The sequence below is a fragment of the Streptomyces sp. GbtcB7 genome (genome assembly GCF_019091445.1).
Lineage (GTDB): Bacteria > Actinomycetota > Actinomycetes > Streptomycetales > Streptomycetaceae > Streptomyces > Streptomyces mirabilis.
Map to the genome: position 1 here is coordinate 568,932 of NZ_JAGXJM010000001.1, position 57,671 is coordinate 626,602.

Genomic DNA, 57,671 nt, shown 5'->3' on the forward strand with positions numbered 1-57,671 from the left:
CTTCGTCGGGCGGGCGGCGGACATCGACACGATCCGGGAGGATCTGGCGGCGGCCCGGCTCGTGACGTTGCTCGGGCCCGGTGGGGCCGGCAAGACGCGGCTGTCGCAGGAGGCGGCGGAGACCGTGGCGGACACCGCGCCGGACGGGGTCTGGCTGGCCGAACTCGCGCCGGTCGACGACCCGAAGGCCGTGCCCGAGGCCGTGCTCACCGCCGTCGGAGCCCGCGAGACCGTGCTGCGCGGCGCCGGTGCCGAGGAGATGAGGGCCGCCGCCGACCGTCACGACGACCCCCTCCAGCGGCTCGCCGAGCACTGCGCCAAGCGCCGCATGCTGATCGTCCTCGACAACTGCGAGCACGTCGTGGACGCCGCCGCGCGTCTCGTCGAGGAGCTGCTGGAGCGGTGCCCGGGCCTGACGGTGCTGGCCACCAGCCGCGAACCCCTCGGCGTACCGGGGGAGTTGCTGCGCCCCGTGGAGCCGCTGCCGGAGCCGTTCGCGCTGCGGCTGCTGGCCGACCGGGGGGCCGCCGCCCGCCCGGGATTCCGGGTGGAGGACGACCCCGCGGCCACCGCCGAGATCTGCCGCCGCCTCGACGGACTGCCGCTCGCCATCGAACTCGCCGCCGCCCGGCTGCGGATGCTCACCCCGCGTCAGATCGCCGACCGGCTCGACGACCGGTTCCGCCTGCTGACCTCCGGCAGCCGTACCGTCCTGCCGCGCCAGCAGACCCTGCGCGCCGTCGTCGACTGGTCCTGGGACCTCCTCGACGAGGACGAACGGGACGTGCTGCGGCGGCTGTCCGTCTTCGCGGGCGGCTGCGACCTCGCCGCCGCCGAGGCCGTCTGCGGACCGGCCGCCCTGGAAGCGCTCGGCTCGCTCGTCGACAAGTCCCTCGTCGTGGCCGCCCCTTGGGGGGACGGCGAGATGCGCTACCGGCTCCTGGAGACCGTCGGCGAGTACGCGGGCGAGCGGCTCGACGAGTCGGGGCAGCGCCCCGCCGCCGAGCGCGCCCACCTCACGCACTACCGCGAAGTGGCCCGCACCACCGACCGCCGGCTGCGCGGCCCGGGCCAGCGCGCCGCCATCGCACGGCTGGAGACCGAGTCGGAGAACATCCGCGCCGCTCTCCAGCACGCCGTCGCCGCCCGCGACGAGCAGGAGGCGCTCTGCCTGGTCCTCTCCCTGACCTGGTACTGGCAGATGCGCGATCTGCGGCTGATGGCCCGCCACTGGTCCCGCGAGGTCATGGCCCTCGGCCCGGACCCCTTCGCCGAGCCCGTGCGGCCGGCCGCCCCGCTGATGGAGAGCTGCACCGACACCCCGCCGCCGATGCGCCCCGAGGTCCTCGAAGAGGCCCGCCGCGGTGTCCACCTCGTCCATCTCTCCTGCATGGACATGGACATGGCGGCCTGGGACACCCCGCAGGCCAAGCGGAAACTGCGCGTCATCAGCGAGACCTACCGCCCGGGCCAGCCGCAGACCTGCCGCAGCCCCGGCAACCTCTGGTTCTACGCCGTGATCCTGACCGGCGACATCGAGCGGATGCGCTCCGTCATCGACGCGACCGTCCAGACCTGCCGCGAACTCGGCTACGAGTGGGAACTCGCCGTCGCCCTCCAGATGCGTGCCAACATCCTCGCCAACCGGGCCACCTGGGCGGGCGACGCGACCCGGGACGCCGACGAGGCACTGGAACTCTTCACCCGGCTCGGGGACGCCTGGGGCGCCGCCGAGGCGCTCTCCGCACGCGGTGAGGCCCACGAGCGCCGGGGCGAGTTCACGCTCGCCGCCGCGGACTACACGGAGGCCATGACCCGCGCCGAAGGGCTCGGCGCGCACGCCCAGACGGCCGTCCTCAACACCCGGCTCGGTGGTGTGCTCATCGAGTCCGGCGACACCGAGCGCGGCGAGCGGTTGCTGCGGCAGGTCCTGGAGCGCGGCGACGGCGCCTACAACGAGGCCATGCCCGCCTCCCGGCTGTTCCTGGCGATGTGGCTGGCCCGCAGCGGCCGGGTCGCCGAGGCGCGCGAAGAGATGCGGTTGCTGCGCGCGAACTTCGAAGCGGTCACCTTCGTGGTCTTCGACGGGTTCGTGGTGGGCGTCGAGGCCTGGCTGGACGCGCTCGATGGGCAGCACGAGTCCGCCCTGGAGAAGGTGCGGCAGGCGCTGGCGCGGGCGGGCGACCCGTTGTCGCAGATCATCGCCCCGCACATGCCCTCCGCGCATCTGACCACCGCCGCCATCGCCCTCACCGGCCTGGACGGCGGCCGCCGCGTCCGTGACGCGGCCGTGCTGCTCGGGGCCGCCGACCATCTGCTGCCGCCCGGGCACTTCGTGGGCCCGATGGAGGACGAGGTGCGCGCACGGGCGGAGGCCGACGTACGGGCCGTGCTGGACGACGCGACGTACGAGGCCGCGTACGCCGAGGGCGGCGGGCTCTCCCTGGAGGAGGCCGCCGCCCTCGTGTGACGCGGACCGGGGGGTGACGCGGACCGGGGTTTCCGTGGTCCTGTGCGCGAACGTCAGCTCTTGGTGCGGAACTTGTGGATCGCGATCGGCGCCATGACCAAGGTGAGCCCTGCCGTCCAGGCGAGGGTCACCCACAGGCTGTGCGCGACCGGGCCGCCCACCATCAGGCCGCGCGTGGTGTCCGCGAGCGCGGACAGCGGGTTGTAGTCGGTGAAGTTCTGCAGCCAGCCGGGCATGGTCCGGGTCGGCGAGAAGATGGACGAGCCGAACTGCAGGGGCATCAGCACCAGGAAGCCCATCGCCTGCACGGACTGCGCGTTCTTCATCGTCACCCCGAGGACCAGGAAGATCCACATCAGGGACGAGCCGAAGAGGACGGAGAGCCCCACGGAGGCGAACAGACCCGGCCAGTTCGTGATGTCGAAGCCGACCAGCACGCCGACGATCATGAGGATCGTCGTCGCGACGAGCATCCGCATCAGCTCCACCACGATCTTGGCGAAGAGCACGGAGCCCTGGCCGATCGGCAGGGTGCGGAAGCGGTCCATCACCCCCTTCTGGAAGTCCTCGTTGAAGCCGGTGCCGACGGCCGTGGCGATGTTCATCGCCGTCATGGCCATCAGACCGGGCACCACGTACTGCACGTACCTGTCCTGCCCGCCGCCGAGCGACTGCCCGATGGAGCCGCCGAAGACGTACACGAACAGCAGGGTGAAGACGACCGGCATCAGGACGGCGTCGAACATCGACTCCGGGTCCTGACGGATCCACAGCAGGTTGCGGCGGACGAGCGCGCCGATGTGGCGCGCGTGCGCGCGGGGCGAGATGCGGGGGTCGCCCTTCGCGGCGAGGGGGGCTTCGACAACGGCGGTGCTCATGCGGAGACCTCCTCGTAGGCGCGGGCGGGGGCGGCGTCCTGCGGGGCACTGGCCTTGTGGCCGGTGAGGGACAGGAACACCTCGTCCAGGCTGGGCAGTTCGGTGGAGATGGAGCCGATCGTGATGCCGCGCGCGGTGACCGCGCCGACCACGGCGGTGAGCTGTTCGTCGCTGAGGATCGGGACCAGCACGGTGCCGGTCTCGGTGTCCACGACCGAGGCGGCGAGACCGGTGAGCCCCAGCTCGTCGAAGAGGGAGGCCAGCGGGCGCAGCTCCAGCGGGTCCACCGGGCGGATGCGCAGGGTGCGGCCGCCGACCCGGGCCTTCAGCTCGTCGATCCGGCCGCTGGCGATGACCTTGCCGCGGTCGATGACCGTCAGCTCGGAGGCCAGCTGTTCGGCCTCCTCCATGTACTGGGTGGTGAGCAGCACGGTGGCGCCGTCCGCGACCATCCGCTTGACCTCCTTCCACACCTCGTTGCGGGTGCGCGGGTCGAGCCCGGTGGTCGGCTCGTCCAGATAGAGGACGGACGGGTGGCCGATCATGGAGGCGGCGAGGTCGAGACGGCGGCGCATACCGCCGGAGTACGTCGATGCCGGGCGCTTGGCCGCCTCGGTGAGCGAGAAGCGCTCCAGGAGCTCGTCGGCGCGCCGGCGGGCGTCCTTGCGGGGCAGGTCGAGCAGCCGCCCGATCATGTACAGGTTCTCCCAGCCGGGGAGCTTCTCGTCGACCGAGGCGTACTGACCGGTCAGCCCTATCACGCGGCGCAACTGACGGGGCTGCGTGAGCACGTTGTAACCGGCGACGGTGGCCTGGCCGGCGTCGGGGGTGATGAGGGTGGACAGGATACGGACGAGGGTGGTCTTGCCGGCACCGTTGGGACCGAGCACCCCGAGGACGGTTCCCTCGCGGACGTCCAGGTCCACGCCGTCCAGAGCCTTGGTCTCGCCGTAGTGCTTGACCAGCCCCCGCACGGAGACGGCGCTGCGGGCGCCGCTGTCGGGGTTCTTGTCGATTCGCGTCATGCCCATCAAGGTGCCAGCGCCCACCGACAAACCACCTACAGCTCGCCTACAGCGCCGTACGCTCGCCGATATATCGCCGACAGACGTTCGTGCGTATCACCGTGGTGTGCGCGCTGCGCGTACGGCGACAGCCCGCCGACGGGGGAAATCGGCGGGCTGTCTTGGTGCCGCAATGGCTCAGTGGGCCTCAGGCGCTCAGTGGACCGAGTGCTCCTCAAGAGGGAACGTTCCGCCGACGACGTCGTCCGCGAACGCGCGCACCGCGTTGCCCATGACCTCGCGCAGATCGGCGTACTTCTTCACGAACTTCGGCATCCTGCCGCCGGTGAGGCCGAGCATGTCGGTCCACACCAGGACCTGCGCGTCGGTCTCCGGACCCGCGCCGATGCCGACGGTCGGGATGTGCAGGGTGCGCGTGACCTCGGCGGCGAGCTCCGCCGGGACCAGCTCCAGGACGACCGCGAACGCGCCCGCGTCCTGGACCGCCTTGGCGTCGCGCAGCAGCTGCTGGGCGGCTTCCTCGCCGCGGCCCTGGACGCGGTAGCCCATGGAGTTCACGGACTGCGGGGTCAGGCCGATGTGCGCCATCACGGGGATGCCGGACTCCACGAGCAGCTCGATCTGGCGGTGCGAGCGCTCGCCGCCCTCCAGCTTCACCGCGCCGACCCCGGCCTCCTTGACCAGGCGGGTGGCGGAGCGCAGGGCCTGGACGGGGCCCTCCTGGTACGACCCGAAGGGCAGGTCGCCGACGATCAGGGCGCGGCTGGTGCCGCGCACGACTGCGGCGGACAGCATCGTCATCTCGTCGAGGGTGACGGGGACGGTCGTCTCGTACCCCAGGTGGCAGTTGCCCGCCGAGTCGCCGACGAGCATGACCGGGATGCCGGCCTCGTCGAAGACGGACGCGGTCATCGCGTCGTAGGCGGTGAGCATCGGCCACTTCTCGCCGCGCTCCTTGGCTGCGGTGATGTCGCGGACCGTGATGCGGCGGGTGCTCTTGCCTCCGTACAGCGCCTTGCTGCTGTCGGTGGTCGCCCGCGCACCCTCCGCGGGCTGCTTCGGGGCAGCCGAAAGCTGCGTCATCGCAACGGCTCCTTCTGTCATCTCGAGGCGCCCTGACGGCGTCCCCGGATCCCCTACATGGTGGCACCTCGTGCCACCGGGTGCCAGACCGGGTCGAGCGATGTACGTCTCGGGTCCACCCGCGACGGACGTCTCGGGCGGACCGTAGACCCATCTCTTCGTAAGGTCTCTGTAAAGGATTTACGATACGAGACGGTCCCGTATCGAAAATCGCTAGGCTCGGCCCCATGACAACTCCCGCAGCCCACGTCGAACGGCGCGTGCCCGAAGCGGTCCATCGGCGCCGCTGGGCCATTCTCGGCGTGCTCATGCTCAGCCTGTTGATAGTGGTGCTGGACAACTCCATCCTCAACGTCGCGATCAAGACGATCTCGACGCCGGCGCCCACCGGACTCGGCGCCACCCAGAGCGAGCTGGAGTGGGCCATCAACGCCTACACGCTCGTCTTCGCGGGGCTGCTGTTCACCGCGGGCCTCTTCGGCGACCGGTTCGGCCGCAAGAAGGTCCTGCTCGCCGGACTCGCCGTCTTCGGCACCGGCTCCGCGCTGGCCGCGGAGGCCGGCTCGCCCGTCCAGCTCATCGTCTTCCGCGCGCTGATGGGCTTCGGCGCCGCCTTCGTGATGCCCGCCACCCTCGCCGTCCTCATGAACGTCTTCGAGCGCGAGGAGCAGCCCAAGGCCATCGGTATCTGGGCCGGCGGCGTCGGCATCGCCATCGCCATCGGCCCGATCACCGGCGGCGTGCTCCTCGCCCACTTCTGGTGGGGCTCGGTCTTCCTGATCAACGTGCCGATCGTGCTGCTGGCGCTCGGACTGATGTTCTGGCTGGTCCCGGACTCCCGCGACCCGAACCCCGGCCGCATCGACCTCATCGGCGTCGTCCTGTCGGTCATAGGGCTCGTCCTGCTCGTCTACGGCATCATCAAGGGCGGCCAGCTCGCCTCCTTCACCGACGCGGCGGTCCTCGCGACCATTGGCGCCGGAATCGCCGTCCTCGCCTGCTTCGTCATCTACGAGAAGCGCAGCGACCATCCGTCCATCGACATCACCTACTTCAAGAACAAGGTCTTCTCGGCCGCCATCGCAGCCATCGCGCTCGTCTTCTTCGCGATGATGGGCGTGACCTTCTTCTCCGTCTTCTACACCCAGAGCGTGCGGGGCTACTCGCCGCTGAAGACCGGTGTGCTGCTGCTGCCGCTCGCCGCGGCCCAGCTCTTCTTCGCACCGCGCGCCCGCCTCGTCGTCGACCGCTTCGGTAACCGCGCCACGTGCACCGCGGGCCTGGTGCTGCTCGCCGCGATGCTCGGCGCCTTCGCGACCCTGGACGCGGACACGCCCATCTGGCTCCTCGAGGTCATCTTCTTCCTCATGGGCACCGGCATGGCGCACATCATGACCCCGACCAGTGTCGTCATCATGCAGGCCCTGCCGCGCGAGAAGGCCGGCTCCGCCTCCGCCCTGAGCAACGTCTTCCGTCAGGTCGGCGGCGCCCTCGGCATCGCGGTCCTCGGCTCGGTCCTCTCCTCGGCCTACCGCAGCGGGATCGAGGACAAGCTCACCCTCCTGCCGGCCGGCCTGCGGCACACCGCGGGCGAGTCCATCGAGGCCACCCTCGGCGTCGCCGCCAAGCTCGGCCCCCGGGGCGACGCCCTCATCACCCCGGCCAACGACGCCTTCCTGCACGCCATGCACGTCACCGCCCTGTGCGGTGCGAGCATCGCGCTGGTCGGCGCCGTGATCGTGGCCCTGTTCCTGCCGGGCCGCAGTTCGACCCCGCAACAGGGCAAGGAGGAGACGGAGTTGGTGGCCGCCGAGCACTGACAGGGCGCGGCAGGGAGAATTGCGCCAGTACCACCAAGGAAAGGAGCGACACGTGAGCCTCGCGGACAGCCCAGCCAGGCAAGAGGGGTCCCCCCGGGGGCGTCCCCGCAGCGAGGCCGTGGAGCGCTCCATCATCGAGGGCGCGATAAAACTCCTGGAGGACGGCGTCCCCCTCGCGGAGATCTCCATCGAACGCCTGGCCAGGACCGCGGGCGTCGGCAAGGCGACCATCTACCGCCGCTGGAGCGGCAAGGAGGAACTCTTCGTCGACGTCATGCGCGCCACCGAGCCCCCGGACACCGAACTCCCCGGCACCTCGATGCGCGACGACCTGATAGCCCTTCTGGAGCCGCTGCGCCAGCGGGGCCTGGCCAGCCGCTCCTCGGCGCTCCTGCACAACGTCTACGCCCAGATCAAGTCCAGCCCCAAGATCTGGGCCGCGTACCAGGCGATCGTCATCGAACCGCGGCGTCTGACCACCTTCGAGGTCCTGCGCCGTGGACAGCGGGACGGCGAGCTCCGCGACGACGTGGACATCGAGGTCATCAACGACCTCTTCGTCGGACCCATGCTGGTACGCGCCGTCATGCGCCCGGACGCCGAACTTCCCGAGGACCTGGCCGAACAGATCGTCGACACGGTACTCGCGGGACTGCGTCCCGACCGGCCCTAGTTCGTCCTCTCATTCATCGCATTCATCCTCGCATTCATCCTCTCGGCCGATGCGCCGAATGTGCGCGTTTCGTCACAGAGGCCGCGCTCCGCCCCGTATTCGGAACTCCGGACGTCGAGTTGTTCGTCCTCGTGCCCGTACGGCCGTCCCCGGACGGCGAGATCGACGCCGATCATCCCCTAGGGTCGTAGCCGAGGGGCTGACGGTGTGCACGGCAGGTTGTGAGGCGACGGTATGGCGCAGGCGTACGTGACGGAGACGGGCAGCGACGGCTCGGGGCCCGAGCGTCGGGGTCCCCGGCTTCGGCGCCTGCTGGACAAGCTCAGGCGCTCGCTGGGTTCATGGCGCGGCGACCGCGGCATCTGGCGCCGCGGACTGATCCTGGCCGCGCTCGCCCTGATCCTCGCCCTGGTGATGCTGCTGCACGCGCAGATCCCCAACAGGATCGGCAACCTCGGCAGTCTCACCGAGACGTTCCTGCCGTGGCTCGGCATCCTCATCCCCGTCCTGCTGGTTCTCGGCCTCGTACGGAAGTCCGCGACCGCCCTGATCGCCGTCGTGCTGCCCGCGATCGTCTGGCTGAACCTGTTCGGCGGACTGCTCACCGACCGGACCGGTGCCGGCGGCGACCTGACCGTCGCCACGCACAACGTCAACGCGGAGAACCCGGACCCTTCCGGTACCGCCCGTGACGTGGCCGCGTCCGGCGCCGACGTGGTGGCCCTGGAGGAGCTGAAGGCCACGGCGGTCCCCACGTACGAGAAGGCGCTCGCCCCGACGTACAGGTACCACTCCGTGGAGGGCACCGTCGGGCTGTGGAGCAAGTACCCGATGACCGGCACCAAGCCCGTCGACATCAAGCTCGGCTGGACGCGTGCGATGCGCGCCACGGTGACGACCCCGAACGGCCAGGTCGCGGTGTACGTCGCCCATCTGCCCTCGGTCCGGGTGAAGCTGCAGGCCGGGTTCACCGCCCGCCAGCGCGACCGGAGCGCCGACGCGCTCGGCGAGGCGATCGCCGCCGAGTCACTGCAGAAGGTCGTCCTGCTCGGCGACCTCAACGGCACGATGAACGACCGCGCGCTGAACGCCGTCACCTCGCAGATGCGCTCCACCCAGGGCGCGGCGGGCAGCGGCTTCGGGTTCAGCTGGCCCGCGTCGTTCCCGATGGCCCGAATCGACCAGATCATGGTCAAGGGCATCGAGCCGGTGACCTCCTGGACCCTGCCCAGGACCGGTAGCGACCACCTCCCGATCGCCGCCCGGGTCAAGCTCACGGCAACCGGGTCTTAACCTCCTGGAATACTGGGCCTGCGAGACTTTGTTCCACAGGTGAACTTACAGAGCCCGTGCACACCGGTGTGCACGGGCGCGTCCGTGCGCGCGTGCGCCCCAGGCCAACTGGGGCGCACGCCCACGAACCCGGGCTCGTCCCCGCCCGTCCTGTTCTCCTCTTTGCACTCCGCTCCTCTGAAAGGCCCCTCATGCCTCTGGCCCTGCTCGCCCTAGCCGTGGGCGCCTTCGGCATCGGTACCACCGAGTTCGTGATGATGGGCCTGCTGCCCGACGTCGCGGACGACCTCCACATATCCATCCCCAGCGCCGGACACCTCGTCTCGGCCTACGCCCTCGGCGTCGTGATCGGCGCCCCGCTGCTCGCCGCGGCCACCGCCCGGATGTCCCGCCGCAAGGTCCTCATCGCCCTGATGGGGCTCTTCGTGGCCGGCAACGCGCTCTCCGCCTTCGCCCCCGACTACCACTGGCTGCTCGCCGCCCGCTTCGTCAGCGGTCTGCCGCACGGCGCCTTCTTCGGCGTCGGCGCCGTCGTCGCCACCAACCTCGTCGCCCCCGAGCGCAAGGCGCGCTCCGTCTCGCTGATGTTCCTCGGCCTGACCGTCGCGAACATCGCGGGCGTCCCCGTCGCCACCTTCATCGGCCAGCACTTCGGCTGGCGGGCCACCTTCCTCGGCGTGAGCGCGATCGGTCTGGCGGCCATAGCCTCGCTCGCGTTCCTCATCCCGCGCGACCACACGCACGGCCCCACGGGCGGCCTGCGCGGCGAGCTGGCCGCCCTGCGCTCGCTCCCCGTCTGGCTGGCCCTGGGTACGACGGTCGCGGGCTTCGGCGCCCTCTTCTCCGCGTACAGCTACATCACGCCGATGCTCACGGACTCCGCCGGGTACGCCGACTCCAGCGTCACGCTGCTGCTCGCGCTGTTCGGCGTCGGAGCGACGGTCGGCAACCTCGTGGGCGGCCGCCTCGCGGACCACTCCCTGCGCGGCACCCTCTTCGGCGGACTCGTCTCGCTGGTCACGGTCCTCGCCCTCTTCCCCGTCCTCATGAGCGCCCAGTGGAGCGCGGCCGTCGCGGTCACCCTCCTCGGTGCCGCCGCCTTCATCACCGGCTCGCCCCTTCAGCTGATGGTCATGGAGAAGGCCTCCGCGGCGCCGTCCCTGGCGTCCTCCGCCAACCAGGCCGCGTTCAACCTCGCGAACGCCGGCGGTGCGTGGATCGGCGGCATCGCGCTGGCCGCGGGCTTCGGTACGGCGTCGCCCGCGCTGGCGGGGGCTCTGCTCGCCGTCCTCGGCCTCGCGGTCGCCGCGACGGCGTACGCCGTGGACCGCCGTCGCGCCGAGGTCCCCGCCCCCACGCCGGGCCGCCTGGTCGCGACCCACGTCCCCCCGCACCCGGAACACGCGAATCACTGATCTGCCTCGCCCGTAAGCGCCGGACGAGCGCAGGCTTTGAGGGGCGCGGGGAACTGCGCGCCCAGCCCCCACCGGCCCGCAGGCAAGGAACTCGCCCGGGAGTCTGGGGGCGGAGCCCCCAGGTACGGGATGGGACGGGGCGGCGGGGGCGAAAGACCCCCCCCGCCCCCTACGGCGTCACGCGTGCTCGCGCCACCGATTGGTGATCGGAAGCCGCCGGTCCTTCCCGAACCCCTTGGCGGAGATCTTCGTGCCCGGCGGATACTGCCGGCGCTTGTACTCCGCCGTGTCCACCATCCGCAGCGTCTTCACCACCAGCTCCCGGTCGAACCCCGCCGCGACGATCCCGTCCGCGCCCTCGTCCCGGTCCACATACCGCTCGAGGATCGCGTCCAGCACGGGATAGTCGGGGAGGGAGTCCGTGTCGACCTGGTCGGGCCGGAGCTCCGCGCTCGGCGGCTTGGTGATCGAGTTCTCGGGGATCGGCGGGGTCTGCCCCCGCTCGGCCGCCGCCCGGTTGCGCCACTCCGCCAGCCGGAAGATCGACGTCTTGTACACGTCCTTGATGGGCCCGTACGCGCCCACGGAGTCGCCGTACAGCGTCGAATACCCCACCGCCAGCTCGGACTTGTTCCCCGGCGCCAGCACGATGTGCCCCTCCTGGTTGGAGATGGCCATCAGCATCGTGCCCCGCAGACGCGACTGGAGGTTCTCCTCGGCCAGCCCGGTCAGCCCCAGCGACGACATATACGCGTCGAACATCGGCTCGATCGCCACCGTCCGGAAGTTCAGCCCCGTCCGCCGCGCCAGCTCCGCCGCGTCCCCCTTGGAGTGGTCGGAGGAGTACTTCGACGGCATCGACACCCCGTACACGTTCTGCGCGCCCAGCGCGTCGCACGCGATCGCCGCGACCAGCGCCGAGTCGATGCCGCCGGACAGCCCGATCAGCACGGACCGGAACCCGTTCTTCGCGACGTACGCCCGCAGTCCGACGACCAGCGCCGAGTAGACCTCCTCGTCGGCGTCGAGCCGCTCCGCGTACCCGCCGGCGAGCTCCGCCTCGTACGCGGGCAGCGGTTCCTCCGACAGCACCAGCCGCTCGATGCGCAGCCCGTCGTCCACCACACCCGTCACCGGCTCGGCGGCGCCCGCCGGCAGGTCCAGGTCCAGTACGACGCACCCCTCCGCGAACTGCGGCGCCCGTGCGACGACCTCCCCGTCCCGGTCGACCACGATGGAGTCGCCGTCGAAGACCAGCTCGTCCTGTCCGCCGATCATGGCGAGGTAAGCGGTGGTGCAGCCGGCCTCCTGGGCCCGCTTGCGCACCAGTTCGAGGCGGGTGTCGTCCTTGTCGCGCTCGTAGGGAGAGGCGTTGATGGACAGCAGCAGCCCGGCCCCGGCGGACCGGGCCGCCGGCACGCGCCCGCCGTCCTGCCAGAGGTCCTCGCAGATGGCGAGGGCCACGTCGATCCCGTGCACCCGCACGACCGGCATGGTGTCGCCGGGCACGAAGTAGCGGAACTCGTCGAACACGCCGTAGTTCGGGAGGTGGTGCTTGGCGAAGGTCAGCGCCACCCGGCCCGCGTGCAGCACGGCGGCGGCGTTCTGCGGGGCGCCGGCCGGCTGCCCGTACTTCGGCTGGGCGGTCTCGGACCGGTCGAGGTAGCCGACGATCACCGGCAGCTCTCCGAAGCCCTCGTCGGCCAGCCGCGCGGCCAGCGCGCGCAGCGCCGCGCGGGAGGCCTCGACGAAGGACGACCGCAGGGCCAGGTCCTCGACGGGATACCCGGTCAGCACCATCTCGGGGAACGCCACCAGATGCGCTCCCTGCTCGGCGGAGTGCCGGGTCCAACGGACGATCGCCTCGGCGTTGGCGGCGAGATCGCCGACGGTCGAGTCGATCTGATTCAGGGCGAGGCGTAGTTGAGGCACGGGCCCAGTGTAATCGTCAGAGCGACGCAATGGGGTGTGGGGCGCCCCACGTGGAGACGCCCCGGCCTCCGCGCGGCAGTGCGGTGAACGGCGTCGGCTGCCCCCACCGCGCCAGGCTCCTCGTCATCATGCCCGCAACTTACCCCCACGGGGTATCCGGCACCGCCGGGCCGCCGCCCGGAAACGCCGACGCCCGCCCCTCGACGAGGGGCGGGCGCGGTGGAGATGCGACGGAGGACCGTCAGTGACCGTGGTTGGAGCGGTACGACTCGACGTAGCCCGAGGTGGGCGTGCCCACACCGGTGACGTCGTCGTAGCCGCGCACGGCCTTCAGGGAGCTGTCCTTGCCGAGGCTGCGGACGGAGGTGAGCAGACCGCCCGACGCGTCGAAGGAGTTGGCGAAGTCCACGCGCGCCACGGCGAGTTCGGAGCCCGTGGGGGTGTCCGTCACGTCGTGGTAGGCCTTGGAGCCGTACTTCGCGTAGATCGACGGGTTGGCGAAACCGATCGCCTTGCCGCCGCGCGCCTCCTGGGCCAGGGCCTGGACGGCCGCGATCACCGGCGCGGCGAGCGAGGTGCCGCCGATCCGGTACTCGCTGTACTGCTGGGACCCGTCCGGGAAGGTCTGCGTCTGGCCGACCTTGAAACCGGTGTTGGGGTCGGCGACCGCCGCGATGTCCGGCACGGTACGCATGGCCGTCGTGCCGTTGGCCTTGGCGAGCGCGCCGGGCACGACACCCTTCTGGTAGAAGGGCTGCGCCACGGTCTTGCTGGTGCCGCCGCCCGCGCCCGAGGTGAACGCGCCCGGGAAGCCGGTCCAGCTCTTGCCGTCGGCCGCGAGGGCGGCCTTCTCGGTGCCCCAGCCGGTCTCGAACTGGTACTTGTCGCCCTTGCCGACCGCCAGCGACGTACCGCCGACCGCCGTCACCCACGCCGAGTTGGCCGGGGTGTCGACCTGCTTCGTGCCGGTGTTGGCGACCTCGTCACCGTTGTCACCGGAGGAGAAGTAGAAGCCGATGCCCTCGACCGCGCCGAACTGGAAGGTCTGGTCGTAGGCGGCCGCGAGGTCCGGCGTCTGGTTGGCCTCGATGTCGCCCCACGAGTTGGAGACGATGTCGGCCAGGTGGTTGTCGACGATCTTGTTCAGCGAGTCGAGCAGATCGTTGTCGAAGCAGGACGCGGCACCCACGTAGGTGATGCTCGCGTCCGGCGCGACGGCGTGCACGGCCTCGACGTCGAGGGTCTCCTCGCCGTACCAGCCGGCCGCCCCGCACGCCTCGGTCTGCGTGTAGGTGCCGGGCAGCACCTGACGCAGCTGGCTGCTGCTGTACGCCGAGTCACCGTGCTTCTTGGCGTACGTGGCCGCGTCGAACGCGATGGTCGGCGAGGCGTACGCGTCGGTGATGGCGACCCGAACGCCCTTGCCGGTGCGCTTGCCCGCGCCGTAGGCGGCGCGCAGCTGCTTGCCCGTGTAGCCCTGGATCGCGTACGGGATCTTCGTGCCGTACGCGTCCGGCAGGGTGCTCGCGATGTTCGAGCCGAAGTACGAGGAGAACGGCCCGGAGTTCTTGAACACGGCGTCCGGGGGCGGCAGCGTGTCGTCGTGCGTCGCCTTGTGCGGGGCGTTGTCCAGGCCGGTGACGGTCAGGACGGCGCCGTTGAGGGCGGCCGGCGCGGAGGCCGTCTTCGACGGCGCGCGGTAGGTCTTCTTGCCCTTGGCGTAGTTGTGCAGCTGGGTGCCGAACGCCTTCTCGGCGGCGGCCACGTCACCGGTGACGGAGACGTAGTGCTGCGTGGTGCCGGTGACCTTCAGGCCCGCCGACTTCAGCCACGAGGTCACCGCGGCGACCTGCGCCTTGGTGGCACCGAAGCGGGTCTGCGTCTGCTTGGCGCTGAGGTACTTGCCGTACGAGGCCGAGTTCGGGTCGGACACGGCCTTGGCGTACGCGGCCAGACCGGCAGCGTTCCGGCCGGCCAGGTAGACCCGTGCGGAGACCTGGGAGTTGTCGGACGCGGCCCCCTTGTCCGCCTTCGCCGTGGCCCACGCGGGCTTGGTGCCCGTGAGGGTGTCCCGGCTGGGACCGTCCGCGGCGTTGGCCGTGGGTATACCGAGCGCCAGCGCACCGGCGAGCAGTGGCAGTGTCGCTGCCATGCTCACTCCGGCGCGCATGGTGGCGCGATTGGATCTCATAAAACCCCCTGCGATGCGGTTCGTCGCATGTGTGGTCGTTCGTGATGTGCGAAACCGTGTGCCGGAATTGAGGACGCACGGAATGGATCACGCTGGGGTCACTCTGGCGATGAACCGTTCATGCCAGGGGAATGAGAAGGCCAAGGAAACACCAAGTGGCCGCGAATGAAGGGTGTTTGGGACGGTATGACGTCACCCTCGCCCCAGATGATAGGGATATCCCTCGTTTTCTTGTAAAGGGGTTCCCAACTTCTGTGAGCGTATTGCGACATCGGCGGGTTCGTGATTCGCCCCCGGGGCCGATCGCGTCATGAAGGCCGAGTCGACGCCTCACGGGGGTGGCCATGCCCGCCCACACCCGGCTGACCGGCGTGGTCGCCCACCCGGCGGAGAGGGACGGACGGGTCCGGGGTTCGACACCCCGGACCCGTTCACGCACGGCCGTTCACACGCAGCCGTTCACGCCCAGCCGTCCTCGGCCTAGTCGCGGGCCTTCGCGCCCCGCTCCTTGAGCATGTCCGCCATCAGCTGGATCTCCGACTGCTGCGCGTCGACCATGCCCTGCGCGAGCTTCTTCTCCACGCCGACCGTGCACTTCGCGACGCAGCCCTCGGCCATGTGGATGCCGCCCTTGTGGTGGTCGGTCATCAACTGCAGGTAGAAGACCTCCGCCTGCTTGCCGTTCAGCGTGTTCAGCTTCTTCATCTCGGTGTTGGTCGCCATGCCGGGCATCAGCGCGCCGTCCTTGCCGGACGCCATGTCGCCCATGCCCATCCACGTCATGGGCGCGTCCGCCGACACCTTCGGCAGCTCCCACAGATCGAGCCAGCCCAGCAGCATGCCGCGCTGATTGGCCTGCGTCTGCGCGATGTCGTACGCGAGCCGCCGTACTTCCACGTTGTCCGTACGGTCGCGCACGATGTACGACATCTCGACGGCCTGCTGGTGATGGACCGCCATGTCCCGCGCGAAACCCGCGTCCGCCGAGTCGGCCGACGGCACCTTCGTCCCCGAGGACCCCGAGCCGTCGCTCTCGGCGACCGCGTACGTGATCGCCCCGGCGGCCACCAGCACCGCCGCCGTGGTCCCCGCGATCCAGCCCACCTGGCGCATCTGGCTCACTGCGACAGACCGTTGGTGCAGGCGGCGCCCGGCTCGGGCGTCTGCTTGCCCTGCACGAACTCCGAGAAGAACTTGTCGACGTTCGGGTCGCTCGCGCTCGTCACCGTGCGCTGCTTGCCCCACGCGCTCAGCATGATCGGGTCCTTCTGGTCCTCGACGGGGCTCATCAGGGTGTACGGCGTCTTCTTGACCTTCGCTTCGAGCGCCTTCACGTCGGCGTCGGAGGCCTTGCTGTTGTACGTCACCCACACCGCGCCGTGCTCCAGCGAGTGCACGGCGTTCATGTTGTTGATCGCCTTGCCGTAGACGTCGCCGTTGCAGTTCATCCACACCGGGTTGTGGTTGCCGCCGACCGGGGGCTCCATCGGGTACTTCACGGTCTTGGTGACGTGATTGCGGGAGAGCGTCCCCGACCAGGTCTCCACGCCGTCCTTGCCCGTGACGAAGTGCCCCGAGCCACCCTTCGAGTCGCTCGCCGAGGTGCTGCTGTCGTCGGACTGCGACTTGACCAGGACGACACCGCCGACGACAAGACCGGCGACTATGACCGTGCTGGCCGTGATCGTGAGGATCCGGTTACGACGCTCCCGGGCACGCTCGGCCTTGCGCATCTCTTCTATGCGCGCCTTGCGCTGCGCGGAGGTGGTGTTCTTGGCGGAACCCATGGCGAGTCCTTATGGGGATGGGACGGTCGGGTCCGCTGATCGTAATGGGACGAGGGTGCTCAGTACGAAGGGAGGTCACAGAATGTCCAAAGGAGACACCCTGTGGCGCAGCCCCGCAAAGGTGGGAGGCGGCGCTGTTCGGATGATCCATGGATAATTTGAGCGGCAGATGCGTATTAACTACGCTGGCGGCATGAGGCTGCTGCGCTCCACCGACCTGGCCCTGCGTGTCCTGATGCGGCTCGCCGTCGCCGACGGGTCGACCCCCACCACCCGCGAGGTCGCCGCGGACATGGACGTCCCCTATACCCATGCCGCGAAGGTCGTCGCCGAGCTCCAGCACCTGGGACTGCTCGCGGCCCGCCGCGGCCGCGGCGGCGGCCTCGGCCTCACCGAAGCGGGGCGTACGGCTTCGGTCGGCGCGATCGTCCGCACCTTCGAGGGCGACGGTGACGTGGTCGACTGCGAGGGGGCCGCGCCCTGCCCGCTCCACACCGGCTGCCGACTGCGGGGTGCGCTGCGGCGGGCTCAGGAGGCGTTCTTCGCCTCGCTGGACCCACTGACGGTGGCGGACGTGGTCGCTGCGCCTACGGGGCCGCTGCTGCTGGGGATCTCCGGCAGACCGACCTCGGTTCTGACATCCGATAACGACTGACACTTGACGAAATCTGTCATCGGTCATCTGTCATCTGTCATCTGTCAGCTGACGTCTGATATCTGACATCTGAAGTCCGCCGGCTGCTATCTGCCGCCTGCCGTCAGTCATCCGTCATCCGTCATCCGCCTCAGCCCTGTGCAAGCCAGAGATCCGGCCCGAACACCTCGTAGTGAATGTCGGCCGGAGCCACCCCCTTGTCGATGAGCTGCCCCCGCACCGCCCGCATGAAGGGCAGCGGCCCGCACAGGTACGCGCGCGTGCCCGACGCGACGGCCACGGAGGAGAGGTCCGCGCGCCCGGGGCGGCCGGCGCCCTCGGCGTCCTGCTCGTACCAGAAGTGGACGGCGGCGTCCGCGAGCTTCGCCGCGTACGCCTCGTGGTCGGCGCGCAGCGCGTGGTCGGCGGGGGAGCGGTCGGCGTGGACGACCGTGACGGGGGCGTGGTGTCCGGTGAGCGCGAGCTGTTCCAGCATGGCGATCATCGGGGTGACGCCGATGCCGGCGGAGGCGAGCAGCACCGGCGCGTCCGTGTCGTCGAGCACCAGATCGCCGTACGGCGCGGAGAGCTCGATCGTGCTGCCGACGTGCACACGCGTGTGGAGGTGGTTGGACACCTCGCCGTCGGGGCCCGAGGCCTCGCCGTGCACCCGCTTGACGCCGATCTGCCGTACGGGGGAGCCGGGGGCGCTGGAGAGGCTGTACTGGCGTATCTGGTGGGCGCCGTCCGGCAGCTCGACGCGTACGGACACGTACTGGCCCGCCCGGAAGTCCGGCAGCGGCCCCCCGTCGGCCGGGCGCAGCCGGAAGGTGGCGACGTCGGCGGTCTCCTCGACGCGTTCCACGACCTCCCAGACCCGCCACCCACCCCTCCCGTCGCCGTGCTGGGCGTACAGCCGCCGCTCGATGGCGATGAGGGCGTTCGCCATCAGCCAGTAGACCTCGTCCCAGGCGGCCTCGACCTCGGGCGTGACCGCGTCGCCGAGGGCCTCGGCGATCGCCGCGAAGAGGTGCTCGCGCACGGTCGCGTACTGCTCGGGGGCGATCCCCAGGGAGGCGTGTTTGTGCGCGATGCGGTTCAGCAGCACGTCGGGGCGCTCGTCCGGCCGCTCGACGAGGTGGGTGGCGAAGGCGGCGATGGATCCCGCGAGGGCCCGGCGCTGGGTGCCGGAGGCCTGGTTGCCGCGGTTGAAGAGGTCGCGGAGCAGTTCCGGGTGGGCGGCGAAAAGCCTTTCGTAGAAGCGGTCGGCGATCTCGCCGATGGCGGCGCCGACGGCGGGGAGGGTGGCGCGCACCGTGGCGGCGGACGGCTCGGACAGCATGGGGACTCCTCAAGTGCCTGGGGCGGAACGTCAAGTGCCTGGGACGGAACGGGGGTTGCGGTCTCCGTTTCTGTCCCGCACAGTAATAAAACTTGCATCTAAGATGCAAATTAAAGCTCATGGGGAGAGAGTCTGGGGGTCGGCCATTACAGACAGGCGGATGAGCAGGCAGTATGGGCACCAGAGCAGGACACCTGCCGTACGCGAGGCGTTCAGACCGCGGTCGCCCGGGCGATCATGGTCCGCAACGCGCATGAAATGGTGTTGTGGTGGGATGCTCAGGTGCCCCGACCGTCCCCGAGGCGTGGGAGCAGGCGGCCTGACCAGCAAGGATGGGTGGAAGCGGAAGATGGACAAGCAGCAGGAGTTCGTGCTCCGGACACTGGAGGAGCGGGACATCCGGTTCGTTCGGCTGTGGTTCACGGACGTGCTGGGCTTCCTCAAGTCGGTGGCCGTGGCTCCGGCCGAGCTGGAGCAGGCCTTCGACGAGGGCATCGGCTTCGACGGCTCGGCCATCGAAGGCTTCGCCCGTGTGTACGAGTCCGACATGATCGCCAAGCCGGACCCGTCGACGTTCCAGGTGCTGCCGTGGCGCGCGGAGGCCCCCGGTACGGCCCGCATGTTCTGCGACATCCTGATGCCGGACGGCTCCCCGTCCTTCGCGGACCCGCGCTACGTCCTCAAGCGCGCCCTCGCGAAGACCTCCGACCTGGGCTTCACCTTCTACACCCACCCGGAGATCGAGTTCTTCCTGCTGAAGGACCGCCCGCTGGACGGCTCACGCCCGACCCCGGCCGACAACTCCGGCTACTTCGACCACACCCCGCAGAACGTCGGCATGGACTTCCGCCGCCAGGCGATCACCATGCTGGAGTCGATGGGCATCTCGGTCGAGTTCTCCCACCACGAGGGCGCCCCCGGCCAGCAGGAGATCGACCTGCGCTACGCCGACGCGCTCTCCACGGCCGACAACATCATGACGTTCCGCCTGGTCATGAAGCAGGTCGCGCTGGAGCAGGGCGTCCAGGCGACGTTCATGCCCAAGCCCTTCTCCGAGCACCCCGGCTCCGGCATGCACACGCACCTCTCCCTCTTCGAGGGCGACCGCAACGCGTTCTACGAGTCGGGCTCGGAGTACCAGCTTTCGAAGGTCGGCCGCTCCTTCATCGCGGGCCTGCTGAAGCACGCGGCGGAGATCTCCGCCGTCACCAACCAGTGGGTCAACTCCTACAAGCGCATCTGGGGCGGCTCGGAGCGCACCGCGGGCGCCGGCGGCGAGGCCCCCTCGTACATCTGCTGGGGCCACAACAACCGCTCCGCGCTCGTCCGCGTCCCGATGTACAAGCCCGGCAAGACCGGCTCCGCACGCGTCGAGGTCCGCTCCATCGACTCGGGCGCGAACCCGTACCTGGCCTACGCCCTGCTCCTGGCCGCCGGCCTGAAGGGCATCGAGGAGGGCTACGAGCTCCCGCCCGGCGCCGACGACGACGTCTGGGCCCTCTCCGACGCCGAGCGCCGCGCGATGGGCATCGAGCCCTTGCCCCAGAACCTCGGCGAGGCCCTCACCCTCATGCAGCGCAGCGAACTGGTCGCCGAGACCCTCGGCGAACACGTCTTCGACTTCTTCCTCCGCAACAAGAAGTCGGAGTGGGAGGAGTACCGCTCCGAGGTCACCGCCTTCGAGCTCCGCAAGAACCTGCCGGTGCTGTAAGCGCAGGTCAGAGCAGCTTTCCCGCCAGAACGGCACGTAGGGCCGACGGTCGCCGACCGTCGGCCCTACGGCGTTCACGGCGCCGCATCAGATCATGCGCCCCGCGTCTCGGAGTGGGCTCAGTTGGTGAAGGTGAAGTACTTCCAGGCGCCGTGCGTCGTGGAGTTGACGGAGTCGCCGGAGGAGCCGTTGATGTACGACGAGCGCATGCGGGCGCGCGCGCCGGACTCGCCCGCCGCCGCCAGGCGCACGGCCGACTTGCCGTTCGTGCCCAGGGCGAAGTACTCGGAGCCCGAGTCGTACCAGGAGCCCTGGTAGTACACCTGGTCTTGCAGCGTATGGCATGCAACTGGCAATTGAGGACTGGAATACCGCGGCTCGAGGGGCCGCTGCATATGGGATACATGGTGGCCACCCGCTACGCGGTTATGTAGCTTGCTCCCATGACCGACCACGCAAGGGGCAATGCCGCGTAGGCACCCATCAGCCCTGCGGGGCGAGGTCCCTGCCCGCCACGTGAGGCGGCGGCGGTACCCATCCATAGATCGCCTGTCAGGATCCTGCACGGCCGCTCTCGGCCGGCTCGAACGCGCCCGCTTCTGGCCCGAGGCCACGGCGGAAGCGTTCTGGCACTGGAAGGCCCTTGCCCACGGCCCGCTCAGACGCATCGCTGACCCGTTCACGGCGCAACGATGCGGCATCCCCGGCTGCTGCGACCCGGCCTACTTCCGCGATCACCTCGAAGCCGTTCTGCACGCCTTGCCCAAGAAGAGCTCCCGCGAGCTGCGCGCCCTCGTGTCGGCTCTCGACGACAAGATTTTGACGAGGGCCAAGGCCATCCAGGTCGACAACCTGGACGTGCCATGGTGGCGAGACCAGCTCTAGGCCGACAAGGGCGTGGTTTTGGCGGTGACCCGGGCGCGTAGGGTCTCGCGGACGGTGGGCCATTCGTCGGCGAGCAGGCTGTAGTACAGGGAGTCGCGGCGGGTGCCGTCCGGGCGGCGCATATGGCTGCGCAGGGTTCCTTCGTGGACCAGGCCGAGGCGGGCCAGGGCCTGCTGGGACCGCACGTTGAGGTTGTCGGTGCGCAGGGCCAGCCGAGCCAGGCGCAGGTCTTCGAAGGCGTGGGTGAACAGCAGCAGTTTGGACTCGACGTTGTAGGGGCCGCCCCAGCAGGAACGGTCGAACCAGGTCGCGCCGATCTCGGTGCGGCTCTCGGCCAGGTCGAGGTCGTACATGCTGGTCGAACCGATCACGGTGCCGTCGTCACGGCGCTGCACCGCGAAGCAGCGCCGCGTCGGGTCGGCGGTCATCTCGCCGAGCCACTCGCGCAGTTGGTCCACGGTCTCGGGTCGTGCCCGGGGCATCCACCGCCAGACCTCGGGGTCGGACGCCGACGGAAACAGAGCCTCGGCGTGGTCGGGAGACAGGCGGACGAGGCGGACGACACTGCCCTTAAGCGGCTGGTTGGTCACCGGAGCAGAATAGATCCGGTGACCAGTGACGATCTCCTTCTCACGAGCCTTCTCGCGGGTCTTCTCACGGGCCTCCTCGCTGGAACGCGACAGGGGTTGTACGGCGTCACGCCGTCACCTTCGTGAGGAACGCCGCCAGGTTCGTCACCGTTCGTCGGATCTTTTCCTCCAGCGTGAGTGACTCGTGGAGGCGGGCGCCGGCGCCCGCGTCCTTCTTGCCTCGTACGTACAGGGAGCAGGAGAGGTCGCTGCATATGTAGGCGCCGACCGAGTTGCCCTGCTGACCGGCCTTGCCCGCCTTCGGGGCGACCATCAGGGAGACGCCGCCGGTGTGGGTGGTCAGGCACATCGAGCACATGCTGCGCCGGGTCTGCCAGGAGCTGGGGCTGGGGCTGCGCAGGACCAGGGCCTTCGGGTGGCCGTTCAGTTCGAGGACGAGGTAGGCGCGTTCGGGGGACTGGGGATCTCGCCAGCCGAGGTAGTCGAGGTCGTCCCAGGGGTGGTCGGCCAGGTCGCGCGGGACGGACAGGCGCTTCGCCTCGCCCTTGGTGCAGTTCACGAACGCGGCGCGGATCTCTTGTTCGGTCAGCGGCTTCATGAGAGGCATGGTAAATTGCCTAAAGGTGTTAGGCAAATACATGAGTCATTGTGGTGAATGGGAGGAAGGTTATGGCGCGCGTCGGGCTGACCACGGAACGTCTGGTCCTCGCGGGGGCGGAGCTGGCCGACGAGGTGGGCTTCGATCAGGTGACCGTCTCGGAGCTCGCCAGACGCTTCGACGTGAAGGTCGCGAGCCTGTACTCGCACGTGAAGAACTCCCAGGACCTCAAGACCCGGATCGCCCTGCTCGCCCTGGAGGAACTCGCCGACCGGGGCGCCGCCGCGCTGGCCGGACGAGCCGGCAAGGACGCCCTGGCCGCTCTCGCGAACGTCTACCGCGACTACGCCCGGGAGCATCCCGGCCGCTATGCCGCCGCCCAGTTCAGGCTCGATCCGGCAACGGCCGCCGCCAGCGCCGGTGGGCGGCACGCGCAGATGACGCGGGCGATCCTGCGTGGCTACGCGCTGACGGAGCCGGACCAGACACACGCCGTCCGGCTGCTGGGCAGCTTCTTCCACGGCTACGTCAGCCTGGAGATGGGGGGAGGGTTCAGCCACAGCGCCCCCGACACGCAGGAGACCTGGGTGCGGATGCTGGACGCCCTCGACGCGCTGCTGCGGAACTGGCCCGCGAGCGCAGCGGCGACAGCAGCCACGGCAACAACAGCAACCGCGCCCGCGTCCGCCCCCTGATCGTCCCGCCGGAATCGTCCCTCCTGTCGATTCCGGCGCCCGAGAGTTTTGATGGAGACACCGAGGCCATGACCGCCGACCACGACTGGATCACCACACCCGTCACCGCCGACCTCCTGCGCGGCGCCCTGGACCTGGAACCCACCGAACGCGGTGTCCTCCCGCACCGGCTGCCCGCCCGGGCCCGCAGGCAGATCCCCGACGAACAGCTCGCCCTGGCCGAGGCCCAGCCCTCCGGCGTACGGCTGGTCTTCCGTACCCGGGCCACCGCCGTCGAGCTGGACACGTTGCCCACCAAGCTCGTCTACGTGGGTGCGCCGCCCCGCCCGGACGGGGTGTACGAGTTGGTCGTCGACGGCCGGCCGGCGGGGCAGGCGAGCGTGATCGGCGGCAACGCGATGACCGTCGACATGGCCACCGGAGCTGCCTCGACCCGGCCGGGAGCGGTCGGTACCCTCCGTTTCGACGGTCTGTCCGACGGCGTCAAGGACGTCGAGATCTGGCTGCCGTACAACGAGACCACCGAACTCGTCGCCCTGCGCACCGACGCCCCCGTCGAGCCCGCGCCGGACCGGGGACGCAAGGTGTGGCTGCATCACGGCAGCTCGATCAGCCATGGTTCCAGCGCCGCCGGGCCCACCTCCACCTGGCCCGCGCTCGCCGCCTCCCTCGCCGGTGTGGAACTGATCAACCTGGGGCTGAGCGGGAGCGCTGTGCTCGATCCGTTCACCGCGCGGGCCATGAGGGACACCGCCGCCGACCTGATCAGCGTCAAGATCGGGATCAACCTGGTCAACACCGATGCGATGCGGTTGCGTGCCTTCGGCCCGGCGGTGCACGGCTTTCTCGACACCGTCCGTGACGGGCATCCCACCACGCCGCTGCTGGTCGTCTCGCCTCTTCTCTGTCCCATCCATGAGGACACGCCCGGGCCCACCGCCCCGGACCTCTCCGATATCGGTGCGGGGCGGCTGCGGTTCCTGGCCGTGGGGGATCCGGCGGAGCGCGCGAGCGGGAAACTGACGTTGCGTGTCATCCGCGACGAGCTGGCCCGGATCGTGGAGCAGCGGGCGGCCGAGGATCCGAACCTGCACCACCTGGACGGCCTGGACCTCTACGGCGAGGCCGACTTCGCCGAGTTGCCGCTGCCCGACCAGCTCCACCCGGACGCCGCCACCCATCGCCGTATCGGCGAACGCTTCGCCAAGCTGGCCTTCACCGCCCAGGGCGCGTTCGCCTAGTTCACGTACGCCTTCGCCTGGTTCACGTACGCCGTCGGCTAGTTCACGTACGCGGGAGACACCGCCGCGGTGCTGATGCGGCGCGGCTTTCCCGTGCCGTCGGACGGGACGGTGTAGAGGTCGGCTCCATAGTCGCCGGGGAGGGCGTAGACGATCGTGCGGTCGTCGCGCCAGACCACCTGGTCGTCGACGCTGCGGGGCTCGGCCAGCGGGGTTTCGCGCATCGTGCGCAGGTCGAGGACGTACAGGTGCCAGGGGGCGTCCTTCGACAGGCCCGGCACGCGCTTCTTGTAGGCGACGCGCGTGCCGTCGGGGGAGAGGGACGGGCATTCGACGTTGGTGTGGAGGGTCGTGAGGGTGCGGGCCCGTAGGTCTCCACGGACCAGGTACGTCCTGCCCTTCGTCGCCAGCGTCGCGTAGAACGTGCGGTCGTCGGCCGCGAACGTGACGCCCCAGAAGTTGACGTCCGCCGCGTGGTACGTCCTGCCGTCCTTCACGACGCGGAACGCCTCCAAGGAGGGGGTCAGTTTCCCCGTTCTCGTGTCCACGATCGCCGCGCGCGTGGAGAAGTTCGTACCCGCGTACGAGTCGCCGCCGACGAAGGCCGTCCACGCGGCGTACCGGCCGCTGGGGGAGACGCGGGCGCGGGACGGGATGCCGGGGACGTCGTAGCGGGCCGTCTCGCGCAGGCGCGTGTCGAGGATGACGGCCCGGTAGGTGTCCTGGACCGGGCCGTGCACCGACTGGAGGCAGACGCCGGTGCCCGCGGCCGCGTAGAAGCGGAGGCATTTGACCTTCGACGCCGTGCGGGGCCCCGAGGGGTTCGATGCCGGGACCGTCGTCAGTTCGTCGCGGTGCGGGCCCCAGGCCATGTTCCGGAAGATCATGCGGCTCCCGGACCCGGTGGCGAGCGCGACCGTGCCCGTGGTGATCCTCGGGCCGCCGGGCTGGGTCTGGTTCTTGCGGTCCGCGCGGACCGAGGCGTGCAGCACGGAGGCCGTGGCCACGCCCGCCAGGACGACCAGCGCCGAGATCAGGACCAGGATGCGGGTACGGAGGGTCATGCGAGGCCTTCTGAAGGGGCAGCGGAGGGAGTGGGACGGCGGAGTGTGAGCGCGAACAGGGCGCAGAGCGCCAGCGCCACCGTCGACGCCGTGAGCGCCGTACGGTCGCCCCAAGCCGTCCACGCCGCGCCGAAGCCGAGCGAGCAGACGAAACGGGCCAGGGCCTGGCCGGTCTGGACGAGGGCGAGACCGGACGAGCGCAGTTCCTCGGGCACGCTCTCCGAGGCCACCGCCATCAGTACGCCGTCGGTGGCGGCGTAGAAGCAGCCGTGCAGGAGCAGGACGGCGTACGGCAGTGCCGTTCCGTGCCAGGAGGTGAGCAGGAGGGCGTACGCGAGGAGCAGGGCGCCGTGGCCGGCCAGGAACACCCGCCAGCGGCCGACCCGGTCCGCGAGGCGGCCGAGTGGGACGGCCAGGAGCAGGAAGGCCGCCGCCGTGCCGAGGGGCAGCAGCGCGAACCAGCGGTCCGGTACGCCCAGGCGCCGCTGGAGGAGCAGGTAGACGAAGGAGTCGCTGACCGTCGCGAGGCCCAGGAGGAGCGCGCAGAGGGTGACGCGGCGCAGGTCGGGGCGGGCGAGGAGAGCGAGGGCCGCGCGCAGGGTGGGGCGAGGTGCGGTGTCCCCGGAGATTCCCTGCGGTGCCGTCCCTGTCGCTTGCGAACGAGCGCCGTCGGGACCGGACTTCGTACGAGCGCCGTCGGGACCGGACTTCGTACGAGCGCTGTCCGGACCGGACTTCGTACGAGCACGGTGCGCACCGTTCGGCACGAACAGCACCAGGACCAGTACGCCCACCACCGCCACGCAGAAGCTCACCGTGAACACCGCGTCGTACCCGTCGACCGTGGCCCGCAGGATCAGGAAGGCCACGAGGGGACCGAACAGCGCGCCCGCCGTGTCCATCGCCCGGTGCACGCCGAACGCGCGCCCCCGTGTCTCCGGCGTGCTCGACAGCGAGATCAGCGCGTCGCGCGGGGCCGTGCGCAGGCCCTTGCCGGTGCGGTCGGCGGCCAGGATCAGGCCGATCGGGGTGAGCGTGTGGGCCAGGAGCAGTAGGGGCTTGCAGGCCGCCGAGAGGGCGTAGCCGAAGCCCGCCACCCATTTGTGGCGGCCGCCGCCGCGGTCGGCCAGGTGGCCCCCGATCAGCCGGACGAGTGCCGAGAAGCCGTTGTAGATGCCGTCCAGGAGACCGAAGCCCAGCGGGGACAGGCCGAGGCCCGTCACCAGGTACAGGGGCAGTACCGCCGTGACCATCTCCGACGATACGTCGGTGATGAGACTGACCGCGCCGAGCGCCAGCACCGTGGGCGCGACCGCGGCACGGCGCCGTCCGGCACGAGGCCGGACGGCGCCTTCCGCGGACGCCGCACTCGTGGAGGCGCGGCTGTCCGCCACGTACATCTCAGGACGTCCAGATGCCGGTGATGTCCTTGCCGGAGGCGGCGTTGCCCGCGTGTGTCGACAGGCCCTGCGAGTCCTCCAGGGTGCGCAGCAGGTCGTAGTGGTTGTAGGTGGTCGAGCTGGTGGATCCCGCGGTCACCTGCTGGCCGTAGAACACGGTCGGGATCTTGTTGCCACTGAGCCGGTTGTCCTCGTCGAAGGTGACGACGAGCAGGCTGTTGTGGGTCTTGGCCCAGGTCGCGTACGCGCCCAGCTTGTTCTTCAGCCAGGTGTCACCGGTCGACACCGAGCAGTCGTGCATGTCGCTGCACAGGTTGGGGACCACGAAGGAGACCTGCGGAAGCGTCGTGTAGTCCGTCGGGAACTGGGTGAAGGTCTTCGCGGTCGACGTCGGTACGTTGCTGAAGCCGAACCACGGGTTGTGCTTCTGCGCGTAGTTGCCGCTGCTGCACGTCGTGGAGCCCTGGCTGGGCAGCGTCTCGTTGTAGCTGGCCCAGGTCCTGCCCGCCGCGATCACCTCGGAGGCGAGGTTCGCGGCGGAGGAGAAGCCGGGGGTGACACAGCTGTCGTCGGTGACGCCCTGGGTGGAGCCGGAGAAGAGGGCGTAGTAGTTGGGCTGGCTCGGGTGCGTCTCGGCGTACGACGAGGTGAGGTTGGCGCCGCCGGTCTTGAGCGAGTTGATGTACGGGGCGCTGGAGGAGCCGATCACCTGGCTGTACGCGTGGTTCTCGAAGACCACGACGACCACGTGGTCCGGGGTCGGCACCCCGGCCGCGGCGTGCGCGGTGGTGGAGCCGCCGAGGCCGGTCCACAGGCCCACCGCGGCTGCGGTGAAGGCGAGGGCGGACGCCACGACGGCACGACTGCGGCGGTACACGGTTCTGCCGGACACTTCAGACCTCCGGTGGGGGGGGAAGGCGACGGTGGCGGTGCGGACAGAGCATGCTCACGCCAACATTCCCCTGCGCCAAGCCACCCAACCGGCGGGGTGAAGACCTGATGAACTGCTTACCTCCCGGCCTGCGCGGTCGCCGGCACCCCGCTCGCCTTCTTACTTTTCTTACCCTCCTCGCAGCTCGCGCGGACCACATCCGAGGACACCTCCTACGGAAGCCGATTCCGGCGCGGGGCGCCACCGCGGGGACCGGGGTTAGGCTCGGGCTCGTACGACCTTGATCGGACCGGTCGTGCGACCTGATCCGACGGGAGGGCCCAGGATGATGGCGCCGGGGCGCAGGAGCAGTACCTTCACGCGGCTGCTGCGACACGGCTTCACCGATCCGTCGGCCGCCGAGCGCCTCCTGGACGGCGCGGAGCTCGAGCCCATACGGTCCGATCCGGTGCTCCTCGACGCGCTCGGCGCCACCGCCGATCCCGATCTCGCGCTGCTCGGGCTCGTCCGGCTCGTCGAGGCGCAGGACGGCCACATCGCCGAGCGGGAACTCCTCGACACCCTGATCGCGGCCAAGCCGCTGCGCGACCGGCTGCTCGGCGTCCTCGGTGCCTCCGCCGCCCTCGCCGACCACCTCGCCCGGCACCCGAGCGACTGGCAGGCGCTCGTGACGTACGAGCCACAGGACCTCCACCCCGGGGTGCGGGAGTTCGAGCGGGGGCTGGCGCAGGCGACCGATCCCGTCGCCCTGCGCGTCGCCTACCGGCGCTGCCTGCTGTCCATCGCCGCACGCGACGTGTGCGGCACCACCGACCTCGCCCAGACCGCCGCCGAACTCGCCGACCTCGCCACGGCCACCCTGCGCGCCGCGCTCGCCATCGCCGGCAGGGCCGCGCCCGACGACGCCGCGCTGTGCCGGCTCGCGGTGGTCGCGATGGGGAAGTGCGGGGGGCACGAGCTGAACTACGTGTCCGACGTCGATGTCATCTTCGTGGGGGAGGCGGTGGACGGGGCTGACGAGCGCAAGGCGCTGCAGGCCGCCACCCGGCTCGCCTCCCACATGATGCGGATCTGTTCCGAGACCACCGTCGAGGGCAGCATCTGGCCCGTCGACGCGAATCTGCGGCCCGAGGGGCGGAACGGGCCGCTGGTACGGACCCTGAGCAGTCACCTCGCCTACTACCAGCGGTGGGCCAAGACCTGGGAGTTCCAGGCGCTGTTGAAGGCGCGGCCCGTGGCCGGGGACCTTGGACTCGGCGAGGAGTACGTGGCCACGCTGGCGCCCCTGGTGTGGCACGCCGCCGAGCGGGAGAACTTCGTCGCCGACGTACAGAAGATGCGGCGGCGGGTCGTGGAGAACATCCCCGTCGCCGAGATCGAGCGCGAGCTGAAACTCGGACCGGGAGGACTGCGCGATGTCGAATTCGCCGTGCAGCTCCTCCAGTTGGTGCACGGGCGGGCCGACACCTCGCTGCGCAGCGGGACCACGCTGGACGCGTTGAAGGCACTCGCGGCCGGCGGCTATGTCGGGCGGGCCGACGCCGTGCAGCTCGACGAGGCCTATCGCTTCCTGCGGTCCATGGAGCACCGGATACAGCTCTACCGGCTGCGGCGGACCCATCTGGTGCCCGAGGACGATGCCGATCTGCGGCGCATCGGGCGGTCGCTCGGGCTTCGGGCCGATCCCGTCGTCGAGCTGAACCGTGAGTGGAAGCGGCACGCGGCTGTCGTACGGCGGCTGCACGAGAAGTTGTTCTACCGGCCGCTGCTGGACGCCGTGGCCCAACTCGCCCCGGGCGAGAGCCGGCTGAGTCCGAACGCGGCGCGGGAGCGGCTCGTCGCCCTCGGGTACGCCGATCCGGCCGCGGCGCTGCGGCATTTGGAGGCGCTGGCTTCCGGGGTCTCGCGGAAGGCCGCGATCCAGCGGACCCTGCTGCCCGTGCTGTTGGGGTGGTTCGCGGATTCCGCCGAACCCGACGCCGGGTTGCTGAACTTCCGCAAGGTGTCGGACGCCCTGGGCAAGTCCCCTTGGTATCTGCGGCTGTTGAGGGACGAAGGGGCCGCGGCGGAGAACCTGGCGCGGGTGCTGTCGGCCGGGCGGCTCGCCCCGGACCTGCTGATGCGGGCGCCGGAGGCCGTCGCGCTGCTCGGTGACGGGGACGGGGGCGGGCTCGAACCGCGCAGCCGTGCCCATCTGGAGCAGGAGATCCTCGCCGCGGTGAGGCGGGCCGACGGGGGCGAGCAGGCGGTGACCGCCGCGCGTGGTGTGCGGCGGCGGGAGCTGTTCCGTACGGCCGCCGCGGACATCGTCGCCTCGTACGGCACCGAGGAGACGCCGGCCGTCGCCGATCAGGGCGCGCTGGTGGATCAGGTGGGCGGGGCCGTGTCCGACCTGACGGCGGCGACGCTGGCGGGGACCCTGCGGGCCGTGGTGCGGGACAGATGGGGGGACACGCTGCCCACGCGGTTCGCCGTCATCGGGATGGGGCGGTTCGGGGGGCACGAGCTCGGTTACGGGTCCGATGCGGACGTGCTGTTCGTGCATGAGCCCCGGGAGGGTGTCGACGAGCAGGAGGCATCCCGGGCGGCCAACGCGGTTGTCTCGGAGATGCGGCGGTTGCTTCAGGTCTCCAGCGCGGATCCGCCCTTGCTGATCGACGCCGATCTGCGGCCCGAGGGGAAGTCCGGGCCTTTGGTGCGGACGCTGAACTCCTATGAGGCCTACTACCGGCGGTGGTCGTTGGTGTGGGAGTCGCAGGCCCTCTTGCGGGCCGAGATCGTCGCGGGGGACGAGGACCTGGGGCGGCGGTTCATCGAACTGGTCGATCCGTTGCGGTATCCCGCGGAGGGTCTCGGTGACGACGCCGTACGGGAGATCCGGCGGCTGAAGGCCCGGATGGAGTCGGAGCGGATGCCCCGCGGGGCCGATCCGACGCTGCACACCAAGCTGGGGCGGGGCGGGCTGTCCGACGTGGAGTGGACCGTGCAGCTGTTCCAGTTGCAGCACGGGTGGGTGGAGCCGGGGCTGCGGACCACTCGGACACGGGAGGCGCTGGGCGCGGCGTGCGCGGCGGAGCTGGTGTCCGGGGAGGACGCGGCCATCCTGGACGAGGCGTGGGTGCTGGCCACGCGGGTGCGCAACGCGGTGATGCTGGTGCGGGGGCGGGCCGGGGACACGTTTCCCTCCGACGGGCGTGAACTTGCCGCGGTCGGACGGTACCTGGGGTACGGACCCGGTCATGTCGGCGACATGCTCGAGGACTACCGGCGGACCACTCGGCGGGCTCGGGCCGTCGTGGAAGTGCTGTTCTACGGGGCGTGAGCCCTGGGGGCCTGCCCGCGCGGTGGGCGGGTCGGGGCCGTGCCGGTACGTCAGCCCGTCGCCGCCGGATCAGGCGTTGCCCTGTGAGGAGCCGCTTCCAGGCCCGGACGTAAGCGACGGGCTTTGACGTACCGGCACGGCCCCTTCCGTTCGGGGGCGGGTGCGGGTGGCTGCCACTCCGGCCAGGACCACCGCCATGCCCGCCAGGGTGCGGGGGCCGAGCGTCTCGTTCAGGACCAGGGCGCCGAGCGTCACCGAGACCACGGGGAGCAGGTAGCCGACCGTGGCCGCGCTGGTGGGGCCCTCTTCGGCGATCATGCGGTAGTTGAGGTAGAAGGTCAGGCCGGTGGAGAAGACGCCGAGGACGGTGACCGCCAGCAGGGCCGTGCTGTCGGGGTGGGTGGGGGCCGCCGTGGGGAGGGTCAGGGTCGTCCACGCCGTGGCCATGAGGAGTTGGGCCGCCGATACGGCCAGGGGCGCGCCGCGGGGGGTGAGGTGGCGGGCCATGTAGGTGAAGGCGATCGCATAGCTCGCCGCGGCGGCCAGGAGGGCTCCGGCGCCCCAGCCGGCCAGGCCGTCGTGCTGCCAGGGGGCGAAGATCAGCAGCACGCCCGCGAAGCCGAGGAACAGGCCGGTCAGGCGGAGGGGGTGGAGGGCGCGGTCCGTGCCGAGAACCGCGCCCAGGAGGAGCGACCAGAGGGGAGTCGTCGCGTTCATGACGCCCGCGATCCCCGAGTCGACCGTCTGCTCGCCGAGCGCGAAGAGGGCGAAGGGGATCGCGTTGCAGAACAGCGCCGCGACGGTCACATGGAGCCAGAGGGCGCGGGAGCGGGGGAGGCGCTGGTGCGCCCCGCGGGCCAGGAGCAGGAGGACCGCCGTGCCCAGGGCGCAGCGCGTGAGGGTGAGGTGGGCGGGGGACAGGCCGTGGTCCAGGGCCACCTTGATCCAGAGGAAGCCGGAGCCCCAGAGGAGCGCCAGGGTGGCCATGCGGAGAGAGGAACGGAGAGAAGAACGGAGGGGGGAGGCGGCTTGGGCGCTTGGCATGCGTCCTACGGTCCTTGGGGTTTGAGTTGAGGACAAGTGAAGTGTTTTGCATGCACTGTTAAGGTGTGCTTCATGCTTGATGTGCGGCGTATGCAGGTGCTGCGGGCTGTGGTCAGCAGCGGGTCGGTGACGGCGGCCGCGGCGGATCTGGGGTACACGCCGTCCGCCGTCAGTCAGCAGATCGGGGCGCTGGAGAAGCAGGCGGGGACCGAGCTGCTGGAGCGGGTCGGGCGCGGGGTGCGGCCCACCGCGGCGGGGCTGCTGCTGACCGAGTACGCGGACGCCATCGGCCGGCAGGTCGCCGAGGCGGAGACCGCCCTCGCGGATCTGCGGGCGGGGCGGACGGGGCGGCTTGCGGTGCGGTACTTCGCCACGGCCGGGGCCGCGCTGGTCGCTCCCGCCGTTGCGCGGTTTCGGCGTGAGCACCCCGGCGTGCGGGTGGAGTTGAAGCTGATCGATGTGGAGGATCCGCTGCCCGACGTGAAGGAGGGGCGGGCCGATCTCGCCCTCGTGGTGCGGGCCGACGATATCGGTCCCGAGGGCATACGGCTCGTACGTCTGCTCGATGATCCGTACCGGGTCGTGCTGCCCAGGGGGCATCGGCTCGCGGGGCGGCGGCTGCTCGAACTGGCGGAGCTGGCGGATGAGCCGTGGGTCGGGAGCGAGTGGCCGGGGCCCTGTCTCGACGCCCAGCTGGACGCCTGTGCGACTGCCGGGTTCCGGCCCTCGTTCGCGGTGCAGAGCGAGGACTACGCCACCGCTCAGGGATTCGTGGCGGCCGGGCTCGGAGTGAGTCTGATTCCCCGGCTCGGGCTGGGGAGCCGGCACCCTGGTGTGGTGGTGCGGAAGGTGCGCGCTCCTGAGCCGGTGCGGGTCCTCTACGCGGCGGTACGGGAGGCGGGTCCCGGCGCGGCCGAACGGCCGGCACTGCGCGGACTGCTGGACGCGCTGCGGGGCGCGGCCCACCCCGACCGGTGACGGCCCACCCCGACCGGTGACGGCCCACCCCGACCGGTGACGGCCCACCCCGAGTGGTGACGGCTCACGCCGGGCTCCAGGTGCTGGAGGGTCGCGAGACGGGACGTATCGCTCCGGGGGACGTCGAACGGGCCCGTCGGTCACCGACGGGCCCGTTCGACGACAGCTTCGGGCGTCAGGTCTCCAGCGGCACCAGGGGCGCGCCGCGCGTCCCGGGAACCCAGCGGGGCAGGGCGTACGGCAGAGCGCCGTACCAGAGGCGGGCGACCGTGAAGCCGAAGGTCAGGCACAGCATGCCGCCCACCGCGTCCAGCCAGAAGTGGTTGGCGGTGGAGACGATGACCAGCAGCGTGGCCGCCGGGTAGAGCAGGCCCAGGACGCGCACCCACGGCACCGAGGCCAGGGCGAAGATGGTCAGACCGCACCACAGGGACCAGCCGATGTGCATCGACGGCATCGCGGCGTACTGGTTGGACATGTGCTTGAGGTCCCCGGAGGCCATGGAACCCCACGTGTGGTGGACGACCACCGTGTCGACGAAGTCGCCGCCGTTCATCAGGCGGGGCGGGGCCAGCGGGAAGAAGTAGTAGCCGAGCAGGGCCACCGCCGTGGTGGCGAAGAGCGCGAGGCGCGCCGCCGCGTACCGGCCGGGGTGGCTGCGATAGAGCCACACCAGGACACCGAGCGTCACGACGAAGTGCAGCGTCGCGTAGTAGTAGTTCATCCCGATGATCAGCCATGTCACCGAGTTCACGGCGTGGTTGACCGACTGCTCGACGGCGATTCCGAGATGGTGCTCCATGCGCCACAGCCAGTCGGCGTTGCGCAGCGCCTCCTGCTTCTGCTCGGGCACCGCGTTGCGGATCAGTGAGTACGTCCAGTAACTCACGGCGATGAGCAGGATCTCGAACCAGAAGCGGGGGCGACGCGGGGTGCGCCGTCGGCGCAGGAACGCCTTCCCCGCGTTCTCCTCCGCGACGGGGCGTGGAGCGGCCCGGTCCTGGCCTTCCAGTGTCGTCACGGTCGTCTCACCCATAGGCACAAAGTCTGCCAGAAAAGCGTTCCGCGACCGATCATCCCCTGGTTGGGTCCTGGCCGCACGTTCTACGACAGGAGGAGTCCTACGCGCAACGTAGGGGCTCCTCCTCAGGGACGATTCCGGTCCCCAGGGGCCGAAGCGGTCGAACCGCGCACCACCAGCTCCGGCATGAACACGAACTCACTGTGCGGTGCCGGAGTTCCACCGATCTCCTCCAGCAACGTCCGCACCGCCGCCTGACCCATGGCCGGGACCGGCTTGCGTATCGTCGTCAGGGGCGGGTCGGTGAAGGCGATCAGAGGGGAGTCGTCGAAGCCGACGACCGATATGTCCTTCGGCACCTCCAGGCCCCGCTGACGCGCCGCCCTTATCGCGCCGAGGGCCATCATGTCGCTCGCGCAGACCACCGCCGTGCACCCCCGGTCCATGAGGGCGGTGGCCGCGGCCTGACCGCCCTCCAGGGTGTACAGCGAGTGCTGGACCAGTCGCTCCTCGATGTCGGCCGGGCTCAGCCCCAACTGCTCCTGCATCGTGCGCACGAAGCCCTCGATCTTCCGCTGCACGGGCACGAACCGCTTCGGACCCAGGGCGAGTCCGATGTTGGTGTGCCCGAGCGAGACGAGGTGCGTGACCGCGAGGGCCATCGCCGCGCGGTCGTCCGGGGAGATGAAGGGCGCCTGGACCTTCGGCGAGAAACCGTCGACCAGGACGAACGGGACGCCCTGGGCGCGCAGCTGCTCGTAGCGCTGCATGTCCGCCGAGGTGTCGGCGTGCAGACCGGAGACGAAGATGATGCCGGCGACGCCCCGGTCCACCAGCATCTCCGTCAGCTCGTCCTCGGTGGAGCCGCCCGGCGTCTGGGTGGCGAGGACCGGGGTGTAGCCCTGGCGGGTCAGGGCCTGGCCGATGACCTGCGCCAGGGCCGGAAATATGGGGTTCTCCAGCTCCGGGGTGATCAGGCCCACCAGGCCCTCGCTGCGCTGCCGCAGCCGGACCGGACGCTCGTAGCCCAGGACGTCGAGCGCGGCCAGGACGGACTGGCGGGTGGTCGCGGCGACGCCCGGCTTCCCGTTCAGGACGCGGCTGACAGTCGCCTCACTGACCCCCGCCTGGGCTGCGATGTCGGCAAGCCGTGTGGTCACAGGATTGGACTGTACCGGTCGCATCTCAGACTGCCCACCAGACCGTTGAATCTGCGGGCAGTTCGGTCGTTTCGACACCCGGCTCGACGTCCGCGCTGGCGAGCAGCAGGGTGCCCGGGGTGGGCAGCGGGAGGGGGGCCGAGGTGAGGTTCACCGTGCAGACGAAGGAGCCCTCTGCGGTGTCCCGGCGGAAGGCGAGGAGCCCGTCGGGCGCCGGCAGCCAGGTCACCTGACGGCCCGCGCCGAGCGCCGGGTGCTCGCGGCGCACGGCGAGCGCGCTGCGGTAGAACTCCAGCGTCGAGGTGGGGTCGCCCTCCTGCGCCTCGACCGTGAGGTTCTTCCAGGAGGCCGGCTGCGGCAGCCAGCTCGGGCCGCCCTCGACCGGACCGAAGCCGAACGGTGCGACCTCGCCGGACCACGGCAGCGGCACCCGGCAGCCGTCGCGGGTGCCGTCCTGGCCCGCGCTGCGGAAGAACGCCGGGTCCTGGCGGACCTCGTCGGGCAGGTCGACGACCTCGGGCAGCCCGAGCTCCTCGCCCTGGTAGAGGTACGCCGAGCCGGGCAGCGCCAGCATGAGCAGGGTCGCCGCCCGGGCCCGGCGCAGACCACGCGCCTCGTCCCCTTCCGCGAGACGCGTGGAGTGCCGTACCACGTCGTGGTTGGACAGGACCCAGGTCGCGGGCGCGTGTACGGCGTTCATGGCGCCGAGCGAGCGGTCGATGACCTCGCGCAGGTCCGCCGCGTTCCAACCGGTGGTCAGGTAGGAGAAGTTGAAGGCCTGGTGCAGCTCGTCCGGGCGCAGGTACAGCGCGCTGCGCTCGACGGTCGGCGTCCACGCCTCCGCCACCGCGATGCGCTCGCCCGTGTACTCGTCGAGGATCCGCCGCCAGCTGCGGTAGATCTCGTGCACGCCGTCCTGGTCGAAGTACGGCACGGCCTCGGTGCCGAGCAGCTTGACCTGCTCGTCGTGGCCGATGTCGGGCAGACCCGCCGCCTTGACGAGGCCGTGGGCGACGTCGATGCGGAAGCCGTCGATGCCGAGGTCCAGCCAGAAGCGCAGGATCGAGCGGAACTCGTCGTGGACGGCCGGGTGGTCCCAGTTGAAGTCGGGCTGCTCGGGCGCGAACAGGTGCAGGTACCACTCGCCGTCCTCGACGCGGGTCCAGGCCGGCCCGCCGAAGATGGACTCCCAGTCGTTGGGGGGAAGTTCGCCGTTCTCCCCCTTGCCGGGACGGAAGTGGAAGCGCTCCCGGATCGGCGAACCCGGGCCCTCGCGCAGCGCCTGCTTGAACCACTCGTGCTGGTCCGAGCAGTGGTTGGGCACCAGGTCGACGATCACCCGCAGCCCCAGGCCGTGCGCGTCCCGCACCAGGTCGTCGGCGTCCGTGAGGTTGCCGAACATCGGGTCCACCGCGCGGTAGTCGGCCACGTCGTAGCCCGCGTCCGCCTGCGGGGAGGCGTAGAAGGGGGACAGCCACACCGCGTCGACGCCGAGTTCCTTCAGGTACGGGAGCCGGGCCCGGACGCCGGGCAGGTCACCCATGCCGTCGCCGTTGCCGTCCGCGAAGCTGCGCGGATAGACCTGGTAGATGACCGCGTCGCGCCACCACTCCCGGCGCCCGGAGGCGGCGGAGGAGGCGTCGGTGGGGAGTGCGTCGGTGACGTGCTGGGTCATGGATTCCCTTAGGGGTGCGGGGGGAACGACGGAGGCGCTTGCTGAGTGCGAGGGGTCCGCTAAGTGCGGGCGGGCCGTCAGGATTTCGTGCCTCCGGCCGTCAGACCGGAGACCAGGCTGCGCTGCACCAGCATGAAGACGAGGGCCGCCGGAAGGGTGATGATGATCGCCGTGGCCGAGGTCCACGCCCAGTCGGGCCGCTGGTCCTGCGCGAAGGTGCGGATGCCGACAGCGAGTGTGTAGTGGTCGGACTGCATGAACTGCGTGGCGTACGCGACCTCGCCCCAGGCGGTGAGGAAGCTGTAGAACGCGGTCACGGCGAGGCCCGGCTTGGCCAGCGGCACGATCAGCCGCCAGAACGTGCCGAACGGGGTGAGCCCGTCGACCCGGCCCGCCTCGTCTATCTCCTTGGGGATGGTGTCGAAGTACCCCTTCATCATCCAGGCGCAGAACGGCACCGCCGTCGTCGCGTACGCCAGGATCAGACCGAGGTAGTTGTCCAGCAGGTTCAGCTCGGACATAAGGAGATACAGCGGCACGATCAGCACGATACTGGGGAACATCTGCGTGACCAGGAAGGTCCACATCAGCTGCCTGCTGCCGGGGAACTTCATCCGGGACACCGCGTATCCGGCGGTCGCCGCGAGGAAGACGCCGAGCACGGTGGTGCCGCCCGCCACGACGACGGTGTTCAGGAACCACTTCGGCAGGTCCGTCTGGGACAGCACATCGCTGTAGTTGTGCAGGCTGAGGTGCGAGAACACCTCGCTCGGCTGCTGCCAGGCGTTCTTCGGGCCGAGCGAGATGAACAGGATCCACATCACCGGGAAGGCCGCGATCACCGTGGCGACGATCAGCGTGCCGTGCAGGGCGATCGAGGAGCCGAGGCTGCGTTCCTCGCGGCCGCGGACCTTGCGGGGGGTGGCCACGGCGGACCGGCCGGCAGTGGCGGTCGCGGAGGACTCGTGGGTTGCTGCGGTCATGGCGAGGGCTCCTTACGCCTGCTCGGACTTCAGGGTGCTGCGGCGGTAGAAGGTCGAGAAGGCCAGCAGGAGGGCGAGGATGATGATCCCGTACGTCGCCGCGCCCGCGTAGTCCGAGATGCCGGTGAACGCCTTGCGGAAGGCGAAGGTGACGAGGATGTCGGCGTCGCCGCTCGTGTTGTTGCCCAGCAGCAGATAGATGACGTTGAACATGTTGAACGTCCAGATGCAGCCGAGCAGGATCACGGTGTTCGACACCGGGCGCAGACCGGGCAGCGTCACGTTGACGAAGCGCTGCCAGGGGGAGGCGCCGTCCATCTCGGCGGCCTCGTACAGCTCCTTGGGGATGGACTGGAGTCCGCCGAGCACCGCGACCATGTTGAAGGGGATGCCGATCCAGACGTTCACCATGATGACGGCGATCTTCTGGGCGAGCGGGGTGCCGAGCCAGTCCTGGGCCGGCAGGCCGAACGCGGTGATGATCTCGTTGAAGACGCCGTACTGGGAGTTGAGCATCAGCCGCCAGGCGAAGACGCCGATGAACGAGGGGACGGCCCAGGGCAGGATCAGCATGGCGCGGTAGAAACCGCGGAAGCGGACCTTGCGGTTGAGCAGCACCGCGAGGCCCATGCCGATGCCGACCTGGAGGGTCACGCAGGACACCGTCCAGATGACCGTCCACAGCAGGCGCGGGTAGAAGTCGCTGTCCGCGCCCGACAGCACGTGCCAGTAGTTGTCGAGGCCGACGAACTTGTAGGTGGCCGGGCGGTGGAAGGCGCCGATGGTGGACGCCACGTTCGACTCGTTGGCGTCGGTCAGCGACTGGTAGATGCCGTACCCGAGCGGATACAGGACGAGGACGGTGAGGACGATGGCGACCGGGGTCACCATGGCCCAGGCGTACCAGTACTTGTCCCAGGACCGCCGGAGCGCCGAAACGCGTGGGGGGCGCGCGGCGTTCTTGCCGGGCGCTGGCTGGTCGGTCTTCTCGGTGCTCGCTGCGGTCGTCATCCTCATCGGCTCTTTCGCGGCGGAAATGCGGAGGTCTGGGGCTCGGGAGATCTGGTGACCCGGGGTCCGGTGGCCCCCGTGGCCCCCGTGGATCCGAGGGTCTGGTGGATCTGGGGTTCGGTGAGCCTGGGGTTCGGTGGATCTCGGGTTCGATGGGTCCAGGGTCCAGGGTCCAGGGTCCGGGGTCCGGTGGGCCCTGGATTCAGGGGCTCGGGGTCTGGGGACCCGGTGGAGACCCGGGATCCGGGTTCCGGTGGGTCTGGTGGTCTGGTGGATCGAGAGTCTGGGGGCTGGTGGGCCCGGATCCAGGGATCCGGTGGGTCCGGGGTCCAGGGGTCCGGGAGCCGGGGTCTGGTGGATCCGGAGTCCAGGGTCCGGTGGACCCGGGATCCGGGGAGTCTGGGGGCCCGGGATCTGGTGGGCCCAGGGTCCAGAGTCCGGGGCCTGGTGGATCCGGGATCCGGGACTCGGTCAACCCGCGGGGCCAGGGCCCCGAGGCTCTGGTGGACCCGGGGTCTGGGATCCGGGACCCGGGGTCTGGTCACCCCCTGGGGCCAGTGCCCCGTGGGTCTGGTGGGCCCGGGTCTGGGGATCCCGGGGTCCGACGGCCCGGGGCCTTGTGGGTCCGGGGTCCGATGGCCCGGGGCCCGGTGGGTCCGGTGATCCTGAGGGAACCGGTGACCGCAGCCCCGGGGGAGCCCCGTTCGGGGCGGCAGCGGGGAAAACGTTCCCCGGGGCTGCGCGTTCTTCGGTTACCGGTGGATCAGGGGTTGCCCGGTCAGCCGATGGTGTAGCCGGGCAGGAGCTTCTGGAACTCCTTGGCGGTGGCGTCGAGACCGGCCTTGACGTCCTCGCTGCCCTGCAGGATCTTCACGTAGTTCTGCGCGAGCGGCGTGAAGAGCGAGCCGACCTGCGGCAGCGCGACGCGCGGACGGGCGGTCTGCTCCAGGATCGGCTTGAAGCCGGCGATCTTGGCGTCAGAGGTGACCTCGGCCGTGTACGCCGACTTGCGGGTCGGCAGCGTGCCGGTGCCCTTGGCGATCTCGACCTGGCTGTCGGTCGAGGTCATGAACTGGGTGAAGAGGTACCCGGCGTCCAGGTTCTTGGAGCCCTGGTAGACCGCGAGGTTGTGACCGCCGGTCGGCGCCTGGGCCTTGCCACCGGGGCCGGCCGGGACGGGCGCGTAGCCGAGGTTGGTCTCCTTGCCCTTGAACGCGCTGCCGCCCAGATCCTCGCTGACCGACCAGGGACCCTGGACCAGCATGGCGACCTTGCCGGTCTTGAACGCCGTCTGCATGTTCTGGTAGGCGTTGGCGTAGTCGACCTTCATCGACGCCTCGTCCTGGATCTTCTTCGCCGTGGTGATCGCGGTGACGGCGTTGGCGTCGGAGATGGTGATCTTCTTGGCCGAGGTGTCGGCCATGTCCGCGTTGTTGCTGTAGAGCAGCGGGAGCAGGAAGTACGAGTCCGGGTTGAGGTAGGTGCCGTACGCCCCGGTCTTCTTCTTGATGGTCTTCGAGTCGGCGATGAACTCGTCCCAGGTGGTCGGCGGCTGCGCGATGCCGGCCTTCTTCAGGAGATCCTTGTTGTAGAGGAGACCCAGGGTGTCGGTGACCGAGGGGACGCCGTACGTCTTGCCGTTGTACTTGGTGGTGTTGAGCGGGCCCGAGTTGAAGTCCGAGGTGTCCTTCAGCGCGATCGTGCCGTCGAGGGGGGCGATGTAACCGAGCGAGGCGTACTCGGCCATCAGGCCGACGTCGGTGCGGACGACGTCCGGGGCACCCTTGCCGCTCTTCGCCGCCGACTTGAACTTCTGCTCGACGTCGCTGAACGGGACGCTCTGGTAGTTCACCTTGATCTTCGGGTACTTGGCCTCGAACTTCTTGATGAGAGCCTTGTACGTCGGGGCTTCGGTCGCCGCGTCCGATGTGTCCCAGTACGTGATCGTCCCGGAAATGTCGCCGGCGGCCTTCGGCTTGCTCGACGAGTTGCCGTCGGAACCACCACAGGCGGTCGCGGTCAGCGCGATGACGGTCACCGCGGCGGCGATCGATATGCCACGTCGCATATGAACTCCTAGAAGAGGGTTTGCCCGGATCTTCCCTTGGGAGGACCGCGGGTGCCGTCTGTCCCATCGACGGCCGCCGGGCTGGGGAGGAAACTAACAGCGCTGCAAGTCCTTGCGAAAGACGTTGCAAGGAAATTTCCGCAAGATCCCGCAAGCGTGACGTTCCCGTTACCGCAAGGTGTCGCAAAGAGGTCGCAAAGAGGAAAGCGCCGTATCGGGCATGTCCGATACGGCGCTTTCGGTACGGGCTCCCGCGGGGGCCCCACGGACTCCGTACGGCCTTCCGTACAGGCTTCCGCGCGGCTCGCGGAAGCCGCTCAGCAGCTGGTCTTGCCCGTGTACAGCGCCAGCGCCGTGTTCGCGCCGAGGGTCGCCGTGAACTGCCCGGAGCCGTTCACCGTGACGCTGGTGTTGTTCTGGACATTGCAGTACGTCCCCGCCGCGAGGGATGTCTGATAGGTCCGGGTCAGCGAGCCCGACTCGTGGTTGATGGCCACGTACCCCTTGGCGCCGCGGCCGAAGGCGATCGCGTCGTTGCCGTCGTCCCACCAGTCGGTGACCGACTGGCCCCGGGTGGCGTTGCGGAAGGCGACCATCGACTTGATCTCCGGCCAGGCGTGCTGGCACTTCCAGCCGTCCTGCCAGCAGGCGTTGACGGTGCCGCCGTTGGGCGGGCCGGCGTCCACGTCCGACCACTCGTAGCCGGAGTTGATGTCCGGGGCGCCGTACGGGTAGGCGAGCATGAAGACGTTGGCGAGGGTGTAGTTCGCCCCGTCCTTGTAGTTGAGCGTCGAGCCGTTGCGCTCGGTGTCGTGGTTGTCGACGAACACGCCCGCGACGGAGCTGCTCATATAGCCCCAGCCCTCGCCGTAGTTCTTCAGGTAGGCGAGGTTCTCGTTGTTGAAGACCCGCTTGAGGTCGTAGGCGTACCGGAACTCCTGCACGTCGCCGTTGCCGGTGTACTCGGTCGGCTGGACCGCCTCGCCGGCGCCGTAGATGACCTCCTGCTTCCAGTACACCGACGGATTGGTCAGCCGCGACTTGATGTTGGCGAGGTCGGTCGCCGGGATGTGCTTGGCCGCGTCGATGCGGAAGCCGTCCACGCCGTACCCGAGCAGGCTGTTCATGTACCCGGCGATGGTCTTGCGGACGTACTCCTCGCCGGTGTCCAGGTCGGCGAGCCCGACGAGCTCGCAGTTCTGGACGTTGGCGCGGTTGGTGTAGTCGCTGACCGTCGCCGTGCAGTCGTCCATGTCGTACGAGGAGTACAGGCCGGGGTAGTTGTACTTCGTGTACGAAGATCCGCCGGTACCGGTGCCGGAACCCGCCGCCATGTGGTTGACGACCGTGTCCGCCACGACCTTCACGCCGGCCGCGTGACAGGTGTTGATCATGTTCTGGAAGGCGGTCGCGTCACCGAGCCGCCCGGCGATCCTGTAGCTCACGGGCTGGTACGAGGTCCACCACTGTGAGCCCTGTATGTGCTCGGCGGGTGGCGAGACCTGGACGTAGCCGTAACCGGCCGGGCCCAGCGTGTTGGTGCATTCCTTGGCGACCGAGTCGAACTTCCACTCGAACAGAACGGCGGTGACGTCCTTCGTGCCCGGCGGGGAAGCCGCCGCGACACCCGGGGGGAGTGCCACCGAGACCGCCAGGCCCGCCGCGAGGGCGAACGAGGCGGCAAGTGTCTTCCTGGCCATGTTTCTTGCCATGTGGGTGCTCCTGCACTTCGTCGTGCGGGTGGGGGGAACGGAAGTTATCCGTTGGTTCGGGTTTCAGCAAGATGTCGAAAGAACTTCCAACACGTGTATTGACGCGGCCCCTTGACCGCGCCCACTCTCGCACCGCGGTCAACTTGCTTCCCCGGCAACCCAGTTGACCGCGTTCCCGCACCTCCGTCCCCCGCAAGGAGTTGCCGTCATGCGCTGGATCAGATCACGGGCGTTACCCCTGGCCACGGCCGGACTGCTGGCCCTCGGCGGAGCCGCCGCGCTGCCCGCCCCGGCCGCCCACGCCGCCGTCTCAGACACCGGCATCCCCAACGGCGATGTGATCGCCAACCTGTGGGAGTGGAACTGGAAGTCGGTCGCCGCCGAGTGCACGAACGTGCTCGACCCGGCCGGCTACGGGGCGGTCCAGGTCGCCCCGCCCGCGGAGTCGTTGAAGCAGACGAACTACTACTGGTGGGACGTCTACCAGCCCTACGCCTACAACCTGAACAGCCGCTTCGGCACCGCGGCCCAGTTCAAGACCATGGTCGACACGTGTCACGCGGCCGGCATCAAGGTCTACACGGACGCCGTGATCAACCACACCGCCGCCCAGACCGGCACCGGCTACAACGGCACGGTCGTCACCAACAAGTACGACACCCCCGACTACGACCCCGCCGACAGCGACGACTGCACGAAGACGATCTCCAACTGGTCCGACCGGTACGAGGTCCAGCACTGCGAACTGCTCGGCCTGCCCGACCTGGACACCGCCGAGAGCGGCGTCCGTACGAAGATCATCGGCTTTCTCGACCAGCAGATCGACCTGGGTGTCGACGGCTTCCGTGTCGACGCGGCCAAGCACATCGACGCCGCCGACCTGAGCGCCATCGTCGCCGGACTGCACACCACGACCTCCGGCGCGGCGCCGTACATCACCCAGGAGATCTACCCCGGCACCCCGCCCGCGCAGGACGAGTACTACGGCAGCGGTGACGTCCTCGACTTCACCTTCGCCGCGCAGATGAAGTCCCAGTTCCAGGGCGACATCGCCAACCTGTCGAGTTTCGGCAGCGGTTGGGGCCTGACGGCCGAGGCGAACTCCAACACCTTCGTCACCAACCACGACACCGAGCGCAACGGCTACTCGCTCAGCTACAAGGACGGCGACACCGCGGTCCTCGCCAACGTCTTCCAGCTGGCCCGGGGCTACGGCCGCCCGTCCGTCTACTCGGGCTGGACCTTCAGCCAGAGCGACGAGGCCCCGCCGAACTCCGCCGGTTTCGTCACCGACACCAACTGCGCGAGCGGCTGGTACTGCCTCGACCGCAACACCGCGGTCTCCGGCATGATCGGCTGGCACAACGCGGCGAGCGGCTACGCGGTCGCCAACTGGCAGTCCCCGTCCTCGAACGTCATCGGCTTCGGCAGGGGTGGCGCGGGCTTCGTCGCCCTCAACAACAGCTCCGGCGCCAGCACGTACACGTACACGACGGGCCTGGCCGACGGGACGTACCCGAACGTGATCGACGGTGGCGCGACCACCGTCACCGTCACGGGCGGCAAGGCCTCCCTGACCGTGCCCGCGAAGTCGGCGGTCGCCTTCTACGACCCGAACTACATCTGCACGGTGAACTGCGGCGGAGGCAGCGGGGGCGGAGGCGGCGGTGGTTCCACCAGCGTCACCGCGACCTTCGACGAGTACGCCTCCACCACCACCGGCACCGATGTGTACGTGGTCGGTTCGGTCGCCGCGCTCGGCAGCTGGAACACGGCGAACGCGGTGAAGCTGTCGTCGTCGGGCTACCCGATCTGGAAGGCCGACGTCTCCGTCCCGGCGAGCACGAGCATCGAGTACAAGTACATAAAGAAGGACTCGTCCGGAAACGTCACCTGGGAGTCCAACGCCAACCGGTCGCTCACGACGAGTACTTCGGCGGTCGAGGTCGACAACTCCTGGAACGTGGCCGACGCCGACGCCACGGACGTGACCTTAGGAGTCAACGCGACCACCGACTACGGCACCAACGTGTACGTCGTCGGTTCCATCCCCTCCCTCGGCTCCTGGAACACCGCCGACGCCATCCCGCTGTCCTCGGCGTCGTACCCGTACTGGGGCCGACTGGTCATCGTGCCCAAGTCGACGTCGTTCGCGTACAAGTACATCAAGAAGGACTCCTCCGGAAACGTGACGTGGGAGTCCGGCGCCAACCGCGCCTACAGCACCGGCTCGGGAACGGGCTACAGCGTCAGCGACACCTGGCGCTGAAAGTTCTTGCTCAGAGTTTCAAGACTCTTGCTGTAAGGCTTGCGTGGGCGATACCGTCGCGCCGGTCGCCCGGCATCGAGGCCGTGTCTCGGCTTGAAGCCGGTCCGGACGAGCTGTTCGAGCCGTAGCCGTACTGAGCCGTATTCACTAGGAGTTCACGCCTGTGGCCCTGATACCGAGATGGCCGGCGCCCGGGGCGCGCCGCCGCACCCCACCCCAGCGAAGAATCGCGGCCGTCGCCGTGGCCGCCCTCGCGGCAGCGTTCCTTCAGCCGATCGCGGCGCGGGCGCAGACCCCGCCCGCGCCGCCCTCGGACGCGAAGCTCGCCGCCGAACCGGCCCGGCACGATGACACGCGCGAGCAGTTCTACTTCGTGATGCCGGATCGTTTCGCCAATGGCGACACGTCCAACGACCGGGGCGGGCTGACCGGTTCGCGCCTCGCCACCGGGTACGACCCCACGGACAAGGGCTTCTACCAGGGCGGCGACCTGAAGGGGTTGACCCGCAAGCTCGACTACATCAAGGGGCTCGGCACCACCGCCATCTGGATGGCCCCGATCTTCAAGAACCAGGCCGTGCAGGGCACGGGGAGCAACGCCTCCGCCGGCTACCACGGTTACTGGATCACCGACTTCACCCAGGTCGACCCGCACTTCGGCACCAACAAGGACCTCGCGACCCTCATCTCCAAGGCGCACGCCAAGGGCATGAAGGTCTTCTTCGACGTCATCACCAACCACACCGCCGACGTCGTCGACTACGAGGGCAAGTCCTACGACTACCTCTCCAAGGGCGCCTTCCCGTACCTGACCAAGGACGGGCAGCCCTTCGACGACGCCGACTACGCGGACGGGAAGAAGGCCTTCCCCGCCGTCACCACCGCGTCCTTCCCGAAGACCCCGACCGTCCCCGCCGACAAGGCGAACGTGAAGGTCCCGTCCTGGCTCAACGACCCGACGATGTACCACAATCGCGGTGACTCGACCTACGCGGGCGAGAACGCCACCTACGGCGACTTCTCCGGCCTCGACGACCTGTGGACCGAGCGCCCCGAGGTCGTCAGCGGCATGGAGAAGATCTACGAGAAGTGGGTCAGGGACTTCGGCGTCGACGGCTTCCGGATCGACACCGTGAAGCACGTGGACATGGAGTTCTGGACGCAGTGGGCCACCGCGCTCGACACGTACGCGGCCGAGCGGGGCCGGAAGAACTTCTTCATGTTCGGCGAGGTCTACTCCGCCGACACGTCGATCACCTCCCCGTACGTCACCCAGGGCCGGCTCGACGCCACCCTCGACTTCCCCTTCCAGGACGCGGCACGCTCGTACGCCTCCCAGGGCGGCAGCGCCAAGAAGCTCGCCTCGGTCTTCGGTGACGACTACAAGTACACGACCGACAAGGCCAACGCGTACGAGCAGGTCACCTTCCTCGGCAACCACGACATGGGCCGCATCGGGTACTTCCTGAACCAGGACAACCCGAAGGCCACCGACGCCGAGCTGGTGAAGAAGGACGAGCTCGCCAACGAGCTGATGTTCCTCACTCGCGGCAACCCGGTCGTCTACTACGGCGACGAGCAGGGCTTCACCGGCGCGGGCGGCGACAAGGACGCCCGTCAGACGATGTTCGCCTCCAAGGTCCCCGACTACCTCGACGACGACGAGCTCGGCACCGACCGCACGCACGCGAGCGACGCCTACTACACGAGCACACCGCTCTACAAGGAGATCGCCGCTCTCTCGAAGCTCCGCAAGGACAACCCGGCTCTCGCGGACGGGGTGCAGACCGAGCGGTACGCGGCCGACGGGGCGGGCATCTACGCCTTCTCCCGTACGGGTGGCAACAGGACCGAGTACCTCGTCGCCCTCAACAACGCGGGCGAGGCGAAGACAGCGACCTTCGCGACCGGCTCCGCCGACATGACCTTCCAGGGGATCTACGGGACCTCGTCCCGGCTGACGAGCGACGCCGACAAGAACGTCACCGTCACCGTCCCGGCGGGATCCGCCGTCGTCCTCAAGGCGGCCCGGCCGCTCGGCGCCCCCGCCGCGAAGCCCTCGCTCACCCTGAAGGCGCCGGACGCGGGCGCCACCGGCACCGTCGAGCTCGGCGCCGACGTCACCGGCGGTCAGCTCGACCGTGTCGTCTTCGCCGCCCAGGTCGGCAACGGGAAGTGGCGGACTCTCGGCTCCGCAGACCACGCCCCGTACAAGGTCACCCAGGTCATCGGCAAGGACGTACCCGCCGGAACCGCCCTGCGCTACAAGGCGGTGGTCGTCGACTCGGCCGGGCGGACCGCGAGTGCGACGGCCGCGAGCACCACCGGGACCCCGCCCGCCCCCGAAGTCCCCACCGCCTCCTCGCGCGACTACGCGATCGTCCACTACAAGCGCACCGACGGCGACTACACCGACTGGCGGCTGTACGCCTGGGGCGACCTCGCCGACGGTGAGTCGACGACCTGGCCCGCGGGCCACGACTTCATCGGCCGGGACGCCTACGGGGCCTTCGCCTACGTGAAGTTGAAGCCGGGTGCCTCCAGTGTCGGCTTCCTCGTCATCGACAAGGACGGCAACAAGGACGTCGCCGCCGACCGCACGATCGACGTCACCAAGACGGGCGAGGTCTGGGTCGAGCAGGGCAAGGAGGCCGTACAGACCCAGCGGCCCGACTACCCGGCGCAGGACACGACCAAGGCCGTACTGCACTACCACCGCGCCGACGGCGACTACACCGGCTGGGGACTGCACGTCTGGACCGGGGCCGCGACGCCCACGGACTGGTCCAAGCCCCTGGAGCCGGTCAAGACCGACGCCTATGGCGCCGTCTTCGAGGTGCCGCTCACCGCGGGTGCCACCAGCCTCAGTTACATCCTCCACAAGGGCGACGAGAAGGACCTCCCGACCGACCAGTCGCTCGACCTCACCGCGAACGGCCACGAGGCGTGGCTCGTGAACGGCCAGGAGAAGTACCTGCTCCCGCAGCCCGCCGGCAGCGCGGCCGCGCTCGACCTGACCACCTCCAAGGCGGTCTGGATCGACCGGAACACGGTTGCCTGGAACGGCTCCGAGGCCGCGGCCTCCACCCAGTTGCTGTACTCCCACGACGGCTCGATCGCCGTCAAGGACGGGACGCTGACCAGCGACGACGAGCGGTGGCTCCGGCTTTCCAGGACCACCCTCACCGACGCCCAGAAGGCCGCGTTCCCGCACCTCAAGGACTACACCGCCTGGTCCGTCGACCCGCGCGACCGAGGCCGGGTGAAGAAGGCCCTGAACGGTCAGATCGTCGCCTCGCAACGGGCCGCGAACGGCGCCGTGCTCGCGGCGACCGGCGTCCAGATCGCCGGCGTACTGGACGATCTGTACGACGCGACCAAGGCACAGCTGGGTCCGACGTTCCGTGACGGTCGTCCCACGCTGGCGGTGTGGGCGCCGACCGCGCAGAGCGTGGCGCTGGAGCTCGACGGCTCCACGGTCGCCATGAAGAGGAACGACACCACCGGCGTCTGGTCCGTCACCGGCGCGAAGTCCTGGCGGAACAAGCCCTACCGGTACGTCGTGAAGGTGTGGGCGCCCACCGTCCGCGAGGTCGTCACCAACAAGGTCACCGACCCGTACTCGCTCGCCCTCACCGCCGACTCCGAGCGCAGTCTCGTCGTCGACCTGAAGGACAAGTCCCTCGCCCCGAGCGGCTGGTCCTCCCTGAAGAAGCCCAAGGCCGTGCCGCTGCGGGACGCCCAGATCCAGGAGCTGCACATCCGGGACTTCTCGGTGGCGGACGAGACCGTCCCGGCGAAGGACCAGGGCACCTACCTCGCCTTCGCCGACAAGAACAGCGACGGGTCCAGGCACCTGCGGGCCCTCGCCGCGGCGGGCACCTCGTACGTCCACCTCCTGCCCGCCTTCGACATCGCCACCATCCCCGAGAAGAAGTCCGAGCAGGCCACCACCGGCTGCGACCTCGCCTCCTACCCCGCCGACTCCCAGAAGCAGCAGGAGTGCGTCGCCGCGATCGCCGCGAAGGACGCCTACAACTGGGGCTACGACCCGTACCACTACACGGTCCCGGAGGGCTCGTACGCGAGCGACCCGGACGGCACCGGCCGTACGGTCGAGTTCCGCCAGATGGTCAAGTCGCTGAACGAGGACGGCCTGCGGGTCGTCATGGACGTGGTCTACAACCACACGGCCGCCAGCGGTCAGGCGGACACCTCCGTGCTCGACAGGATCGTGCCCGGCTACTACCAGCGGCTCCTCGCCGACGGGTCCGTCGCCACCTCCACCTGCTGCGCGAACACGGCCACCGAGAACGCCATGATGGGCAAACTGGTGGTGGACTCGATCGTCACCTGGGCCAAGGAGTACAAGGTCGACGGCTTCCGCTTCGACCTCATGGGGCACCACCCCAAGGCCAACATCCTGGCCGTCCGCAAGGCCCTCGACGCGCTGACCGTGGCGAAGGACGGGGTCGACGGAAAGAAGATCATCCTGTATGGGGAGGGCTGGAACTTCGGTGAGGTCGCCGACGACGCCCGTTTCGTACAGGCCACCCAGAAGAACATGGCCGGGACGGGCATCGCGACCTTCTCCGACCGGGCGCGTGACGCGGTGCGCGGCGGCAGCCCCTTCGACTCCGACCCCGGCGTCCAGGGCTTCGCCTCGGGGCTGTACACCGACCCCAACTCCTCGACCGCCAACGGCACTTCGGCCGAGCAGAAGGCCCGGCTGCTGCACTACCAGGACCTCATCAAGATCGGGCTCAGCGGCAACCTCGCCACCTACCGCTTCACCGACACCGACGGCAAGGAGGTCAAGGGCTCCGAGGTCGACTACAACGGCCAGCCCGCCGGATACGCGGCGGCACCGGGCGACGCCCTCGCGTACGCCGACGCGCACGACAACGAGTCCCTGTACGACGCCCTCACCTACAAGCTGCCCGCCACGACCGGCGCGGACGACCGGGCGCGGATGCAGGTCCTCGCCATGGCGACCGCCGCCCTCTCCCAGGGCCCGTCGCTCTCCCAGGCGGGCTCCGACCTGCTGCGCTCCAAGTCCCTCGACCGCAACTCGTTCGACAGCGGCGACTGGTTCAACGCCATCCACTGGAACTGCCGGGACGGCAACGGCTTCGGACGCGGACTGCCGATGGCGGCCGACAACGCGTCCAAGTGGCCCTACGCCACACCCCTGTTGAGCACCGTCAAGGTGGGATGCCCGCAGATCGAGGGCAGCTCGGCGGCGTACCAGGACCTGGAGCGGATCCGAACGACCGAGAGCGTCTTCTCGCTGTCCACCGCCGGGCAGGTGCAGTCGAAGCTCTCCTTCCCGCTGTCCGGCAAGGACGAGACGCCCGGCGTGATCACGATGGAGCTCGGCGACCTCGTCGTCGTCTTCAACGCGACACCGAAGGCACAGGAGCAGACGGTCGGCGCCCTGGCCGGGACGGCGTACGCGCTGCACCCGGTGCAGGCGGCGGGCGCCGACCCTATCGTCAAATCGTCCTCTTACGAGGCGAAAACGGGCACGTTCGCCGTTCAGGGGCGCACTGTGGCGGTATTCTCCCGGACCTCCTGAAAGGGCATTACCTTGGTGGGGCAGACCTCGAACCCGGTCTGCCCCACCGGTGTGTCCAAAGGCTGGTAGATGGACGTCAACGGCAAGCGGACAGACACGACCGTGCTGGTCGTGGACGATGCGGCGGCCAGTCGGTACGCCATGAGCGCCGTGCTGCGCCGCGCCGGTCACCAGGTCGTCCCGGTCGCCAGCGGCTCCGAGGCGCTCGTCGAACTCGACGTACGGCTGCGCAAGGGCACCCTGCCCGACGTGGCGCTCATCGACGTGGAGCTGCCGGACATGACCGGCTTCGAACTGTGCCGTCGGCTCAAGGCCCGGCCCCACATGGCCGGCCTGCCCGTCGTGCACTTCTCGGCCGCCGCCGTGGACGCGGGTGACCGCTGCCGGGGCCTCGACGTGGGCGGCGAGGCGTATCTGACGGTGCCCGCCGAGCCCGAGGAGATCGACGCGGTGGTCCGGGCCGCGGTGCGCGCCGCCCGTCTCAGGGCCGGCGACCAGGCGCTGGCACGGCGGCTGACCCGGCTGGCGGAGACGGTCGTCGCCATCCAGACGGCGCGCTCCCCGCAGGAACTCGCCGACGCCGCCGCCGACGGCGCCGCGCGGCTCACCGGCTCGCCCGCCGCCGTCTTCGTCCTCGGCCCGGACGACGAGCTGTACCGCGGCACCTCACGGGACCGTACCTCGCTCGCGATGCCCGACGAGGGCGCCCACCGGGCCGTGGCCGGACTGCTCCGACGGCTCACCCGGGGGCAGTCGGGCGTCCAGATCACCACGGTGCCCGCGCCGCTGTGGCCGGCCGGGTTCTTCCGGCCGGGCGTGCAGCACGACGCCCGCCTGGCGCTGATCCCCATCCAGGAAGGCCGGGCCTCGGTGTGCCTCGCCACGCCCACCCGCGGGGTGCGCCGGGTCAACCCCGAGGACGAGGCCCTGCTGGCCCGGCTCGCCGAGGCCGCCGCGCTCGCCGCCGAACCGCTGCTCATGTACCAGGTCGAACGGCACGTCGCCCTCACCCTCCAGCACAGCTTCCTGCCCCAGCCGCACCGGCTGCCCGAACTGCCGGGCGTCGACGTCGTGGTCCGGTACGTGCCCGCGTCCGCGGAGACCGAGATCGGCGGCGACTTCTACGCGGCCCTGCGCACCGGCGAGGGCGTGCTCACCGCGGTCGGCGACGTCGTCGGGCACTCGCTGGAGGCGGCCACCGTCATGGTCGAGATCAGGCACGCGCTGCGCGCCTACAGCGTCGAGGAGAGCGACCCGGCCGTGCTCGCCGAGCGCCTCGACCGGATGCTCCAGCGCTACCATCCCGCCATCACCACGACCGTCTGCCTGGTCCTGGTCGACCCCGCCACCGGACGCACCCGCATCGCCAACGCCGGCCACATCCCGCCGCTGATCATCCGGGACAACGGGGGCGCCGACTACTCCAAGGCCGCCGGCCCGCTGCTCGGTGTGGGGCTGCCCCACCCGCCGCCCACGGAGCTGTTCCTCGAACCCACCGACCGGCTCCTCATGGTCACCGACGGCCTGATCGAGACCCGGGGCACCGATCTGGCCGTCTCGATGGAGCACCTCCGCGCCGCCGCCACCGGCGCCCTGCCCGGCCTGGACGCCCTCTGCGACACCCTGCTCGACTGCTTCGGCCGGGACCGCGAGGACGACATCGCACTGCTGGCGCTGCGGCTAGGGTGACCGGGAAACCCTAGAACAGGAGTGCCCATGCCGCAGATCACCGTCGACTACTCCTACTCGCTCGACGACGCCTTCGACCAGCGCGGCTTCGCGCTCGCGCTGCACCCGGTGGTCGTCGAGACGGCGGCCGCGCGCATCGAGGCGTGCAAGACGCGGTTCCGGTGCACCGATGAAGAGGTGGTGGGGGCGGGGGAGGACGGACACGCCATCGTGCACATCACGCTCGCCCTGCTCCCGGGCCGCACCGACGAGACCAAGGCCAAGCTCACCGAAGCCGTACTGGAGCTGCTGCGCAAGCACATCGAGCCCACCGACGGGGTCTCGACGGTGCACGCGTCCGCCGAGGTACGCGACCTCGACCCGTCGTACCGGAAGTACGAGGAGTAGAGGCCGCCGGGCCTACGAGGCCGGGGGTGAGGCCAGCGCGATCAGCCGGACGGCGAGGTCGGTGAACGGCCCGTCGCCCGGGTCGCCCTTGAGCGCCCGGCGCAGCAGCGCGCCCAGCTCCTCGTCGTGCGTGGCGCTCACCGCCGCCAGCGCCGCGAAGTCCTGCACGAGCTGCACCTCCAGCTCGCCGCGCGGAATCCGCCGCCCGTCCAGCCAGATCAGCGCCGTCGACTCGACGAGCGAGATCCAGGAGCGGATCACCAGCTCCAGGCGGGCGGGCGGGTCCTCGACCTTCAGATGCGACAGGATCTGGACATAGGCGGCCTGCCGCACCGCGTCGACGAGCGCGTTGGTCTTCGAGGAGCCGACCGCGGGACCGCCGCGCATCAACGCCGCGAAACCGGGCCCGTGGTCGTCCACGAAGTCGAAGAACCGGCGCATGACCCGCAGCAGCCGCGAGCCCAGCGGGCCCTCGTGCGGCTCCACGAAGCGGCTCGCGAGATCGTCCGAGGCGCGCTGCAACGCCGCCTCGTACAGGCTGATTTTGCCGGGGAAGTAGTGGTAGACCAACGGCCGTGAGATACCCGCGGCCGAGGCTATCTCGTCGATCGAGACCTCGTCGGGTGAGCGTCGGCTGAAGAGGTCGAGGGCGACGCCGATCAACTGTTGCCGCCGCTCCTCGACACCCATCCTGCGGCGTACCCCGGTTGTCATACGAACACCTTACCGATCGGATCCGGCCCCGAACGGGCCGGTCCGGCCATGGTCGTTCACATGTCCAACACGATGCGATCACCGAGCGCCCGCGAAACACAGATCAGCATCGAGTCACCACGCTCCGTGTCGGTGAGCAGTTCGTCGCGGTGCTCGATCTCGCCTTCCAGCACCCGCTGTTGGCAGGTTCCGCAGAATCCCTGCTCGCAGGAGTAGGCGGTGTCGGGCAGTTCGGCGCGTACGGCGGCGAGCACGGTGGTGTCGGCGGCGACGCTCACCGTACGTCCGCTGCGGCGCAGTTCGACCTCGAAGGCGCCGTTGCCCTCGGCGGAGGTGCTCGGCGTGAACCGCTCCAGGTGCAGCGCCGCACCGTCGGGCAGTCGGCGTCCGACCGCCTCCATCAGCCCCTCGGGGCCACAGCAGTGGACGGCCGCGCCCGCCGGCACGTCCGCGAACAGCGCGTCGAGATCGGGCCGTCCGTCCTCGTCCTCGGCCACGACGGTGACCCGGCCGCCGCGCAGCTTCCCGATCTCCTCCAGGAACGGCATCGACGCGCGCGTCCGGCCGCCGTACAGCAGCCGCCACTCCGCGCGGTCCTGGACCGCCCGCAGCATCGGCAGGATCGGTGTGATCCCGATGCCGCCCGCGACGAAGACGTATGCGGGCGCCGGCGCGAGGGGGAACCGGTTGCGCGGCCCTCGCACCTCGACCTCCATGCCTTCCCGGAGCTGTTCGTGGACCTCGCGCGACCCGCCCCGCCCGTCCTCGACCAGCCGGGTCGCGACGGTGTACGACGAGGTGTCCTCCGGGTCCCCGCACAGCGAGTACTGCCGTACGAGCCCCGAGGGCAGGACGAGGTCGAGGTGGGCGCCGGGCTCCCAGCGCGGCAGGCCGTGCCCCTCCAGACGCAGTTGTACGACCCCGTCGGCGACCCGCTCGTGCCGGGTGACCAGCAGCCGCAGCGCCCGGGAGCGCGGCCGGCCGGAGATCGGCTCCGCCAGGGCGGGCAGCGGCCACAGCGGCGAGACCTCGATCCGGCGGCGCAGCGCCCGCCGGACGAGCAGGGCCGCACCGGCGACGGCGACGACGGTCCGCAGCCGGGGCGTCATTCGGCTCTCCTCTCGGCAGCCGTCGCCGCCGGTGACGAGGCGAGATAGGCGACCGCCTGCTCGGTCGACCCCTCCTGGGAGGGGTGGTAGGTGCGGCTGAGATAGCGGGGAATGGACTTGAGCATGTCGCCGGTCGACGGCAGTACACCCCGCTTCCCGCTCAGGTAGAAGTCCTTGAAGCTCGCCCTGCCCGCCGTGAGGGTCGGGTCGTTCTCCATGAAGAACCGCGCCCCGCGCTGCCACAGGAAGACCAGGGCGGTGAAGGCCGTGGCCCAGGTCCGGGCGCGGCGCCGGTAGCTCCCGTCGACGTGGAGGAAGAGTTCGAAGGCCACGGACCGGTGCTCGACCTCCTCCGCGCCGTGCCAGCGCATCAGGTCCAGCATGGTGGGATCGGCGCCGCGCCGGTCCAACTCCTCGGCGTTCAGGATCCAGTCGCCGAGGAAGGCGGTGTAGTGCTCGATCGCCGCGATGATCGCGACGCGCTCCATCAGCCACCACCTGCGGGCCCTGCCCGGCGGCAGGGTGCGGTCGCCGAGCAGCTTCTCGAAGAACCAGTCGACCTGGGCGGTGTACGGCGTCGGGTCGAGTCCGAGTTCCCTGAGGTGGGGGAGTACCTCGTCGTGGGCCTGCGAGTGCATCGCCTCCTGCCCGATGAACCCGATGACGTCCGCGCGCAACCGCTCGTCCCGGATGTAGGGCAGTACCTGCTTGTACACGTGCACGAACCAGCGCTCACCGGCAGGCAGCAACAGGTGCAGCACGTTCATGGTGTGCGTGGCGAACGGCTCCCCCGGTACCCAGTGCAGCGGTGTGTCCTCCCAGGAGAACGACACCTTCCGCGCCTTGAGCGGTATTCGCTCGGACTCGACCGGCCGGGGCAGCCGGGCGGCATGCTTGTTAGACATGCCGTCAATGTACTGACGGGTAGGTGCCGGGAGAACCCCCGTGCGCCCACTTGTTGACGCGAAGGTCGGCCGTGACACCCGAGGATGGGCCGGACAGGCCCTAGCGCAGTCCGTCGACCGCTCGTCCGTCCGTCAGGGTGCCCTTCAGCCCGGCCTGATCCCCCTGCTTCGTCCGTACGGCGAGCAGCGCGCCCCGGGCCGACCCGCTCACCCTGCCCGTCGTACTGATCGAGGCGGTGTCCTTGCTGCCCGCCGCGAGGAGGTACCAGTCGCCCGTGCCCGACTTCCACAGCACGCCCGCCAGCACATGGGGGTCACGGCTGCCGCACGCGAGCGAGTTCTCGGCCTTCGCCGCGATGGCACCGTACGCCCCGCCCGGGGTGTGGAACTGGGCCAGGACCCGGGTGCCGTAGCCCCGCCAGGTGTCGGCCCGGGTGCACACCCAGGCGGCCTGCCCGCTCGCGTCGGGCAGCGGCTGCTGCGCGTACTGCCAGGCGTTCACGGACCGCACGCCCTGGGAGCGCACGGCGGCCAGGGAGCAGGCGTACGGCGCCCAGTTCCGCAGCGCCGCCGGGCCCGCGGCCTCGTGGGGTGCCGCGGGCGGCCCCGAGGTGAGATGGGCCGGGATCAGCTCGCCGAGATCGGTCAGCAGGTGCGGGCCCGAGGCGTCGGTCACCTCCATGACGGTCCACGAGGTGCAGGCGCCGGTCGGGGCGGGGCCGGCCAGCGGCGTGCTGACACCCTCGGCCGAGAGGGTGAGGGGCGTCGGGCCCGCGGTCGGCTTCATCAGGTCGCGCTCGGCGGCCTTGGTCACCCAGGGGGCGGTCAGATAGCGGACGTTGCCGTCGGCCCGGTCCAGGACCAGCGCCTCCGCCTCGGCCCCGGTCGCGCCGTCGACCCGGGCGAAGTCGAGGGCCGCGCCGCCCGTGCCGGTGCGCGGCTCGGCGTACCGGGCGATGCGCAGTCCGTCGTAGAAGAGCACCACGCGCGCCTGGTCCACGTCACCGGCGTACAGCAGTTGCGGCGGTCCGGCCGGGGCACCCGAGGGGGTGCCGGGGGTCGCCGAGACCTGCACGGACTCGCCGGGCCGGGCCCAGACGGCGAGCGCGCGGCGCAGCAGCGCGGTGTCCCCGGCGAGGTTGCCGCGCGCGGGCCACACGGAGAAGTCGGTGCGGGCGGACGACCGCCACGCCGTCGGGGCGACCCGCGTCACCTTCCCGGGGTCGAGGGCGGCCTCGGCGGCCGGGTTCTGCGCGTACGACGGGGCGGCGGCGCCGTCGGGTCCCCAGCCGCCGCTGGGCAGGGCGAGCAGCGCGCCGCAGACGGCAGCCGCGGCGCCGGCGGCGAGCGCGGCCTTCATGTGCTGTCTGCGCCGCATCAGGTCGGTGGGCCGGGCGTGCAGCGAACAGGGGTCGAACTCGGGGGACAGGAGCAGGGCGTCCCTGGCCTCGACACCGCCCGCCTCCTTGAGCGCCGCGCCCGGGTCGTCGACGCCCGCCGCCGCCAGCACCTTGCGTACGTCGGGGTCGGGCAGCTTCTCCAGGCCGCGCAGGACGTACGCCGCGCGGGCGGGACTGGACAGGGCCGACAGCCGCTGGTCCAGGGCGAGTTCGTCGGCGCCGCCCGAGCGCGGGAAGAGCCTCAGGCCCCACACCTGGGGGAGCAACGGGGGCAGTTGGGACCGCTTGGGCCAGGCCGCGCGCCGCAGCGGCACCCCGGCCTCCAGTGCCGTACGCACGACCTTGAGGCGTACGAGGGCGTAGCCGGGGTCGCCGTCGCGGCCGGTGGCCTGGGCCGGGATCAGGGTGGCGGTCGTGCGTCCCCGGGGCAGGGCGCGCTGGGTGAGGGAGTGCGCGGTCAGCACCCGTCGGTTGCGGCCGAGGCTCGGCGGCAGCACCAGATAGGCGAGCCGGACGAGCCGCGGGTAGTGCTCGACGAGAGCGGCCTCGGCCTGCTCGACGTCGACGACCGGTCCTGGGGAGGCTGCGGAGCGCTGGGCTACATCCTGTGACTGCACGTTCAGCAAAACGAGCGAATCGGTGGATGGTCACCCCGGGGGCCGGAAGCCCGGAGGGGGTGTGTTCCGGCTCCGGGTCCAGCACAGGCGTGACTTTCCGCCCGTCCGGCGGTAGGTCCGCCGACTGTGCTGATCGGACGAGGTGACCGTAGCGCGAGTTGATCGACTCCGGAGCCCACGGGCCTACGAGTGTGCCGGTTTCCGCTCCAGGGCGTGACGCCGTGGGCTTACGTTCGACTGAACTGTCCGTCCGTAACGGGGGAGATTGAGCACTTGGCGCGCCGCAGCCGTATCGAAGACCAGGGCCCTCGCCGGGGCTCTCGACGGCGTGGGCGCCGACAGGCACCGGAGGAACGTATGAGGTTGACACGCGAAAAGCTGAGCGGGCACGGCCTTGCGGTCGTCGCGGC

The 57,671-nt window shown here is 70.1% G+C and carries 42 protein-coding genes and 1 pseudogene (2 of these 43 cut by a window edge); 17 read left to right on the forward strand and 26 right to left on the reverse strand.

Annotation, left to right across the window (positions count from 1 at the left end; translation table 11 throughout):
- Positions 1 to 2,470 carry the 3' portion of a BTAD domain-containing putative transcriptional regulator gene (locus KVT44_RS02585; RefSeq protein WP_217565970.1) on the forward strand. It extends 863 nt beyond the left edge of the window, so only the last 2,470 of its 3,333 coding nucleotides appear in the window; its start codon lies off the left edge, out of view; its stop codon occupies positions 2,468 to 2,470.
- A gap of 53 nt (positions 2,471 to 2,523) precedes the next feature.
- On the opposite strand, the gene KVT44_RS02590 is transcribed toward KVT44_RS02585, so the two are convergent.
- The 3 genes from KVT44_RS02590 to panB form a co-directional block, all read right to left on the reverse strand.
- The gene (locus tag KVT44_RS02590; protein ID WP_075026514.1) at positions 2,524 to 3,348 is read right to left on the reverse strand and encodes an ABC transporter permease; all 825 of its coding nucleotides are present in this window, start codon (positions 3,346 to 3,348) and stop codon (positions 2,524 to 2,526) included.
- Positions 3,345 to 4,373, reverse strand: a complete 1,029-nt coding sequence (locus tag KVT44_RS02595; protein ID WP_190168568.1) for an ATP-binding cassette domain-containing protein — start codon at positions 4,371 to 4,373, stop codon at positions 3,345 to 3,347. The genes KVT44_RS02590 and KVT44_RS02595 overlap by 4 nt, the downstream gene beginning before the upstream one ends.
- Before the next feature lie 195 nt (positions 4,374 to 4,568).
- Positions 4,569 to 5,456, reverse strand: a complete 888-nt coding sequence (gene panB, locus KVT44_RS02600) for a 3-methyl-2-oxobutanoate hydroxymethyltransferase (RefSeq protein ID WP_099923014.1) — start codon at positions 5,454 to 5,456, stop codon at positions 4,569 to 4,571.
- 227 nt (positions 5,457 to 5,683) lie between these two features.
- Between panB and KVT44_RS02605 the strand changes: the two genes are divergently transcribed.
- The 4 genes from KVT44_RS02605 to KVT44_RS02620 all read left to right on the forward strand — a co-directional run bounded on the left by KVT44_RS02605 (position 5,684) and on the right by KVT44_RS02620 (position 10,657).
- Positions 5,684 to 7,276, forward strand: coding sequence for an MFS transporter (locus KVT44_RS02605; RefSeq protein WP_190168567.1), 1,593 nt, complete (start codon positions 5,684 to 5,686; stop codon positions 7,274 to 7,276).
- A 52-nt stretch (positions 7,277 to 7,328) separates the two neighbouring features.
- Positions 7,329 to 7,949 (forward strand): TetR/AcrR family transcriptional regulator, encoded by a 621-nt coding sequence (locus KVT44_RS02610; protein WP_075026511.1) that lies wholly within the window; start codon positions 7,329 to 7,331, stop codon positions 7,947 to 7,949.
- A 234-nt stretch (positions 7,950 to 8,183) separates the two neighbouring features.
- Positions 8,184 to 9,242: an endonuclease/exonuclease/phosphatase family protein gene (locus tag KVT44_RS02615; protein ID WP_190168566.1), complete on the forward strand. Its 1,059-nt coding sequence runs from the start codon at positions 8,184 to 8,186 to the stop codon at positions 9,240 to 9,242.
- 191 nt (positions 9,243 to 9,433) lie between these two features.
- Positions 9,434 to 10,657, forward strand: coding sequence for an MFS transporter (locus tag KVT44_RS02620; protein ID WP_217565905.1), 1,224 nt, complete (start codon positions 9,434 to 9,436; stop codon positions 10,655 to 10,657).
- Between the two features lie 177 nt (positions 10,658 to 10,834).
- Here KVT44_RS02620 and KVT44_RS02625 read toward each other — a convergent pair whose 3' ends face one another.
- The 4 genes from KVT44_RS02625 to KVT44_RS02640 all read right to left on the reverse strand — a co-directional run bounded on the left by KVT44_RS02625 (position 10,835) and on the right by KVT44_RS02640 (position 16,567).
- Positions 10,835 to 12,589: an NAD+ synthase gene (locus tag KVT44_RS02625; protein WP_217565906.1), complete on the reverse strand. Its 1,755-nt coding sequence runs from the start codon at positions 12,587 to 12,589 to the stop codon at positions 10,835 to 10,837.
- Positions 12,590 to 12,830: 241 nt separating this feature from the next.
- Complete coding sequence (locus KVT44_RS02630; protein ID WP_180293025.1) at positions 12,831 to 14,741, reverse strand: protease pro-enzyme activation domain-containing protein; 1,911 nt, start codon at positions 14,739 to 14,741, stop codon at positions 12,831 to 12,833.
- A 519-nt stretch (positions 14,742 to 15,260) separates the two neighbouring features.
- Positions 15,261 to 15,893 carry a DUF305 domain-containing protein gene (locus KVT44_RS02635; protein ID WP_097226129.1) on the reverse strand — a complete coding sequence of 211 codons (633 nt, stop codon included), beginning with the start codon at positions 15,891 to 15,893 and terminating at the stop codon, positions 15,261 to 15,263.
- Between the two features lie 5 nt (positions 15,894 to 15,898).
- Positions 15,899 to 16,567 carry a DUF3105 domain-containing protein gene (locus KVT44_RS02640; RefSeq protein ID WP_099923020.1) on the reverse strand — a complete coding sequence of 223 codons (669 nt, stop codon included), beginning with the start codon at positions 16,565 to 16,567 and terminating at the stop codon, positions 15,899 to 15,901.
- 193 nt (positions 16,568 to 16,760) lie between these two features.
- Here KVT44_RS02640 and KVT44_RS02645 point away from each other — a divergent pair, with 193 nt between their 5' ends.
- A complete protein-coding gene (locus KVT44_RS02645; protein ID WP_217565907.1) occupies positions 16,761 to 17,222 on the forward strand; it encodes an Rrf2 family transcriptional regulator in 462 nt (153 codons plus the stop codon).
- Positions 17,223 to 17,352: 130 nt separating this feature from the next.
- Here KVT44_RS02645 and KVT44_RS02650 read toward each other — a convergent pair whose 3' ends face one another.
- On the reverse strand, positions 17,353 to 18,543 hold the full coding sequence (locus KVT44_RS02650) for a globin domain-containing protein (RefSeq protein WP_217565908.1): 1,191 nt from the start codon (positions 18,541 to 18,543) through the stop codon (positions 17,353 to 17,355).
- Positions 18,544 to 18,892: 349 nt separating this feature from the next.
- On the opposite strand from KVT44_RS02650, the gene glnA reads away from it, so the two are divergent.
- Positions 18,893 to 20,254, forward strand: a complete 1,362-nt coding sequence (gene glnA / locus KVT44_RS02655) for a type I glutamate--ammonia ligase (RefSeq protein ID WP_054230834.1) — start codon at positions 18,893 to 18,895, stop codon at positions 20,252 to 20,254.
- Between the two features lie 119 nt (positions 20,255 to 20,373).
- On the opposite strand, the pseudogene KVT44_RS02660 reads toward glnA, so the two are convergent.
- Positions 20,374 to 20,580 (reverse strand): annotated as a pseudogene (locus tag KVT44_RS02660) (Ig-like domain repeat protein); the annotation flags it as partial.
- Between the two features lie 190 nt (positions 20,581 to 20,770).
- Between KVT44_RS02660 and KVT44_RS02665 the strand changes: the two are divergent.
- Positions 20,771 to 21,139, forward strand: a complete 369-nt coding sequence (locus tag KVT44_RS02665) for a hypothetical protein (RefSeq protein WP_217565909.1) — start codon at positions 20,771 to 20,773, stop codon at positions 21,137 to 21,139.
- Here KVT44_RS02665 and KVT44_RS02670 read toward each other — a convergent pair.
- Together KVT44_RS02670 and KVT44_RS02675 are read right to left on the reverse strand one after the other, a co-directional pair.
- Positions 21,136 to 21,729, reverse strand: a complete 594-nt coding sequence (locus KVT44_RS02670; RefSeq protein ID WP_308313895.1) for a GNAT family protein — start codon at positions 21,727 to 21,729, stop codon at positions 21,136 to 21,138. The genes KVT44_RS02665 and KVT44_RS02670 overlap by 4 nt on opposite strands.
- Positions 21,730 to 21,835: 106 nt before the next feature.
- Positions 21,836 to 22,327, reverse strand: coding sequence for an FBP domain-containing protein (locus KVT44_RS02675; RefSeq protein WP_190168559.1), 492 nt, complete (start codon positions 22,325 to 22,327; stop codon positions 21,836 to 21,838).
- Positions 22,328 to 22,398: 71 nt separating this feature from the next.
- On the opposite strand from KVT44_RS02675, the gene KVT44_RS02680 reads away from it, so the two are divergent.
- Together KVT44_RS02680 and KVT44_RS02685 are read left to right on the forward strand one after the other, a co-directional pair.
- A complete protein-coding gene (locus KVT44_RS02680; protein ID WP_217565910.1) occupies positions 22,399 to 23,022 on the forward strand; it encodes a TetR/AcrR family transcriptional regulator in 624 nt (207 codons plus the stop codon).
- 68 nt (positions 23,023 to 23,090) lie between these two features.
- A complete protein-coding gene (locus KVT44_RS02685; RefSeq protein ID WP_217565911.1) occupies positions 23,091 to 24,263 on the forward strand; it encodes a GDSL-type esterase/lipase family protein in 1,173 nt (390 codons plus the stop codon).
- Positions 24,264 to 24,301: 38 nt separating this feature from the next.
- Here KVT44_RS02685 and KVT44_RS02690 read toward each other — a convergent pair whose 3' ends face one another.
- The 3 genes from KVT44_RS02690 to KVT44_RS02700 are packed head-to-tail and all read right to left on the reverse strand — an operon-like array spanning position 24,302 to position 27,619.
- Positions 24,302 to 25,327 carry a TolB-like translocation protein gene (locus tag KVT44_RS02690; RefSeq protein WP_217565912.1) on the reverse strand — a complete coding sequence of 342 codons (1,026 nt, stop codon included), beginning with the start codon at positions 25,325 to 25,327 and terminating at the stop codon, positions 24,302 to 24,304.
- Positions 25,324 to 26,727 carry an MFS transporter gene (locus KVT44_RS02695; protein WP_190168556.1) on the reverse strand — a complete coding sequence of 468 codons (1,404 nt, stop codon included), beginning with the start codon at positions 26,725 to 26,727 and terminating at the stop codon, positions 25,324 to 25,326. Before KVT44_RS02695 ends, KVT44_RS02690 begins: the two co-directional genes overlap by 4 nt.
- Before the next feature lies 1 nt (position 26,728).
- Positions 26,729 to 27,619, reverse strand: coding sequence for an alkaline phosphatase family protein (locus KVT44_RS02700; protein WP_217565913.1), 891 nt, complete (start codon positions 27,617 to 27,619; stop codon positions 26,729 to 26,731).
- A gap of 325 nt (positions 27,620 to 27,944) precedes the next feature.
- On the opposite strand from KVT44_RS02700, the gene KVT44_RS02705 reads away from it, so the two are divergent.
- On the forward strand, positions 27,945 to 30,941 hold the full coding sequence (locus tag KVT44_RS02705) for a bifunctional [glutamine synthetase] adenylyltransferase/[glutamine synthetase]-adenylyl-L-tyrosine phosphorylase (protein WP_217565914.1): 2,997 nt from the start codon (positions 27,945 to 27,947) through the stop codon (positions 30,939 to 30,941).
- Between the two features lie 69 nt (positions 30,942 to 31,010).
- Here the strand turns inward: KVT44_RS02705 and KVT44_RS02710 are convergent, their stop codons facing one another.
- The gene (locus KVT44_RS02710; protein ID WP_217565915.1) at positions 31,011 to 31,928 is read right to left on the reverse strand and encodes a DMT family transporter; all 918 of its coding nucleotides are present in this window, start codon (positions 31,926 to 31,928) and stop codon (positions 31,011 to 31,013) included.
- 129 nt (positions 31,929 to 32,057) lie between these two features.
- Between KVT44_RS02710 and KVT44_RS02715 the strand changes: the two genes are divergently transcribed.
- Positions 32,058 to 32,963: a LysR family transcriptional regulator gene (locus KVT44_RS02715; protein ID WP_190168553.1), complete on the forward strand. Its 906-nt coding sequence runs from the start codon at positions 32,058 to 32,060 to the stop codon at positions 32,961 to 32,963.
- Positions 32,964 to 33,138: 175 nt separating this feature from the next.
- Here KVT44_RS02715 and KVT44_RS02720 read toward each other — a convergent pair whose 3' ends face one another.
- The 7 genes from KVT44_RS02720 to KVT44_RS02750 form a co-directional block, all read right to left on the reverse strand.
- A complete protein-coding gene (locus KVT44_RS02720; protein WP_099923030.1) occupies positions 33,139 to 33,999 on the reverse strand; it encodes a phosphatase PAP2 family protein in 861 nt (286 codons plus the stop codon).
- Positions 34,000 to 34,109: 110 nt separating this feature from the next.
- Positions 34,110 to 35,144 carry a LacI family DNA-binding transcriptional regulator gene (locus KVT44_RS02725; RefSeq protein WP_054230823.1) on the reverse strand — a complete coding sequence of 345 codons (1,035 nt, stop codon included), beginning with the start codon at positions 35,142 to 35,144 and terminating at the stop codon, positions 34,110 to 34,112.
- Positions 35,145 to 35,169: 25 nt separating this feature from the next.
- A complete protein-coding gene (locus tag KVT44_RS02730; protein ID WP_217565916.1) occupies positions 35,170 to 36,819 on the reverse strand; it encodes a glycoside hydrolase family 13 protein in 1,650 nt (549 codons plus the stop codon).
- 77 nt (positions 36,820 to 36,896) lie between these two features.
- Positions 36,897 to 37,802, reverse strand: coding sequence for a sugar ABC transporter permease (locus KVT44_RS02735; protein ID WP_054230821.1), 906 nt, complete (start codon positions 37,800 to 37,802; stop codon positions 36,897 to 36,899).
- A 12-nt stretch (positions 37,803 to 37,814) separates the two neighbouring features.
- Positions 37,815 to 38,813 (reverse strand): carbohydrate ABC transporter permease, encoded by a 999-nt coding sequence (locus tag KVT44_RS02740; protein ID WP_099923032.1) that lies wholly within the window; start codon positions 38,811 to 38,813, stop codon positions 37,815 to 37,817.
- Positions 38,814 to 39,591: 778 nt separating this feature from the next.
- Positions 39,592 to 40,881, reverse strand: a complete 1,290-nt coding sequence (locus tag KVT44_RS02745) for an extracellular solute-binding protein (RefSeq protein WP_190168551.1) — start codon at positions 40,879 to 40,881, stop codon at positions 39,592 to 39,594.
- Between the two features lie 317 nt (positions 40,882 to 41,198).
- Entirely contained in the window at positions 41,199 to 42,581 is a 1,383-nt protein-coding gene (locus tag KVT44_RS02750) for an alpha-amylase family protein (protein ID WP_217565973.1), read from the reverse strand.
- A gap of 220 nt (positions 42,582 to 42,801) precedes the next feature.
- On the opposite strand from KVT44_RS02750, the gene KVT44_RS02755 reads away from it, so the two are divergent.
- The 4 genes from KVT44_RS02755 (at position 42,802) to KVT44_RS02770 (ending at position 52,516) form a co-directional block, all read left to right on the forward strand.
- On the forward strand, positions 42,802 to 44,862 hold the full coding sequence (locus KVT44_RS02755) for a carbohydrate-binding module family 20 domain-containing protein (RefSeq protein WP_217565917.1): 2,061 nt from the start codon (positions 42,802 to 42,804) through the stop codon (positions 44,860 to 44,862).
- 169 nt (positions 44,863 to 45,031) lie between these two features.
- Positions 45,032 to 50,440, forward strand: coding sequence for a pullulanase-type alpha-1,6-glucosidase (gene pulA, locus KVT44_RS02760; RefSeq protein ID WP_217565974.1), 5,409 nt, complete (start codon positions 45,032 to 45,034; stop codon positions 50,438 to 50,440).
- Between the two features lie 69 nt (positions 50,441 to 50,509).
- The gene (locus KVT44_RS02765) at positions 50,510 to 52,129 is read left to right on the forward strand and encodes a fused response regulator/phosphatase (RefSeq protein ID WP_217565918.1); all 1,620 of its coding nucleotides are present in this window, start codon (positions 50,510 to 50,512) and stop codon (positions 52,127 to 52,129) included.
- 27 nt (positions 52,130 to 52,156) lie between these two features.
- Positions 52,157 to 52,516 carry a 5-carboxymethyl-2-hydroxymuconate Delta-isomerase gene (locus KVT44_RS02770; protein ID WP_067363410.1) on the forward strand — a complete coding sequence of 120 codons (360 nt, stop codon included), beginning with the start codon at positions 52,157 to 52,159 and terminating at the stop codon, positions 52,514 to 52,516.
- 12 nt (positions 52,517 to 52,528) lie between these two features.
- Here KVT44_RS02770 and KVT44_RS02775 read toward each other — a convergent pair whose 3' ends face one another.
- The 4 genes from KVT44_RS02775 to KVT44_RS02790 form a co-directional block, all read right to left on the reverse strand.
- A complete protein-coding gene (locus tag KVT44_RS02775; protein ID WP_190168547.1) occupies positions 52,529 to 53,230 on the reverse strand; it encodes a TetR/AcrR family transcriptional regulator in 702 nt (233 codons plus the stop codon).
- A gap of 56 nt (positions 53,231 to 53,286) precedes the next feature.
- Positions 53,287 to 54,339 (reverse strand): PDR/VanB family oxidoreductase, encoded by a 1,053-nt coding sequence (locus KVT44_RS02780; protein WP_217565919.1) that lies wholly within the window; start codon positions 54,337 to 54,339, stop codon positions 53,287 to 53,289.
- The gene (locus KVT44_RS02785) at positions 54,336 to 55,244 is read right to left on the reverse strand and encodes a metal-dependent hydrolase (RefSeq protein ID WP_099923040.1); all 909 of its coding nucleotides are present in this window, start codon (positions 55,242 to 55,244) and stop codon (positions 54,336 to 54,338) included. The genes KVT44_RS02780 and KVT44_RS02785 overlap by 4 nt, the downstream gene beginning before the upstream one ends.
- 100 nt (positions 55,245 to 55,344) lie before the next feature.
- Positions 55,345 to 57,261 carry a hypothetical protein gene (locus KVT44_RS02790; protein ID WP_217565920.1) on the reverse strand — a complete coding sequence of 639 codons (1,917 nt, stop codon included), beginning with the start codon at positions 57,259 to 57,261 and terminating at the stop codon, positions 55,345 to 55,347.
- Positions 57,262 to 57,618: 357 nt separating this feature from the next.
- On the opposite strand from KVT44_RS02790, the gene KVT44_RS02795 reads away from it, so the two are divergent.
- Positions 57,619 to 57,671: the beginning of a hypothetical protein gene (locus tag KVT44_RS02795; RefSeq protein WP_097284376.1), read on the forward strand. Its footprint extends 391 nt past the window's final position; only the first 53 of its 444 coding nucleotides appear in the window; its start codon is at positions 57,619 to 57,621; its stop codon lies off the right edge, out of view.

Excerpts from the sequence above, each read along its gene's own strand:
- KVT44_RS02690 (WP_217565912.1), bottom strand. The coding sequence starts at position 25,327 with ATGACCCTCCGTACCCGCATCCTGGTCCTGATCTCGGCGCTGGTCGTC.
- panB (WP_099923014.1), bottom strand. The coding sequence starts at position 5,456 with ATGACGCAGCTTTCGGCTGCCCCGAAGCAGCCCGCGGAGGGTGCGCGG.
- KVT44_RS02650 (WP_217565908.1), bottom strand. The coding sequence starts at position 18,543 with ATGCTGTCCGAGCCGTCCGCCGCCACGGTGCGCGCCACCCTCCCCGCC.
- KVT44_RS02710 (WP_217565915.1), bottom strand. The coding sequence starts at position 31,928 with ATGGCCACCCTGGCGCTCCTCTGGGGCTCCGGCTTCCTCTGGATCAAG.
- KVT44_RS02635 (WP_097226129.1), bottom strand. The coding sequence starts at position 15,893 with ATGCGCCAGGTGGGCTGGATCGCGGGGACCACGGCGGCGGTGCTGGTG.
- KVT44_RS02615 (WP_190168566.1), top strand. The coding sequence starts at position 8,184 with ATGGCGCAGGCGTACGTGACGGAGACGGGCAGCGACGGCTCGGGGCCC.
- KVT44_RS02645 (WP_217565907.1), top strand. The coding sequence starts at position 16,761 with ATGAGGCTGCTGCGCTCCACCGACCTGGCCCTGCGTGTCCTGATGCGG.
- KVT44_RS02695 (WP_190168556.1), bottom strand. The coding sequence starts at position 26,727 with ATGTACGTGGCGGACAGCCGCGCCTCCACGAGTGCGGCGTCCGCGGAA.
- KVT44_RS02765 (WP_217565918.1), top strand. The coding sequence starts at position 50,510 with ATGGACGTCAACGGCAAGCGGACAGACACGACCGTGCTGGTCGTGGAC.
- KVT44_RS02675 (WP_190168559.1), bottom strand. The coding sequence starts at position 22,327 with ATGAAGCCGCTGACCGAACAAGAGATCCGCGCCGCGTTCGTGAACTGC.
- glnA (WP_054230834.1), top strand. The coding sequence starts at position 18,893 with ATGGACAAGCAGCAGGAGTTCGTGCTCCGGACACTGGAGGAGCGGGAC.
- KVT44_RS02745 (WP_190168551.1), bottom strand. The coding sequence starts at position 40,881 with ATGCGACGTGGCATATCGATCGCCGCCGCGGTGACCGTCATCGCGCTG.
- KVT44_RS02720 (WP_099923030.1), bottom strand. The coding sequence starts at position 33,999 with ATGGGTGAGACGACCGTGACGACACTGGAAGGCCAGGACCGGGCCGCT.
- KVT44_RS02775 (WP_190168547.1), bottom strand. The coding sequence starts at position 53,230 with ATGACAACCGGGGTACGCCGCAGGATGGGTGTCGAGGAGCGGCGGCAA.
- KVT44_RS02595 (WP_190168568.1), bottom strand. The coding sequence starts at position 4,373 with ATGACGCGAATCGACAAGAACCCCGACAGCGGCGCCCGCAGCGCCGTC.
- KVT44_RS02750 (WP_217565973.1), bottom strand. The coding sequence starts at position 42,581 with ATGGCCAGGAAGACACTTGCCGCCTCGTTCGCCCTCGCGGCGGGCCTG.
- KVT44_RS02785 (WP_099923040.1), bottom strand. The coding sequence starts at position 55,244 with ATGTCTAACAAGCATGCCGCCCGGCTGCCCCGGCCGGTCGAGTCCGAG.
- KVT44_RS02740 (WP_099923032.1), bottom strand. The coding sequence starts at position 38,813 with ATGACGACCGCAGCGAGCACCGAGAAGACCGACCAGCCAGCGCCCGGC.
- KVT44_RS02640 (WP_099923020.1), bottom strand. The coding sequence starts at position 16,567 with ATGGGTTCCGCCAAGAACACCACCTCCGCGCAGCGCAAGGCGCGCATA.
- KVT44_RS02680 (WP_217565910.1), top strand. The coding sequence starts at position 22,399 with ATGGCGCGCGTCGGGCTGACCACGGAACGTCTGGTCCTCGCGGGGGCG.
- KVT44_RS02685 (WP_217565911.1), top strand. The coding sequence starts at position 23,091 with ATGACCGCCGACCACGACTGGATCACCACACCCGTCACCGCCGACCTC.
- KVT44_RS02730 (WP_217565916.1), bottom strand. The coding sequence starts at position 36,819 with ATGACCCAGCACGTCACCGACGCACTCCCCACCGACGCCTCCTCCGCC.
- KVT44_RS02620 (WP_217565905.1), top strand. The coding sequence starts at position 9,434 with ATGCCTCTGGCCCTGCTCGCCCTAGCCGTGGGCGCCTTCGGCATCGGT.
- KVT44_RS02630 (WP_180293025.1), bottom strand. The coding sequence starts at position 14,741 with ATGGCAGCGACACTGCCACTGCTCGCCGGTGCGCTGGCGCTCGGTATA.
- KVT44_RS02590 (WP_075026514.1), bottom strand. The coding sequence starts at position 3,348 with ATGAGCACCGCCGTTGTCGAAGCCCCCCTCGCCGCGAAGGGCGACCCC.
- KVT44_RS02735 (WP_054230821.1), bottom strand. The coding sequence starts at position 37,802 with ATGACCGCAGCAACCCACGAGTCCTCCGCGACCGCCACTGCCGGCCGG.
- KVT44_RS02770 (WP_067363410.1), top strand. The coding sequence starts at position 52,157 with ATGCCGCAGATCACCGTCGACTACTCCTACTCGCTCGACGACGCCTTC.
- KVT44_RS02755 (WP_217565917.1), top strand. The coding sequence starts at position 42,802 with ATGCGCTGGATCAGATCACGGGCGTTACCCCTGGCCACGGCCGGACTG.
- KVT44_RS02605 (WP_190168567.1), top strand. The coding sequence starts at position 5,684 with ATGACAACTCCCGCAGCCCACGTCGAACGGCGCGTGCCCGAAGCGGTC.
- KVT44_RS02715 (WP_190168553.1), top strand. The coding sequence starts at position 32,058 with ATGCTTGATGTGCGGCGTATGCAGGTGCTGCGGGCTGTGGTCAGCAGC.
- KVT44_RS02705 (WP_217565914.1), top strand. The coding sequence starts at position 27,945 with ATGATGGCGCCGGGGCGCAGGAGCAGTACCTTCACGCGGCTGCTGCGA.
- KVT44_RS02780 (WP_217565919.1), bottom strand. The coding sequence starts at position 54,339 with ATGACGCCCCGGCTGCGGACCGTCGTCGCCGTCGCCGGTGCGGCCCTG.